55 protein-coding genes, 1 tRNA gene and 2 pseudogenes (1 of these 58 only partly in view) are annotated in these 56,112 nt (G+C 54.9%); 19 read left to right on the top strand and 39 right to left on the bottom strand.

Annotation, left to right across the window (positions count from 1 at the left end; genetic code table 11):
• Window positions 1-76: 76 nt before the first annotated feature.
• The 10 genes from ACR0B8_RS02285 to ACR0B8_RS02240 all read right to left on the bottom strand — a co-directional run bounded on the left by ACR0B8_RS02285 (window position 77) and on the right by ACR0B8_RS02240 (window position 9,427).
• Window positions 77-832, bottom strand: a complete 756-nt coding sequence (locus ACR0B8_RS02285; RefSeq protein ID WP_170357741.1) for an ABC transporter ATP-binding protein — start codon at window positions 830-832, stop codon at window positions 77-79.
• A 9-nt stretch (window positions 833-841) separates the two neighbouring features.
• Entirely contained in the window at window positions 842-1,597 is a 756-nt protein-coding gene (locus ACR0B8_RS02280; RefSeq protein ID WP_170348213.1) for an ABC transporter ATP-binding protein, read from the bottom strand.
• A 10-nt stretch (window positions 1,598-1,607) separates the two neighbouring features.
• Window positions 1,608-2,813: a branched-chain amino acid ABC transporter permease gene (locus ACR0B8_RS02275; protein ID WP_170348212.1), complete on the bottom strand. Its 1,206-nt coding sequence runs from the start codon at window positions 2,811-2,813 to the stop codon at window positions 1,608-1,610.
• A 4-nt stretch (window positions 2,814-2,817) separates the two neighbouring features.
• Window positions 2,818-3,849, bottom strand: coding sequence for a branched-chain amino acid ABC transporter permease (locus ACR0B8_RS02270; RefSeq protein ID WP_170357737.1), 1,032 nt, complete (start codon window positions 3,847-3,849; stop codon window positions 2,818-2,820).
• A 112-nt stretch (window positions 3,850-3,961) separates the two neighbouring features.
• A complete protein-coding gene (locus tag ACR0B8_RS02265) occupies window positions 3,962-5,308 on the bottom strand; it encodes a substrate-binding protein (protein ID WP_170348210.1) in 1,347 nt (448 codons plus the stop codon).
• 512 nt (window positions 5,309-5,820) lie between these two features.
• The gene (locus ACR0B8_RS02260) at window positions 5,821-6,195 is read right to left on the bottom strand and encodes a nuclear transport factor 2 family protein (protein ID WP_170357735.1); all 375 of its coding nucleotides are present in this window, start codon (window positions 6,193-6,195) and stop codon (window positions 5,821-5,823) included.
• The gene (locus tag ACR0B8_RS02255; protein ID WP_226688638.1) at window positions 6,192-7,088 is read right to left on the bottom strand and encodes an alpha/beta hydrolase; all 897 of its coding nucleotides are present in this window, start codon (window positions 7,086-7,088) and stop codon (window positions 6,192-6,194) included. Before ACR0B8_RS02255 ends, ACR0B8_RS02260 begins: the two co-directional genes overlap by 4 nt.
• Window positions 7,085-7,570, bottom strand: coding sequence for a flavin reductase family protein (locus tag ACR0B8_RS02250; RefSeq protein WP_170357731.1), 486 nt, complete (start codon window positions 7,568-7,570; stop codon window positions 7,085-7,087). The genes ACR0B8_RS02255 and ACR0B8_RS02250 overlap by 4 nt, the downstream gene beginning before the upstream one ends.
• Window positions 7,567-8,244 (bottom strand): glutathione S-transferase family protein, encoded by a 678-nt coding sequence (locus ACR0B8_RS02245; protein ID WP_170348206.1) that lies wholly within the window; start codon window positions 8,242-8,244, stop codon window positions 7,567-7,569. The genes ACR0B8_RS02250 and ACR0B8_RS02245 overlap by 4 nt, the downstream gene beginning before the upstream one ends.
• Entirely contained in the window at window positions 8,237-9,427 is a 1,191-nt protein-coding gene (locus tag ACR0B8_RS02240; protein ID WP_480657825.1) for an LLM class flavin-dependent oxidoreductase, read from the bottom strand. Before ACR0B8_RS02240 ends, ACR0B8_RS02245 begins: the two co-directional genes overlap by 8 nt.
• A 114-nt stretch (window positions 9,428-9,541) precedes the next feature.
• Between ACR0B8_RS02240 and ACR0B8_RS02235 the strand changes: the two genes are divergently transcribed.
• Window positions 9,542-10,147, top strand: coding sequence for a helix-turn-helix domain-containing protein (locus tag ACR0B8_RS02235; RefSeq protein ID WP_226688640.1), 606 nt, complete (start codon window positions 9,542-9,544; stop codon window positions 10,145-10,147).
• 166 nt (window positions 10,148-10,313) lie between these two features.
• Here the strand turns inward: ACR0B8_RS02235 and ACR0B8_RS02230 are convergent.
• Both ACR0B8_RS02230 and ACR0B8_RS02225 read right to left on the bottom strand, forming a co-directional pair.
• Window positions 10,314-11,020, bottom strand: a pseudogene (locus ACR0B8_RS02230) (IS6 family transposase).
• A 263-nt stretch (window positions 11,021-11,283) separates the two neighbouring features.
• Window positions 11,284-11,871, bottom strand: coding sequence for a TetR/AcrR family transcriptional regulator (locus tag ACR0B8_RS02225; protein WP_226688641.1), 588 nt, complete (start codon window positions 11,869-11,871; stop codon window positions 11,284-11,286).
• An 87-nt stretch (window positions 11,872-11,958) separates the two neighbouring features.
• Here ACR0B8_RS02225 and ACR0B8_RS02220 point away from each other — a divergent pair, with 87 nt between their 5' ends.
• The 3 genes from ACR0B8_RS02220 to ACR0B8_RS02210 are packed head-to-tail and all read left to right on the top strand — an operon-like array spanning window position 11,959 to window position 14,229.
• Window positions 11,959-13,065: an NmrA family NAD(P)-binding protein gene (locus ACR0B8_RS02220; RefSeq protein ID WP_226688642.1), complete on the top strand. Its 1,107-nt coding sequence runs from the start codon at window positions 11,959-11,961 to the stop codon at window positions 13,063-13,065.
• 47 nt (window positions 13,066-13,112) lie between these two features.
• Complete coding sequence (locus tag ACR0B8_RS02215) at window positions 13,113-13,685, top strand: carbonic anhydrase (protein ID WP_226688643.1); 573 nt, start codon at window positions 13,113-13,115, stop codon at window positions 13,683-13,685.
• A 55-nt stretch (window positions 13,686-13,740) separates the two neighbouring features.
• Window positions 13,741-14,229: a hypothetical protein gene (locus ACR0B8_RS02210; protein WP_170357719.1), complete on the top strand. Its 489-nt coding sequence runs from the start codon at window positions 13,741-13,743 to the stop codon at window positions 14,227-14,229.
• A 248-nt stretch (window positions 14,230-14,477) separates the two neighbouring features.
• Here ACR0B8_RS02210 and ACR0B8_RS02205 read toward each other — a convergent pair whose 3' ends face one another.
• The 3 genes and pseudogenes from ACR0B8_RS02205 to ACR0B8_RS02195 all read right to left on the bottom strand — a co-directional run bounded on the left by ACR0B8_RS02205 (window position 14,478) and on the right by ACR0B8_RS02195 (window position 17,767).
• Window positions 14,478-16,148 carry a GMC family oxidoreductase gene (locus tag ACR0B8_RS02205; protein WP_226688644.1) on the bottom strand — a complete coding sequence of 557 codons (1,671 nt, stop codon included), beginning with the start codon at window positions 16,146-16,148 and terminating at the stop codon, window positions 14,478-14,480.
• A 167-nt stretch (window positions 16,149-16,315) separates the two neighbouring features.
• Window positions 16,316-17,023 (bottom strand): annotated as a pseudogene (locus ACR0B8_RS02200) (IS6 family transposase).
• Between the two features lie 72 nt (window positions 17,024-17,095).
• On the bottom strand, window positions 17,096-17,767 hold the full coding sequence (locus ACR0B8_RS02195; RefSeq protein WP_170357717.1) for a GntR family transcriptional regulator: 672 nt from the start codon (window positions 17,765-17,767) through the stop codon (window positions 17,096-17,098).
• A 117-nt stretch (window positions 17,768-17,884) separates the two neighbouring features.
• Here ACR0B8_RS02195 and ACR0B8_RS02190 point away from each other — a divergent pair, with 117 nt between their 5' ends.
• The 4 genes from ACR0B8_RS02190 (at window position 17,885) to ACR0B8_RS02175 (ending at window position 21,934) form a co-directional block, all read left to right on the top strand.
• Window positions 17,885-18,883, top strand: a complete 999-nt coding sequence (locus ACR0B8_RS02190; RefSeq protein WP_226688645.1) for a TRAP transporter substrate-binding protein — start codon at window positions 17,885-17,887, stop codon at window positions 18,881-18,883.
• Between the two features lie 78 nt (window positions 18,884-18,961).
• Window positions 18,962-19,447 (top strand): TRAP transporter small permease, encoded by a 486-nt coding sequence (locus tag ACR0B8_RS02185; RefSeq protein ID WP_480657829.1) that lies wholly within the window; start codon window positions 18,962-18,964, stop codon window positions 19,445-19,447.
• A 10-nt stretch (window positions 19,448-19,457) separates the two neighbouring features.
• Entirely contained in the window at window positions 19,458-20,741 is a 1,284-nt protein-coding gene (locus ACR0B8_RS02180; RefSeq protein ID WP_226688646.1) for a TRAP transporter large permease, read from the top strand.
• A gap of 47 nt (window positions 20,742-20,788) precedes the next feature.
• Window positions 20,789-21,934: an alpha-hydroxy acid oxidase gene (locus ACR0B8_RS02175; protein WP_480657832.1), complete on the top strand. Its 1,146-nt coding sequence runs from the start codon at window positions 20,789-20,791 to the stop codon at window positions 21,932-21,934.
• 24 nt (window positions 21,935-21,958) lie between these two features.
• On the opposite strand, the gene ACR0B8_RS02170 is transcribed toward ACR0B8_RS02175, so the two are convergent.
• The 13 genes from ACR0B8_RS02170 to ACR0B8_RS02110 form a co-directional block, all read right to left on the bottom strand.
• Window positions 21,959-22,372: a methylglyoxal synthase gene (locus ACR0B8_RS02170; protein ID WP_226688648.1), complete on the bottom strand. Its 414-nt coding sequence runs from the start codon at window positions 22,370-22,372 to the stop codon at window positions 21,959-21,961.
• A complete protein-coding gene (locus ACR0B8_RS02165) occupies window positions 22,353-22,871 on the bottom strand; it encodes a 2,4'-dihydroxyacetophenone dioxygenase family protein (RefSeq protein WP_226688649.1) in 519 nt (172 codons plus the stop codon). Before ACR0B8_RS02165 ends, ACR0B8_RS02170 begins: the two co-directional genes overlap by 20 nt.
• A 9-nt stretch (window positions 22,872-22,880) precedes the next feature.
• Window positions 22,881-23,582 carry an SDR family NAD(P)-dependent oxidoreductase gene (locus tag ACR0B8_RS02160; protein ID WP_226688650.1) on the bottom strand — a complete coding sequence of 234 codons (702 nt, stop codon included), beginning with the start codon at window positions 23,580-23,582 and terminating at the stop codon, window positions 22,881-22,883.
• Complete coding sequence (locus ACR0B8_RS02155) at window positions 23,579-24,205, bottom strand: 2-dehydro-3-deoxy-6-phosphogalactonate aldolase (protein ID WP_226688651.1); 627 nt, start codon at window positions 24,203-24,205, stop codon at window positions 23,579-23,581. The genes ACR0B8_RS02160 and ACR0B8_RS02155 overlap by 4 nt, the downstream gene beginning before the upstream one ends.
• Window positions 24,202-25,122, bottom strand: coding sequence for a 2-dehydro-3-deoxygalactonokinase (locus ACR0B8_RS02150; protein ID WP_480657835.1), 921 nt, complete (start codon window positions 25,120-25,122; stop codon window positions 24,202-24,204). Before ACR0B8_RS02150 ends, ACR0B8_RS02155 begins: the two co-directional genes overlap by 4 nt.
• Window positions 25,103-25,792: an RraA family protein gene (locus tag ACR0B8_RS02145; protein WP_108861947.1), complete on the bottom strand. Its 690-nt coding sequence runs from the start codon at window positions 25,790-25,792 to the stop codon at window positions 25,103-25,105. The genes ACR0B8_RS02150 and ACR0B8_RS02145 overlap by 20 nt, the downstream gene beginning before the upstream one ends.
• A 12-nt stretch (window positions 25,793-25,804) precedes the next feature.
• Complete coding sequence (locus tag ACR0B8_RS02140; RefSeq protein ID WP_480657837.1) at window positions 25,805-26,836, bottom strand: C-terminal binding protein; 1,032 nt, start codon at window positions 26,834-26,836, stop codon at window positions 25,805-25,807.
• Complete coding sequence (locus tag ACR0B8_RS02135; protein WP_108861949.1) at window positions 26,829-27,323, bottom strand: lactoylglutathione lyase family protein; 495 nt, start codon at window positions 27,321-27,323, stop codon at window positions 26,829-26,831. The genes ACR0B8_RS02140 and ACR0B8_RS02135 overlap by 8 nt, the downstream gene beginning before the upstream one ends.
• 22 nt (window positions 27,324-27,345) lie before the next feature.
• On the bottom strand, window positions 27,346-28,134 hold the full coding sequence (locus ACR0B8_RS02130) for an SDR family NAD(P)-dependent oxidoreductase (protein WP_170357694.1): 789 nt from the start codon (window positions 28,132-28,134) through the stop codon (window positions 27,346-27,348).
• A 1-nt stretch (window position 28,135) separates the two neighbouring features.
• Window positions 28,136-29,137: an ABC transporter permease gene (locus ACR0B8_RS02125; protein WP_480657839.1), complete on the bottom strand. Its 1,002-nt coding sequence runs from the start codon at window positions 29,135-29,137 to the stop codon at window positions 28,136-28,138.
• Window positions 29,134-30,657 carry a sugar ABC transporter ATP-binding protein gene (locus tag ACR0B8_RS02120; RefSeq protein WP_480657841.1) on the bottom strand — a complete coding sequence of 508 codons (1,524 nt, stop codon included), beginning with the start codon at window positions 30,655-30,657 and terminating at the stop codon, window positions 29,134-29,136. The genes ACR0B8_RS02125 and ACR0B8_RS02120 overlap by 4 nt, the downstream gene beginning before the upstream one ends.
• Before the next feature lie 84 nt (window positions 30,658-30,741).
• Window positions 30,742-31,776: a sugar ABC transporter substrate-binding protein gene (locus ACR0B8_RS02115; protein ID WP_170395852.1), complete on the bottom strand. Its 1,035-nt coding sequence runs from the start codon at window positions 31,774-31,776 to the stop codon at window positions 30,742-30,744.
• Window positions 31,777-31,802: 26 nt separating this feature from the next.
• On the bottom strand, window positions 31,803-32,693 hold the full coding sequence (locus ACR0B8_RS02110) for an SMP-30/gluconolactonase/LRE family protein (protein WP_226688652.1): 891 nt from the start codon (window positions 32,691-32,693) through the stop codon (window positions 31,803-31,805).
• 85 nt (window positions 32,694-32,778) lie between these two features.
• Here ACR0B8_RS02110 and ACR0B8_RS02105 point away from each other — a divergent pair, with 85 nt between their 5' ends.
• The 6 genes from ACR0B8_RS02105 to ACR0B8_RS02080 all read left to right on the top strand — a co-directional run bounded on the left by ACR0B8_RS02105 (window position 32,779) and on the right by ACR0B8_RS02080 (window position 38,943).
• Window positions 32,779-33,450, top strand: coding sequence for a GntR family transcriptional regulator (locus tag ACR0B8_RS02105; protein ID WP_010437239.1), 672 nt, complete (start codon window positions 32,779-32,781; stop codon window positions 33,448-33,450).
• A gap of 135 nt (window positions 33,451-33,585) precedes the next feature.
• Window positions 33,586-35,151: a sugar ABC transporter ATP-binding protein gene (locus tag ACR0B8_RS02100; RefSeq protein WP_480657844.1), complete on the top strand. Its 1,566-nt coding sequence runs from the start codon at window positions 33,586-33,588 to the stop codon at window positions 35,149-35,151.
• A gap of 2 nt (window positions 35,152-35,153) precedes the next feature.
• On the top strand, window positions 35,154-36,140 hold the full coding sequence (locus ACR0B8_RS02095) for an ABC transporter permease (protein WP_226688810.1): 987 nt from the start codon (window positions 35,154-35,156) through the stop codon (window positions 36,138-36,140).
• A gap of 56 nt (window positions 36,141-36,196) precedes the next feature.
• A complete protein-coding gene (locus ACR0B8_RS02090) occupies window positions 36,197-37,192 on the top strand; it encodes a substrate-binding domain-containing protein (RefSeq protein ID WP_010437236.1) in 996 nt (331 codons plus the stop codon).
• A gap of 51 nt (window positions 37,193-37,243) precedes the next feature.
• Window positions 37,244-38,146, top strand: a complete 903-nt coding sequence (locus ACR0B8_RS02085; protein ID WP_170357682.1) for a hypothetical protein — start codon at window positions 37,244-37,246, stop codon at window positions 38,144-38,146.
• Complete coding sequence (locus ACR0B8_RS02080) at window positions 38,134-38,943, top strand: NAD-dependent epimerase/dehydratase family protein (protein ID WP_170357680.1); 810 nt, start codon at window positions 38,134-38,136, stop codon at window positions 38,941-38,943. The genes ACR0B8_RS02085 and ACR0B8_RS02080 overlap by 13 nt, the downstream gene beginning before the upstream one ends.
• Before the next feature lie 139 nt (window positions 38,944-39,082).
• On the opposite strand, the gene ACR0B8_RS02075 is transcribed toward ACR0B8_RS02080, so the two are convergent.
• Both ACR0B8_RS02075 and ACR0B8_RS02070 read right to left on the bottom strand, forming a co-directional pair.
• Complete coding sequence (locus ACR0B8_RS02075; protein WP_226688654.1) at window positions 39,083-39,769, bottom strand: IS6 family transposase; 687 nt, start codon at window positions 39,767-39,769, stop codon at window positions 39,083-39,085.
• A 206-nt stretch (window positions 39,770-39,975) separates the two neighbouring features.
• Entirely contained in the window at window positions 39,976-41,922 is a 1,947-nt protein-coding gene (locus ACR0B8_RS02070; protein ID WP_319003453.1) for a DUF3604 domain-containing protein, read from the bottom strand.
• 253 nt (window positions 41,923-42,175) lie between these two features.
• Here ACR0B8_RS02070 and ACR0B8_RS02065 point away from each other — a divergent pair, with 253 nt between their 5' ends.
• Window positions 42,176-43,612, top strand: a complete 1,437-nt coding sequence (locus ACR0B8_RS02065) for an arylsulfatase (RefSeq protein WP_170362889.1) — start codon at window positions 42,176-42,178, stop codon at window positions 43,610-43,612.
• 81 nt (window positions 43,613-43,693) lie between these two features.
• On the opposite strand, the gene ACR0B8_RS02060 is transcribed toward ACR0B8_RS02065, so the two are convergent.
• From ACR0B8_RS02060 to ACR0B8_RS02035, 6 genes are all read right to left on the bottom strand, one after another.
• Window positions 43,694-44,263, bottom strand: a complete 570-nt coding sequence (locus tag ACR0B8_RS02060; protein WP_226688655.1) for a hypothetical protein — start codon at window positions 44,261-44,263, stop codon at window positions 43,694-43,696.
• Between the two features lie 153 nt (window positions 44,264-44,416).
• Window positions 44,417-44,518 (bottom strand): DUF2474 family protein, encoded by a 102-nt coding sequence (locus ACR0B8_RS02055; RefSeq protein ID WP_170362893.1) that lies wholly within the window; start codon window positions 44,516-44,518, stop codon window positions 44,417-44,419.
• Complete coding sequence (gene cydB, locus ACR0B8_RS02050) at window positions 44,515-45,516, bottom strand: cytochrome d ubiquinol oxidase subunit II (protein ID WP_170374659.1); 1,002 nt, start codon at window positions 45,514-45,516, stop codon at window positions 44,515-44,517. The genes ACR0B8_RS02055 and cydB overlap by 4 nt, the downstream gene beginning before the upstream one ends.
• Window positions 45,516-46,898 carry a cytochrome ubiquinol oxidase subunit I gene (locus ACR0B8_RS02045; RefSeq protein WP_226688656.1) on the bottom strand — a complete coding sequence of 461 codons (1,383 nt, stop codon included), beginning with the start codon at window positions 46,896-46,898 and terminating at the stop codon, window positions 45,516-45,518. Before ACR0B8_RS02045 ends, cydB begins: the two co-directional genes overlap by 1 nt.
• 404 nt (window positions 46,899-47,302) lie before the next feature.
• Window positions 47,303-47,593 carry a hypothetical protein gene (locus ACR0B8_RS02040; protein WP_226688657.1) on the bottom strand — a complete coding sequence of 97 codons (291 nt, stop codon included), beginning with the start codon at window positions 47,591-47,593 and terminating at the stop codon, window positions 47,303-47,305.
• Window positions 47,594-47,736: 143 nt separating this feature from the next.
• Window positions 47,737-48,744, bottom strand: coding sequence for a helix-turn-helix domain-containing protein (locus ACR0B8_RS02035; RefSeq protein ID WP_226688658.1), 1,008 nt, complete (start codon window positions 48,742-48,744; stop codon window positions 47,737-47,739).
• Window positions 48,745-49,140: 396 nt separating this feature from the next.
• Between ACR0B8_RS02035 and ACR0B8_RS02030 the strand changes: the two genes are divergently transcribed.
• Both ACR0B8_RS02030 and ACR0B8_RS02025 read left to right on the top strand, forming a co-directional pair.
• A complete protein-coding gene (locus tag ACR0B8_RS02030; RefSeq protein ID WP_170347760.1) occupies window positions 49,141-49,521 on the top strand; it encodes a hypothetical protein in 381 nt (126 codons plus the stop codon).
• On the top strand, window positions 49,518-50,735 hold the full coding sequence (locus tag ACR0B8_RS02025) for an HlyD family secretion protein (RefSeq protein ID WP_226688659.1): 1,218 nt from the start codon (window positions 49,518-49,520) through the stop codon (window positions 50,733-50,735). Before ACR0B8_RS02030 ends, ACR0B8_RS02025 begins: the two co-directional genes overlap by 4 nt.
• A gap of 393 nt (window positions 50,736-51,128) precedes the next feature.
• Here ACR0B8_RS02025 and ACR0B8_RS02020 read toward each other — a convergent pair whose 3' ends face one another.
• From ACR0B8_RS02020 to ACR0B8_RS02010, 3 genes are all read right to left on the bottom strand, one after another.
• Window positions 51,129-52,868, bottom strand: coding sequence for an adenylate/guanylate cyclase domain-containing protein (locus ACR0B8_RS02020; protein WP_264187097.1), 1,740 nt, complete (start codon window positions 52,866-52,868; stop codon window positions 51,129-51,131).
• A gap of 184 nt (window positions 52,869-53,052) precedes the next feature.
• Window positions 53,053-53,739: an IS6 family transposase gene (locus ACR0B8_RS02015; protein WP_226688812.1), complete on the bottom strand. Its 687-nt coding sequence runs from the start codon at window positions 53,737-53,739 to the stop codon at window positions 53,053-53,055.
• Between the two features lie 372 nt (window positions 53,740-54,111).
• Window positions 54,112-54,201, bottom strand: a tRNA-Ser gene (locus tag ACR0B8_RS02010).
• 202 nt (window positions 54,202-54,403) lie between these two features.
• On the opposite strand from ACR0B8_RS02010, the gene ACR0B8_RS02005 reads away from it, so the two are divergent.
• Together ACR0B8_RS02005 and ACR0B8_RS02000 are read left to right on the top strand one after the other, a co-directional pair.
• Entirely contained in the window at window positions 54,404-55,771 is a 1,368-nt protein-coding gene (locus ACR0B8_RS02005; protein ID WP_319003454.1) for an SPOR domain-containing protein, read from the top strand.
• Window positions 55,772-55,788: 17 nt separating this feature from the next.
• A protein-coding gene (locus ACR0B8_RS02000; protein WP_226688661.1) for a D-alanyl-D-alanine carboxypeptidase family protein crosses the window boundary here: on the top strand, window positions 55,789-56,112 show its beginning. 843 nt of this gene lie beyond the right edge of the window; only the first 324 of its 1,167 coding nucleotides appear in the window; the start codon lies at window positions 55,789-55,791; its stop codon lies beyond the right edge, outside the window.

Here is a 56,112-nt window from a genome sequence, read left to right as displayed (position 1 = left end):
ACCGCCCACATCAGCGGATTTCAAGCACCTGAAAAGCCTAATATTTTTAGGCTTTTCATGCGGTTAAACAGTAAACTTAAATCGCCAGATACTCTTCCCGAAGATTGGTGTCTTCCAGCACCTCGTTCGCGGCCCCGTCAAACACAATGCTCCCGGTATCCAGAATAATCGCCCGGTCCGCCAGTTCCAAAGCACGAACGGCGTTCTGTTCAACGATGATCGTAGTCATGCCTTGTTGCTTGACATGAATAAGCGTTTTTTCGATCTCGTCGACGATGACAGGTGCCAAGCCTTCGTATGGCTCATCCAAAAGCAGAACCTTGATGTCTCTGGCCAGCGCCCTGGCAATTGACAGCATCTGCTGTTCGCCGCCGGACAACGTAATTCCCTCTTGTTTGCGGCGCTCGCCCAAGCGCGGGAACAACTCGTATAACCTTTCCAGCGACCATCCAATCGGCGGCGCGATTTGCGCAAGCTGCAGGTTTTCTTCGACAGTTAGGCCCGGAATAATTCGCCTATCTTCCGGGACAAGACCAAGACCCGCAGCAGCCGCTTCGTAGCTTGTCATATTGTGCAGCGGTTGGTGATCCAGCCAGATTTCGCCATGCCTTACTTCCGGCTCTCCAACCCTTGCGATGGAACGGAGTGTCGAGGTCTTGCCAGCGCCGTTTCGCCCAAGAAGAGCTAGAATCTCACCTTCGTGTACATTGAAGCTGACGCCCTGAACTATGTAACTTTCTCCGTAGTATGAATGCATATCCCACACCGAAAGAAACGCAGGTGCGGTACTGGCCCTGTTCGCGTTTTTCGAAAAGTCAGGTTTCTCGTTCATAGCTTTTCCTTACGCTGCTTCGCCCAAATAGGCCTCTCGGACCTTTGGGTTGCCACGAATGTTTTCAGGCGTGTCTTCAACCAGGGGTGTGCCTTGCGCCAAAACCGTGATGCGTTCGGCCAGGCTGAAGACCACGTGCATGTCATGTTCAATGATCGCGATGGTGATGTCGCGCTCGTCCTTGATTTGCTTCAGCAGATCAATGGTATTGTTGGTATCAGCCCGTGCCATGCCCGCCGTGGGTTCGTCCAACAGCAGCAAGCGCGGGTTCTGACTGAGGCACATGCCGATCTCTAGCCGCCGCTTGTCACCACGAGACAGCGAAGCGGCGTGCATTTCGCGTTTGTCAGCCATGTTCATCTCTTCCAGCATCGCCTCGGCCTGTTCCACAACCGCCTTTTCATTGGCGATGGTCTCATAGGCGTGCATCCGAAAAGCCCCATCTCGCATTGCGAAGATCGGGATCAACATGTTTTCCATCACCGTCAGCTCGCCAAATATCTCGGGCGTCTGAAACACGCGGCTGATGCCCATCTGGTTAATCTGGAACGGCTCCAACCCAAGTACCGAATTGTTGTTGAACAAAACGGACCCGGTGTCCGGCATCAGCTTGCCCACCAAACAATTCAACAGCGTCGACTTACCTGCACCGTTGGGACCGATGATGGCGTGGACCGAGTTCTCTTCGACATTGAGGTTTACATCCGTCAGCGCCTTGAGACCACCGAAGCGCTTGCTGACATCTTTGACTCTTAGAATTGCCATGGTTCGCCCCCTACTCGGCCGGTTCTGTTTTGCCCGACGTTGCATCGTCGGTATTAGATTTCTTGCGCTTAAAGCGGTTGAGCAATCGTTGGCCACCTTCGACAAGACCGCCTGGCAGATAGATGACGACCAGCATAAACAGGATGCCCAGCGTCAAATGCCAACCTTTACCGATGAACGGATGGATCACGAAGACAACCGCATCCTCCAGCCCGTCAGGCAGGAATGCGAACCAGCTGTGCAGGACGTTATCGTTAATTTTCGAGAAGATGTTCTCAAAATACTTGATAAATCCAGCACCCAGAACCGGACCGATCAGTGTTCCGGTGCCGCCAAGGATAGTCATCAGGACCACCTCTCCCGAGGCTGTCCATTGCATCCGTTCAGCACCAGCCAGCGGGTCCATCGCGGCCATCAGACCACCGGCCAGACCGGCATACATGCCCGAGATTACAAAGGCCGCCAGCGTGTAAGGCTTCGAGTTCAAACCCGTGTAATTCATCCGCTGTTGGTTCGATTTCACCGCCCGCAACATCATGCCAAAGGGCGACCGGAAGATGCGGATAGACAGGTAGAACACCACCATCAGGACAACCGCGCACAGGTAATAGCCCGCGTTGAAATCAAAGCTCCACGCGCCCACGTCCATTGTGTAGGTCGCACGCATCGGCAAGCCGAACAGGTGCGGCAGGTCCGGCGCGTTGGCGCCCTGCAGGATCTGCGGATCATCTGCATAGACTTGCAGGCCGGTTTCCCCGTTCGTCAGGTTAAACTTGGGGTTCGATAGCACCGAGTAAGCCAGCGCAAAACTCATCTGCGCGAAGGCCAGTGTCAGGATTGAAAAGTAAATTCCTGACCGGCGCAGGCTGACAAAGCCGATCAGCAGCGAAAACAATCCGGCGACGACCACACTTAGCGCAATGGCCGGAAGGATGTTGTAGCTGAGTAGCTTGAACATCCAAACGGCGGAATAAGACCCCACCCCCAGAAAGGCCGCGTGACCGAAAGACAGGTATCCCGTCAAGCCGAACAGGATGTTGAAGCCGATGGCGAAGATGCCGAAGATCACGAAACGCTGCATCAGATCCGGATACCCAGCATTGAATTGCGCCATAGCGCTGCCTTCAGGGAATGGGTTCAGGATGAAGGGGGCCAGCAATGTCAGGATCGCAACGATGATCAGCAGGCCGGTGTCTTTTTTGTTTAGTCCCAACATGGGCTTATTCCTCCATCACGCCCTTGCGGCCCATTAGACCGCGTGGACGCGTTAGCAGCACGATGATGGCGACAAGGTAGATGATGATCTGATTGATGCCCGGGATCGTAGTGGTTGCCCAGGTTGTCGAGGCAAAGCTCTCCAAAATACCCAGCAAGAACCCGGCCAGCACCGCGCCTGGCAATGAACCCATGCCGCCCACAACGACCACAACAAAGCTGAGAACCAGAAAGTCCATGCCCATATGGTAATTTGGCGGATTAAGCGGGCCGTACATCACCCCGGCAAGGCCGGCCACGGCAGCGGCGATGCCGAACATGATGGTGAACCGGCGGTCGATGTTGATACCCAGCAGACCGACAGTTTCGCGATCCGCCATCCCGGCACGCACGACCATACCAAACGTAGTGAATTGCAGGAATGAGAACACCGCACCGATGATGCCCACCGCAAATCCGAAATAGACCAAACGCCAGATCGGATAGATGATCGCGTTGGGGTCGAACCCAACCATGATGCCCAAATCGACCGACCCGCTCAGCGCATCTGGCGGCGGGGTCTGGATCGGATTAGCGCCGAAGAAATACTTGACGATTTCCTGCAGCACGATAGCCAGTCCAAAGGTCACAAGGATCTGATCCGCATGAGGGCGCTTGTAGAAATGCTTGATCAGCCCACGCTCCATCACATAGCCAACCAGCAACATGATGGGGATCGCAAAAAGGATCGCCAGCGGAACGGACCAGTCAATGATGGTGGCTCCGACCTCGGGGCCGAACCAGGCCTCGACATAAGGCGTTTCAACTTTCAGCGGGTTGCCCAGAAAGTCCTTCTGGGTTTCGTCAACCGTTTCGAAACTCAGGTTAAGAAGCTTCTGTAAGGTCACCGCACAGAACGCTCCGATCATGAACAGCGCCCCGTGGGCAAAGTTCACAACACCCAGCGTTCCGAAAATCAGCGTCAGGCCCAGCGCGATCAGCGCATAGGCCGAGCCCTTGTCCAGCCCGTTGAGAATTTGCAGTAGGATGGCGTCCATCGGCCCCACCTCAAGATTGGTCAGTGTAATTGAGTGGTCGTGACCGGGTTTTAGCGCCCGGCCACAAGGGGTCTGGCCGCCGAGACCGGCGGTCAGACATCAGCCAAAGGCCTTAAGCGCCCGGGTTGCACTTACCCAGTTCACCACCGGCGAACATCGGGTGTTCCGGATCGTATTCGACCTGCGCACGCGGCGTGATCTCGACGATTTCCAGCGTGTCGTACTCGTTGGTCGGGTTCTCGTTGCCCCGCACGACCAGCACGTCCTTGAAACACTGGTGATCCGCACCGCGATACCAAGTCGGACCATTGCCCAACCCGTCGAACTCAAAGTCTTCCAGAGCTTCGACAATACCGCATGGATTGAAGGTTCCTGCCCGCTCACACGCATCCGCATAAAGCAGAACTTGCGCATAGCAGGTCTGGGCCGAGTTGGACGGAGGCTTGCCGTACTTCTCGCCAAAGGATTTCACGAAGGCTTTGGTGCCCTCATCCTGCAGCTGCCAGTTCCAGTTCATTGACCCCAAGACGCCTTTGATGTTTTCACCCGCACCAGCGGCCATCAACTCGGAATACAGCGGCACGACGATCTTGAAGTCCTTGCCATTGGCGACTTTGTCCAACAGACCGAACTGAATTGCGTTGGTCAGCGAATTCACCATGTTCCCGCCGTAATGGTTCAGAACCAGAACATCCGCGCCCGAGTTCAGAACCGGGGCGATATAGGACGAAAAGTCCGTTGACGCGAGTGGTGTCTTAACCGTGTTGACCGTTTCCCATCCCAAGGCTTCGGTCGAGGCGACGATCGACTCTTCCTGGGTCCAACCCCAGTTATAGTCGGCCGTCAAATGATAGGCGCGACGTTCTTTGCCCATCTCAGCCGCCAACACCGGTGCAAGCGCTGCACCCGACATGTAGGCGTTGAAGAAATGACGGAACCCGTTGGCTTTTTTATCCTTGCCCGTGGTGTCGTTCGCGTGGGTCAGACCCGCCATAAAGATCACGCCCGCCTCTTGGCACAGGCCCTGAACCGCAACGGCCACGCCTGAAGACGAGCCACCGTTGATCATGATCGCGCCGTCTTTTTCAATCATCGATTTGGCAGAGGCACGCGCGGCGTCCGATTTGGTCTGCGTGTCACCCGTAACAAATTCGACTTTCTTGCCAAGGATGCCGTTCCCCTGAAGCGCCTTGGATGTGAAGGTATTAAGGCAACCCCCGTCCCCTTCGCCGTTCAGATGTTCGACCGCCAGTTGCTGAGCAAGCAGTTCGTCATTGCCCTCTTCGGCGTAAGGTCCGGTTTGCGGAACATTGAAACCCAAAGTGACAGATGCCCCTGTCGGCTCGTTGGTGAAGGCAGCAGCCGACGAAGCCGTAAAGATTGTAGGCAGGGCCAGACCGGTACCTGCAACGGCACCAGACTTCAGCACGCCGCGGCGTGTGACAGATTTGTTGGTCATTCATTCCTCCCATTTTCGTTCTTTCGCCCTCTGGCTCCTCTTCCAGCGGACAAAAGCGCACTTTTGTGCATCTCAATAATGGAAAGCGGAATGAAAATTCCTCAATAAATTCCTATTTTTGAAACATAATTTTGTAAAAAAATTCACGAATAATAATATTTTTTGTAAATAATATGGTGCGCCACCATTTAGCACTGCCGATTTTCATATGCTTAGGTGTGAATTTCAATGGCAACAATTTTCGGCCTTCACCACCCGATAGATCCGCAATCATACATCTCGGCTGAACGTCCAAACCGGCCTCGCCCTAAGATTGCATCCAGTGGACACATGACGCTCAAAGGTCGGGATTTCAACACCTGAATTTCTACGCCAGAAGCGCTTAGCCCCAATCTGGAAATGAAACCTGGCTTTAGAAGTCACAGCCGCTCGGGCCAGCAACCCCAGCGGCACCAAACTGGGAAAGGTTCGGTAAAACGACTGCGTGTCTGGCTGCGTCCGAGACTGTCGGATCAGCTTGTGCGTTGCTTATAATACGTGTCTTTGTGAACGATCAGCCCATCACGGTAGGTCAAGATGTCAACGCTTAGAAACTCTTCCTTGGTGCCATCCTTGTGCGTGGCCGTGCGGCGATATTCACAACAGGCTTTGTTTCCAGAAATGGTGCAGTCAAGTGTTTCCCAATGCACGTTCGCAACCTTTTCAAACAGGGATGAAAAGGCGCTGCGAATGGCCTCGGCACCTTCCAGACGTATGCCATGTTGTTCGGGGCCAACAGCATGGTCAAATGTCGCGTCGTCTGCAAAATGCTTCATAACAGCGTCAATGTCGTTCGAGTTAAAAGCGTCGCCGACCGAGTCGACAAGGTCACGGGTCAAAGCGGTCATGATTGCAGTCCTTTTCCTTGAAGCATGTCGCAAGTGTGTTTGAAGAAAGGGCTTGCCGGGTCGACAAGCACATTCAGTTCGTCAAAGTGATCCACGCCCGGCACGAAATAGAGACCCACCTTGCGATCTGCTGTTTCGTATTTTTCGACATACATGCGTGCCTGTCGGTGGAATTCCTCGGTTTCCGCACCGCCGACCACAACCAGTTGAGGCGCATTGGTGACCGGGGGGTGGTTGGTCATCGGGCTTTCAGCCTCGGCTTCTGTTGGATCCATGCGGATGCCCGCATTCAGCGCTTCGGTCAGACGGACCGGTTCGAGATAGCTGAGCGGTGACACCGGGATACCGGATTTTATCAGGTCCGCGGGAAGATCATCACCAAACGCAGGCCAATCAGTCGCCATCATCATCTGGGTGATATGTCCGCCAGCGGAATGACCCATCACGGTGATGCGGTCTGGATTGATGCCCAGATCGCGCGCGTTGCGCCAGATATAGGCCATGGCCTCACGCGCTTCTTCTGAAATACGCGTAATGGTCACGGATGGGCAAAGATCGTAGCCGACGACAACAACATTGAACCCCGCCGCAACAAAGGATGGCGCTATGAAACTGTAAATCGATTTGTCACCACGCTGCCAATAGCCGCCGTGGAAATAGACCAATGTCGGAGCAGCCGCGTCCAAGCAGCGGAAGACATCCAACCTTTGCTTCTCGCCTTCCCCATAGCGGAGGTCCAGGCTGCAATCGCAGGTGGCGCGCGCTGTCTCGCTATCGCTGCTCCAACCGGGAATGACGGTCACTTCATAGTCCGGTCGCCCTGCCCTTAGATTATATTGAGCGTCGAATTCATCAGGGCCGAAGCGTGTGTGAAAGGTCAGATGATCGCTCATGATGAAGCCTCGGGTTGGGGCGCGGAGAAGAACGCGCCGCGGCAAAAGACAAGGGGCGGAGCGGGTGCGTGGGCGTAGTTGATGACGCGGCCCAAGAGGATCTCGTGATCGTCTGCGTCGACCCTGCTGTGAACCGTACACTCCAAATGCGTCGAGGCACCGGGGATCAAGGGGGTCGCGGTTCCGGGGATCCAATCGGTGTCGGTAAATCGGTTTTCGACATCGCTTGCAAAGTGCATAGCAAGGTCTTTCTGCTCGGCCGACAGGATATTGACCGCAAAATGATCCGATTGCGACAGCGTTGGGAAGACCCGGCCTGACTTTGCAACACAGACCGAGATCACCGGCGGCTGCAATGAGACCGAAGTGAATGAGTTGGCGGTCAGACCCCACGGTTCTCTGTCCGCGTCATAGGTGGCTACAATGGTAACACCCGTCGGAAAGGCGCCAAGTGCGCGGCGATATTCTCGGAGGTCCATCATAACACCCCTTCGCTGGCACAGGCTTTTTCTAAGGCAGCCCATTCATCGGGGTTGGTCCCGAACGGGCGCATGACGTGATCCTGATAGGCGGGGCGTTCCGCCAGCCGCTGATACCAGGCCTCGACATTCTGCAAGGACGGGCGGTCGACCTCGACGTTAAAATAACGATAGGCCACACATCCCAAGGGAATATCTGCCATGGTGAAGCTGTCACCGCAGACATAGGTGCGCTCCGCAAGGTGCCGGTCCAGAAGGGTCAGGGCCTCGTGCGCCTCATCGCGCAGCTTGGCGATCTTTTCGGGGTCACGCTTGCCCGGTTGCGTGCGCACCGTTGCGAAGAACAGATAGATCACCGGTCCAAAGGCGCGGCTTGCCGACCATTCCATCCATTGATCCGCAATCGCGCGGGTCTGAATATCGGATGGGCTCAGCGTTCCTGCCCCGTATCGATCACAGAGGTAGCGTACGATGGCAAGGCTTTCCCACAGCGCAAAATCCCCGTCGCGGATCGCCGGGATCATCTTGTTGGGATTGATCTGCGCATACATCTCGGTGTCGAGCTTGCCAAAGCTGCCCCCGGCAAGTTGCAGCGCGTAGTCCAACCCCAGTTCATTCGCTGTCCAGATCACCGGAATGACGTTCGACGAATAGGGTCGCCCCCAAATCTCAAGCATGTTCCAGCATCCTTTTTTGCGCGATGGACTGCGTGCCGAACCTGGGAACGACATGCTCAAACAGACGATACCAGCTGGCCAGAATTTTCTCGTAAGGTACGCCGGTATATTGCTGCATCAGCATGAGGTGATCGAGGCCGATGGTTTCCTGCCGTTCTGCAAAACGATCCGCAACATATTCGGCATCACCCACCACAATGATCCCGCGTTTGTTGAGGAAATCGAACCAGTCCATGTCCTCATCTTCGGGGGTCATCTCTTCGCCGACATCCAGATAGCCGTGTTTGGTCCATTCCCCCTTGGGGCGCGACCCGCCGAGAAATTCGTAATAGGCATTGATCGGACCACGGATTGTGTTCACCGCTTCTTCCATGCTTTCACCGACATAAAACGCTGTGCAGACACCAACGCCCTCGCCAAGACTTACCTCGCGCCCTTCGCGTTGCGACAGGGCCTGGCGGTAGGGCTCCCAACAGGCCAGCGTCGCCTTGGGGCCAGCCGCCATCGAGATCACGCCCCAACCGCGTTCCCCGGCCAGTTTGAATGTGGGCGGTGCATTTGACATCAGCCAGACCGGAGGGTGAGGGTTGGAATAGGGGCGCGGATGCACATACATCGCTTTGTATTCGCCATCTTCATCGTGATAACGCGGATCCAGAGGGTCAAAGAACCGGTTGCTCTCTTTCCAGCCGGGAACAGGGAATTGATAGAACTCGCCATGATGGGTGAACGCTTCGTTGGTCCAGGCTTTCAGGATAATCTCAAGGCTTTCCTGATACAGCCGCATAACCTTGGCATTATCGCGTCGGTCGGCATATTTATTGAACTGGAGGGTCGAGCGTTCATTGATGCCCTTGGCGACGCCGAAATCAAAACGGCCCAGCGTCATATTATCCAGCATCGCGGCATCTTCAGCCACGCGCAAAGGATGCCAGTCAGGCAAAATGATGGGTGCTGTTCCAACTCGCAGCGTCTTGCAATGCGCGGCAACGTGGGTCCCCATCTGGATCGGGTTGGGCGGCGCATTCATGTAACCGTTATGGGCAAAATGATGCTCGGTGAACCATGCGGTCGTGAACCCTGCCTGTTCGGCCAGCGAACACTGTTCGAGGACCATCTCCAGCGTGCGCGTCCATGGAATCGTCTCACCGGGGCTAAAATTGGCAATCAAATCAAAGCGCATAACTTTCTCCCAGCCGATGGAAAATCAGTTGATTTTTCTCTTTCTTTTCAACTAAGTTGATTTAAGCTCGAAAAGTCAACTAAAATCATTTATTCTGAAGTCATGAAAAGTGACGTGTCTCAGACCGACGCCCAAAGGCTCGGCAGTGAAATTCGCGAAGTGCGCAAAGCGCGTGGATTGACCCTACAACACCTGTCCGAGGTGGTGTCGTGCTCCAAAGCCTATCTCAGCCGAATTGAACTTGGGGCAGCCAAGGTGTCGAACGACCTGCTTGGCGAAATCAGCGATGCGCTTGCAGTTGAACCCAATTGGTTCTTTCCCAAACAGGAAGGCAACGGGCCTCTTGAGCGAAAGCACGTCGTGCGACGCGAAAACCGTAGGGCGCTGTCCGCGATGTACACGCGCTCAACTGATGAATTAGGTTTTGAGGACGAGTTGCTTTCAAGCACATTGTCCGGCCATTGTTACTTGATCCTATCACGGTTCCGCCCCGGCGCAGGAGAACCACCCCAGCCACTCGAAGGCTATTCTTTTGAAGGTGAGCAACACGCCATAGTTCTTAGCGGTGAAGTTGAGCTACGTCTCGGGGACGAGATCATTTCATTGCGCGAAGGAGACAGCTTTTCCTACCCATCCATGATCGCGCATCGCTTTCGCAACAAGACGGAGAAAGAGGCAACAATGGTTTGGGCGATGTCACCGATACGCATCACGTGGTGACTGTTGGCCAGAGGTTACCAAAGCCAGAAATTTTCAATTGCATTGTGAAAAGTCGGCACACTGGCCGGTTCAAAAGGCAGTCAGAAGGTGGTCGATTTCGCCTTTAATATGGCGGTGCTGTCAGACGGATTCGAACTAGTCTCAGTTTGCCTCGGAAACCGCGAACCTATCCGGAACAAAGTTGACGCCACTCGCTAAGAGCGGCGGCGCGGGTCAGCTTGAAGGTATCTCTGGTTGCGAGCGATCTTTCCTGGTTGAAGTGGTTGTAGACGGAGGAGTGGACCGAGGCGAATTTCTGTAGACTCGCATGCGCCTGAAACGTTGCATCGCGCGTTCGCGTCGTCGAAACGGCAGGTGCGAGTTCTCGACGCGGTTGTTGAGCCACCTTCCCGTCTTTTGTGTTTCGAGCGTGCCCAGCTCTCTGAGCGCGGCTCTGTATGAGGCGAAGCGATCCGTGACGACGTTTTCCGCTTTACCGTGTCGCTTCATCAATTTCATGAGGAATTTCAACGCGGCCTGCTTGTTTCGGCGTTTGGTGACGATTGCTTCCAGCACTTCGCCCTCATGATCGACAGCCCGTCAGAGGAAGTGTCTCTTGCCATTCACTTTCACGAAAACCTCGTCCGCGTGCCACTTCCATTTGGAGTATGCTCTCAATTGCTAAAAACGCTTCCGTCTGATCTCAGCAGCAAACATTGGGCCAAACCTGTTCCACCAATACCGGACAGTTTCGTGGCTCACGTCGATGCTTCGCTCGTGCAGCAGATCTTCAACATTCCTAAGCGAGAGCGGGAAACGGATGTACAGCATCACCGCAAGGCGGATGATCTCTGGACTGGTCTTAAAGTATTTGAAAGAGGCAGGTATGGTCATGGGCAAAAGCTACGCAACCGCCCTGCCCCGCTCAACCCAAGTTCTTCTGACAAGACCTTACTTTGGTCTCCTTCGCAGCCATTGGCAGACCTTCAGCATTACGCCAGCCGACGTCGGCCCAGAGCCGACCTTGACCACAGGTTCTGATTGCGGCTGTGCGGCCCGTCGAAGCTGCCATTCGCTGCCGCTGCATGATCGACGACAGAACGAATTCACACAACGCACAACATAGCCGCCAATCTCGCGGAATACCCTGCCGCAGTTTAAGACCTGCCTTTCGGCCAATGATCCTGCAGCAAAACTACGGCAGTGCGTCCGGCCTCCAGAGCTCGGTCCGCCTCGTCTTCAGTTCCTGCCAAACGAGCCAGAGTGATCGTACCCATCAGGAGTGCCATCGCAGCCAGGCCCTGGTCCGAGCCGGTTTCCGGCGTGTTCCGCAAAAGGGCCGCCATGCGATCCGAAGCTTGAGCGCCCGCGTGCCGAGATGCGCCCTTGGTGCGGGCAAGCTCGGTTCCCATCGCCGCCAACGGACATCCATGCCGACTGTCTTGAACATGAGCTTGGGACAGGTACTTGGCTATGTAGTCCTGACGTTCCTTCCCTCGCCCTTCGCTGGATTCCTCGCGTTCCATGCCTGAAACAACATCGTCGATCGCGTGCCGGAAGGCTGTCGCGATCAAATCCTCTTTCGACTCGAAGTGCCGGTAGAAACCACCATGTGTCATTCCGGCTGCCTTCATGACGTCAGCGACGCTTGTCGCTTCGACCCCGCGTTCGCGGAACAACTGTGCTGCAGCATCCAGTATCCTGTTGTGACTGCGCCTTTTTTCCACTTCCGACATTCTCGGCATTTTCGCGCTCCTAGGCGGGGTTGACAATTAAGATTACATGTATCATCTAAATTTTAGATTGCAAGCATCATCTAAAGGAGTGTGCCCGTGCCTGCCAAGCCTAAGATCCTCGTCACCAGCGCAAGCGGCAAGACCGGGCTGCAAGTCGCGCTTCAACTCAGAGCCAAAGCCTATCCTGTCCGCGCTTTCATACGGCAGAGGGATCATCGCTCTGATATTCTCGAACGCGCGGGCGCTGAACTATTCGTGGGTGACCAGTATTCCCTGAGCGACATGCGCTCGGCGATGAAAGGCGTGCAGCGGGCGTATCAATGCGCTCCGACAGCACCCAATGGGCTGCACTTCAGCGCGGTCTTCACCGCTGCGACTTACGAAGCAAAGGTCGAACACGTCGTTACACTTAGCCAATGGCTTTCGAGCGTAGATCACCCATCACTGTTTACACGTGAAGTATACCTGGGTGATATCCTGATCGGCATGCGTCCCGAGATGTCTGTGACCACGGTGAATGTCGGCTGGTTTGCCGAAAACTACCTGATGGTACTGGGCATGGCGGCCCATCTTGGGAAGTTCACGATGCCGCTCGGCGACGGTGACGTGAAGAAGAATGCCGCCCCCTCAAACGAAGACATTGCCCGCGTGGTTGTCGGTGCCTTGACGGATCCGGCACACCATGCAGGCAAGACTTATCGTCCCACGGGTCCAACGCTGCTGTCGCCCAACGAGATCGCCGAAGCAATGGGCCGCGCGCTGGGGCGGCGGGTACGCTATGTCGATATTTCCGAACGAATGATGGTCAAGGCGCTGAAAGCCCTTCGCCCAGCAAACTATTCGGAAGCGGCAGTCACCCAGCTTGCAATCTATTCAGAAGAGTACCGGCGAGGCGCCTTCGCGGTGAACGCCCCAACCGAAGACGTGTTCCAAGTCAGCGGACACGAACCTGAAGCCTTCGAAAGCATTGTACGGCGCAAGGTCGCTGAACAACCCGACCTGGTGCGCAGCCTGTCCCGCAGCATAGGCGCGATCGGCATCTTCCTGAAGATTCTCACGACGCGCCCGTTCGATCTTGATCACGCTCAGAAGCAGCGAGACTACGTGCAGCTCTCATCCGCTTCGTACTGTCAGGACAATGCGGCCTGGACAGAAAAGCACCAACCCAAGGACGTACAAACCGAACCGAAGCGTGTTGCCTGAGACCGCAAACGACGAAGGATTGTCCCCCAAGACGAAAGGACCTCTAAATGAACATTCAGGACGAACTTATCACTCGAAACCAAGAATTCTCTGCGGGCTTTGACAGTGCTAACCTGCCTATCCTGCCAAAGTTGCGAACGGTTGTTCTGACCTGCGGTGATGCCCGGGTCGATCCCGCGCACATCCTCGGACTGGAGCTTGGCGACGCGGTTGTGATCCGAAACAATGGCGGACGGGTTACGCGCGCCGCAATCGAAGAAATCGCCACCCTCGCCTTTCTGGTGAGCGCTATGACGGAGGGCCGCGAACAGGGGTTCAACGTCATCCTGATGCAGCACACACAATGTGGAGCCGAGCGGCTGTCCAATCCGGACCTTCAGGACGCGCTGTTGAAAAAGCTTGGGATTGACGTATCCGAATACGCGATCACGGATCAGGAAAGCGACCTTTCGGCAGACATCAAGCGTCTAGCGGCAGCACCGGAGGTACCGGACGCGATCACCGTCTCGGCCTTGCTTTACGATGTCGCCACTGGAAAAGCCCAAGAGATTACTCCTGCCGCTTCACTGGGGACGATCCGGGCCGAGGCGAGCGTATCGCAAACTGCGGCTCGAGCATGAAGGTCTGCCCACCCCCTATTCACGTAAACAGACGCATATCGAAAGGATCGATCAGATGACCCCCACAGTGATATTCCTTCTTCAATTCGCGATGAGTCTCTTTGTCTTTGCTCTGATCGCGGCATGGTACGTTGCACCTTGGCTTGCACGGCTGTCGGTGGCTGCGGCGCTCTCAATGCTGCTGCTGCCGCATGCTTTCCGACACATCGGAATGAGCTTCATGGTACCAAATCTCAACAACGGAGGTTTGCCCGAGGTGTTCGCAACCAGCGCCAGCTATGGCGATCTACTCTCGGCGTTTCTGGCAATCGCCGCGCTTATCGCTTTGCGATGGAGATCAGTGGTTGCCCTTCCGTTGGTGTGGGGTTTCAACATCCTTGGTACTGTCGATCTGGTGAACGCCTTGCGCCAGGCCGAGGCAATTAACTACTTTGGCCCCACTTGGTTCATTCCAACATTCTTTGTGCCGGTACTTTTGGTCACGCATGTGATGATCTTTGCACGGCTGTTGAAGGCAGTTGGCCCCAAGACAGCCTCGGCATGAGAGGACAGGTATTGTTCCAGGGCAGGCAGCGCTGCTGCCCGCCCCAACTGAGTCTCACGGCCCTTTCCGGACCTTCGTCCCACCCTCACGATGCTGCAGCCGCAATCCGCTTACCGGTCTTTCGCCGCGATTGCGCGCTATGGTGCTGTCCGAACTCACAGTTTGGGGGACGAAGCGTAAACTCGCTACAGTTGACGCAAAAGTCAGCTTAGATGCCCATTGTGCTGTCAGCGACCAGAAAGCCTGAGTCAACATTCAACAGAATTGTATCGCGCGCGCTCCTTACCTGTGCGGACCGCCTCTTCGTGCATCGGTTTCAACTGTGGTGCATTCCGCATGAAATCCACAGCCCTGGCCGCGATCATCATCGTAGGTGCATTGAGATTGGCGCTCGTAATCTCTGGCAAAACCGAAGCATCCACTACGCGCAAGGCTTCAATTCCGTGCACACGAAATTTGTTATCAACCACCGCCAGTCCATCATGGCCCATCCGACAGGTGCACGACGGATGAAAAGCGGTTTCCACTCTCTCGCGCAGCATGGCCTCGATATCCTCACTTGTTCGACAATCGGCACCCGGAGTCATTTCCGCGCCGCGAAATTCGTCAAAGGCCGGTTGCGCCACAAGCTCTCGCGCGCGGAGCACACCTTCTCCCATTTCGCGCAGGTCGTCGGGGTCGGCAAGATAATTGAAATGCAACCTTGGTGGTCCCCGAGGCGTGGTGCGGTTAAGTTCGATGTAGCCTTTCGTTCGTGGTCTTGCATGATCTACGTTGACTGAGAACGCCTGATTGATCGTGATACGATCCCCTTGAACCGTAAATCCCAAGGGGCCGAAATGGTACTGAAGATTGGGATGGGAAACATCATCGTTGCTGCGTATGAGGCCACCCGCTTCCCATATGTTGGACGTAGCGATGCCCTGGCCGGTCAGGGCCCATTGCACCCCTGCGGTCGCCCTGACCAAAGGATTGCCGATGCGGTGAAATGCAAGCCGTTTGCGGCAGGCAAACTGCAGCTTTATCTTGGCATGATCCCGAAGATTTTGGCCAACGCCAGGCAAATCAGCAAGAACTTGGATGCCGCAATCACGCAAATGATCCGCCGGACCTATACCGGACAACATGAGCAATTGAGGCGAGTTGATCGCTCCGCCACACAAGACAACTTCTCGTTTCGCCCTTACAGTCTTATGCTCCCCAGCCAGCTGGAACGTCACACCCTCAACGCGGTGACGGCGAATTTCCAGTTTTTCGACATGGGCTCCAGTTTGCATTTTGAGGTTCGGGCGCCGTAATGCCGGGGTCAGGTAAGCTGTTGCGGCGCTGCACCTGCGATTGCGGCTTTTCGTAGCGTCATAGCGCGCCACGCCCTCAGGACGCTGACCGTTCAGATCATCACTTGCTCCCTGTCCGGCTTGTGCGCCAGCCTCAAGAAAAACGTCGTATAGTGGGTCAGTGTTATCTGTGCGCGTTACTTTTAGAAGGCCCGAGTTTCCTCGCCAATCATTGGCTCCTTGATCATAGCTTTCGGCTGCCTTGAAATAAGGAAGGCAGTCGGCATACCCCCAACCCGCAAGTCCATGATCGCGCTCCCAGCGGTTAAAATCGTCTGGATGGCCACGCATATAGACCATTGAATTGATCGAAGAAGACCCTCCCACAACTCGCCCTCGCGGGGTTGGTATCCGGCGGCCATTCAACCCGGCTTCGGGTTCCGATACGTAATTCCAATTGATCCGTTTGTTTCGGAAGGCCCGATAAACTCCGGCGGGAATTTGTATCATGACGTTACGGTCAATTGGCCCGGCTTCGAGAAGTAAGACAGAAACTGACGGATCGCGACTCAATCCTTCGGCAACGACACAGCCGGCCGAACCGGCACCAACAATGACAAAATCGTATTCGTCTATCTTCATGCAATCCCCGAAACATGCTCATGCACAATGCATTAACTCTATCAGAGAAGAAAGAAGTCCATACGCAGCCTGAAGTTTAGACCAGTGTCTGCTTTAGGTCAGATTGCAGCAGTTGGTGCTGTCAGACGAATTCGAACCAGTCTCAGTTTGCCGCGGAAACTGCGAACCTATTCGGAACAAAGTTGACGCCACTCGCTAAGAGCGGCGGCGCGGGTCAGCTTGAAGGTGTCTCGGCTGGTCAGCGATCTTTCCTGGTTGAAGTGGTTGTATACGGAGGAATGGACGGAGGCGAATTTCTGTAGACTTCGCATGCGCCTGAAACGTTGCATCGCGCGTTCGCGTCGTCGGAAAGGAAGGTGTGAATTCTCGACGCGGTTATTGAGCCACCTTCCCGTCTGCTGTTTTTCGAGTGCACCCAATTGTCTGAGCGCAGCCTCATAGGATGCAAAATGGTCGGTAACGAACTCTTCGGCGCAACCATGCCGCTTCATCAATTTATTGAGGAATTTCAGTGCTGCAGCTTTGTTTCGCCGTTTCGTGACAACGGCTTCCAACACCTCACCTTCGTGATCAACGGCCCGCCAAAGATAATGCCTCTTGCCATTTACCTTCACAAAGACCTCGTCCACATGCCACTTCCATTTGGAGTATGTTCTAAATTGCTGAATACGCTTTCTTCGGGTCTCAGAAGCAAACACCGGACCAAACCTGTTCCACTAATACCGGACAGTTTTGTGGCTCACGTCGATGCCTCGCTCGTGCAGCAGGTCTTCGACATTCCGAAGCGAGAGCGGGAAGCGGATGTTCAGCATCACCGCAAGGCGGATGATCTCGGGACTGGTTTTGAAGTACTTAAAAGAGGCAGGCCTGATCATAGGCAAAAGCTACGCAACCGCCCTGCCCCGCTCAAGCAAAGTTCTTCTGACAAGACCCAGATGGCAGAACAACTATACTTGCTTCAGACCAACCAAATCGGAATAAGAACGCTCACCGCGAGTGATTTGACGTTTGAGGGTGTTCGTTGCTGCTTTTACTTTACCCTCGCCCAATAGCGATGTGATCGCTTGATGTTCCTTGTAAGATTTCTTCGTTCGATTGGAACGCTTGGACAGATGTGTCCGCATAGTTTGGACGATATCACTGACTTTTTGATATCCATCCCGCAGGTAACTGTTTCCGCAGGACCTGAAAAACGCGTCGTGAAACTCGCCGTCAAGTTCCAAGTACTGCTCGAATTCATCCGCTTCCTGCGCTTCTGACATGTTCGAAACAATTGTAGACAGCTCATTGATCAGAACCGAGGGGTTCTTTTCAAGCGCCTGCTCCAAAGCTGCAGATTCTAGGATGAGCCGATACTGGCAAAGCTGCACCACGTCCTCTTGAGAAAGAGAGAATACAAAGGCTCCTCGATGAGGAAAGATCTGAACGAGCCCCTGAAGATTCAAAGCTGATAGCGCTTCGCGAATCGGAGTTTTGCTGATGCCCATGGCATTTGACAGCTTCACTTCCGGCAACGATTCACCCAATTGAAACGTGCCATTGATTATGCCTTTTCGGATATGCTCTTCAGCAGTTTTACTCAACGAATCCGGGCGCTTAATCTGCAAAATCTCGGTCATTTTCACTTCGTCCTATTTCGTCTCTCCAACACAATAGCACATGTAAGCTTGATTTATATATTATATCTGATATCTCAGATAATAGATCGAAAATGACTAAATCCGTGGGAGGATACCTTGTTCAAGAAATCAACATTGGCGCTTGGCGTCGTCATGTCAGCCGGGCTTGCTTTTGCAGCATCCGCTGAAACAGTCATTAAGGTTGGGCATGGCGCAGCAGAAGCGTTTCACATGCATCGCGCGCTACTGAAATTTGAAGAACTGGTCGAAGCTGGCTCGAATGGTGAGATCGACGTACAGATATTCCCTTCGTCGCAGATGGGCCCTGATCGCGAGATGATCGAAGGTGTTCAAACCGGCGTTCTCGAAATGGCCATTCCTCCTTCTTCTTTCTTCGCGGGCTGGGATCCGGCTTTTGCAGTAATTGAACTGCCGTACATGTATTCCTCCAAAGACATCGCCTTTGATGTTCTTGATGGCGATGCCGGTGATGACATGCTTGCACGGGTCGAAAACCAGGGGCTGGTCGGTCTTGGCTGGTTGGAGTTGGGTGTACGCAACGTGACCAACAATGTCCGTCCGGTTGCAACCCCCGCGGATCTCGAGGGTGTCAAGCTGCGTACCATGAAGGTTCCGGCACATGTAGCGACATTCGAAACGCTCGGGGCCAACCCGACGCCAATGAACTTTGGTGAGGTCTATTCTGCTCTCCAGCAAGGCGTGATCGACGGCCAGGAAAACCCACTGGCGATCATTACTTCACAGCGTTTCTACGAGGTGCAGAAATACCTTTCGACCACGGGCCATGTCTTTGCGGTCTATATGCCCGTCATCTCCAAACCGTTCTTTGACTCGCTGTCCGCAGAGCATCAGCAACTGGTGCGGGACTCGATGGCCGCCGCACGTGACTATCAGGCGGAACTGGTCGCAAGCGAAGATGCGGAACAGCTGGAACAGATCCGTGCTGCTGGTGTCGAGGTTCTGGAACTGACTGCCGAGCAGCGACAGGCCTTTGCCGACAAAACCGAAAGCGTCCGTCTGCAGTATCGCGACGAGGTTGGCGCTGAAGCCTATGACGACTGGGTAGCAGCGGTTTCCGCAGCGAGCGGAAGCTGACCCTCGGACTACTCAGCCAATACGGGCACCCGTGCCATGAAGGTTCGGGTGCCCCTTTCGTTCAAGGGGAGGTGAACGGTGTCGGTTATCAAATGGATCGATATGAATGCCGAAAAGGTCTTAGCCAGTGCACTTTTGGCCGCGATTGTCTTGTTGATCTTTGGCAATGTGTTCATGCGCTACATTCTGAATGCCTCTCTTTCATGGGGCGAAGAGCTAACGCTTTGGCTGTTTGTATGGTTTGTCTGGCTTGGCGTCAGCTATGCATTCCACACAGGCGATCATGTGCGTATCACGGTCCTGCGTGATGTCCTGAGCGAGCGCGCAAGGCTTTACGCGGATGTTGTGATCGCGCTTCTTGTCCTTGGATTTCTGATCGTTCTGACAATTGAATGCATCAAGCTTATCCGACAGCCTTTTGTCGCCAGCCAGACTTCGGTCGTTTTGGGACTACCGATTCCGATCCTTTATGCTTCGGCGCCGATTGGCGCTGGCCTGTCCACGATCCGCGTCACTCAACATCTGATCCGAACCCTGCGTCTGATCGCAGGAACCAAAGCGTGAGGAACCCGGCATGCTTGCAACAACGCTCTTCCTGACGCTTTTCGCCCTTCTGCTCTTCAGCGTGCCAATTGGCATCTGTCTGGGCCTAGCCACCATGATCGTGATGGTCTTTGTGGATGGCACCCCACCCATGGTTCTTTTGGCACGGTCCGTGGTAACAGGCGCGGACTCATTTCCCCTGATTGCTGTTCCCTTGTTCATCCTCGCTGGCGACCTAATGCAGCACGGCGGAATGTCTCGTCGACTGGTTGGGTTCGCTAACGCACTGATCGGGCATATCCGCGGTGGGCTTGCTTATGTGAACGTACTCGCCTGCGTGTTCTTTGCCGCCATATCCGGTTCGTCTCCTGCGACCGTAGCCGCCATTGGGTCGAACATGATCCCTGAGATGGAAAAGGTTGGCTATACGCGCAAATTCAGCGGCGCATTGACGGCATCCTCAGGAATGATCGGCGTTATGATACCGCCAAGTATTCCATTCATCATATATGGGGTAACTGCCGAGGTTTCGATCGGCAAACTGTTTCTTGCAGGTGTTGTTCCTGGCATCCTTTTTGCCCTCATGTTCATGTTGGTCGCTCGTGTTCTGCTGCGAAAGGACGAGGTTGTTCACCAATCGACGACTACGTTCTCAGGTCCGGGCGTCTGGCAGAGCTTCCGGTCTTCCATCTGGGCGCTTCTCGTACCCGTGATTATCCTTGGGGGCATCTATAGCGGCATCTTCACCCCAACCGAAGCCGGTGCCGTGGCCGTAGTCTATGCCGCCTTCATCGGCATCTTCGTCTATGGCGACATCACCCTCAAGGACCTGCCAGAGGTTTTGGCGGGCAGTGCGAAGACCAGCGGGACCATTCTGATATTGGTAATCATGGCGACCGCCTTTGGCAGGTTGATCACGCTCGCAAGAATCCCGACTGAGCTCGCAACAACAATCACCAGCCTATCCGACAATCCGATCATCATTCTGTTGCTGATCAATCTGCTGTTGCTGGTGATCGGCATGTTCATGGAAACGATTTCTTCGATCATCATCATGACGCCGATCCTGCTGCCGGTTGCAACCGCACTGGGTGTCGATCCGATCGTTTTTGGTGTCATCTTGACGGTCAACCTGGCCATTGGGTTCTGCACACCGCCATTGGGTGTAAACCTGTTCGTGGCCAGCAGCATTTCCAAGGTTTCCATCGAAAGCCTCAGCCGGGCAATCCTGCCATTCTTTGCCGGCATGCTGATCTTGTTGATGTTCATCACTTATGTGCCCGCAATTTCCTTAGCCTTGCCATCCCTTTGGTGACCGGCTGAAGCCCTTCTAACGTTAGACGACAACACCAGAGGACCCGGATGGATCTGGACCTTTCTCACCCGTCGATAGAAGACCTTCGGCGAACCGCACAGAAGCGCATTCCGAAGTTTGCTTTCGAATACCTCGACAGCGCGACCGGCCGGGAGCTGGGATTGAAGGTCAACCGTGACGCTCTCGATGCCATAGGATTCATGCCGCGTGTGCTATGTGGCCGAACAAAGGCCGACCTGCAGACTACATTGATGGGTCAAAAATACGACCTGCCTTTCGGGATCGCACCGGTAGGTATGTCCGGCCTGATGTGGGCAGGAGCAGAGCGGATGCTTGCCAAGGCAGCGGTTGCTCACAACATTCCGTTTTCGCTGTCGAGCGTGGCGGTTGCTTCACCGGAGGATGTGGCGCCCTACATTGGCAAAAACGGATGGTTTCAGCATTACCCGGTAAAGTCCGGCGATCTGCGCCGCGCAATGCTGCCGAGGATTAAGGCAGCGGGATTTCATACGTTGATCATCACGGTGGACGTACCAGAAGAGAGCCGGCGCGAACGACAACGCCGCGCCAACCTGACCGTGCCTCCAAAGGCTGACCTGCGCACGCTGAAAGAAATGGCGTCACGACCCGCCTGGTGCCTTGCACATCTGCGCGAGGGCATCATGCCACGTATGCGGTTCTTTGACGATTACGTCCCGACACGCGGGCGAGAAAGCTTTACCCATGCAGGCGCTCTGATCCGTGGGATTCCAGATTGGGACTACCTGCGCGAACTGAGACAGGAATGGGAGGGTCACCTGATCGTCAAGGGTGTCCTGCGGCCGGAGGATGCACAAAAAATGGTGGCCGAGGGTGTGGATTGCATCTGGGTCTCAAACCACTCCGGGCGTCAATTCGAAGCCGGACCCGCTGTGATTGACCAACTCCCGAACATCCGCGAAGCAGTCGGAACAAATGTGCCACTGATCTACGACTCTGGCGTTGCCTGGGGATTGGACATCATGCGTGCCCTGGCAAAAGGTGCAGATTTCGTCATGGTCGGACGCGCCTTTCAATATGCCGTTGCAGCGTTCGGGGCACGAGGGATCGACCATCTCGTTCACATCCTGAAAGCTGACATTGAGGCCAACATGAGCCAACTTGGCAGCGAAAAACTCGGCAGTCTGGCAGAGCACCTTCTGAGAACTGGCTGATCGGCGCTTGCGGCGCGTGGCGTATCACCCAGGCGCGTTGTCATCCTCGTCAATCAGCCCCTTGACGATCAGATCCGCGGTTGAGCGCGAACATGCCATTGGCAGATTATATACCGTTGCGAGACGGGTCAGAGCCTTAACGTCGACGTCATGTGGCATGGGTGAGAGAGGGTCGACAAAGAAAATCAATGCATCCAGTTTCTCTTCGCAGATCATGGCGCCAATCTGTTGGTCGCCTCCGAGTGGTCCGCTTTTCAGGCAGGTCACATCCAGTTGTGGATAGGCTTGCTTGATGCGACTGCCGGTGGTCCCAGTCGAAATGATTTGTACTCTGGACAGGCGGGCCAATTGCAGACCCACCCATTCAACGATTTCGTCCTTTCGCGCATCATGGGCCACAAGCGCGAAACGCGGCGCATCACCTGATGAATTGTTCAACGTAATCTTCTCCAAGACCGACTTCCGCGAAATGTTTCCGGCACAGATCAATCTTGGTAAAGACATCTTCGTAGCCAGTGACCTTGCCCCACGGATCAACATAGCACATCACGCCATTGACCTGGAAATAGGTAACCATCTCTTCGACATCGTCGGGAACGACCAAAGTATGAGTCTCACCCGGCGGCTCAAAGACATATCCCCCCTCTTCCGCAACCCAATCATGTTCCAGATAATGCCAGCGCCCTTTCAGGACAAAACCGTGGACTGGCTGTGGATGGCGGTGCCGCGAAAGAACACCAGCTTTGCGCACTTTGAGAAGGTTCATCCAATAACCTTGCGAGCGGTTCAGGCAGAGCGGCCGGAACCAGACGTTCTCTGCCTGCGGAACCCATAGTCTGTCGTCCTCACTCAGGGCATTCGGGATCACGATCTCGTCTTGCGCATCCTTGGGGAATGGCAATTGATATGGCATTCGGGCGGTGTCATCGTCATTCATAGATTTTCCTCACATAGCGAGATAGCCGCCATCGACCGGATAGATCGATCCGGTCACAAAACTGGCGTTTTCACTCAAAAGCCATTGCACAAGCGCACCGACTTCTTCGGGTTTTCCCCAGCGTTTCATTGGCGTACGCGCCATGATCCCCGCTGTTCGTTCAGGGTCTTCCCGAAGGCCCTGGGTCATCTCTGTCTCAATCCAACCCGGCGCGATGGCATTGACCCGGATACCGTCTTCGGCCCAGCGACCTGCGAGCGCCTTGGTCAACTGTGCCACGCCGCCCTTAGAAGCGGAATACGCCGGAACCAAAGGCCCACCAAAGGTACTGAGCATAGAGGCGGTGTTGACGATGGCCCCACTCGCTTCAGCCAACAATGGATGCGCGGCAAGACAGCAGCGCATGGTACCGGTCAGATTCACATCGAGCACCTTGGCGAAGACGTCGATGTCATATTCTTCGCCACGCAAAAGAATACCTGCGCAGTTCACCAACGCATCGAGACCCCTGAGTTCGCCGAATACATCATTGATGGACGTCTGGTCGGTGACATCCAAGAGCTGCACCTTTAACCCGTCCTGAGGCTCGAATGCATCCAATTCGGATTGGGAGGCGGATGCGGCAATGACGGACCAACCTGCGTCTGCCAACGACCGTGCAACACCCGCCCCAATCCCTCGCGTACCGCCCGTTACAAGGGCCTGTTTCATCCAAGTTCCTCCAATACACTGGTGAAGGCGCGCGCACGCCCCCCGATATCATCCAATGTATAGCTCGGTTTGAACAGCGCGGAGCCCAGCCCATATCCATCTACACCCGCGGCATGATACGACGCCATCGTATCCGGCGTTATGCCCCCTACCGCAGCGACGACTGCGTCTGCAGGCAATACGGCGCGCATGGCAGCGATGGCAGCTGGTGGCACCATTTCCGCCGGAAAGAATTTGAGGACCGAAGCTCCGATATCCAACGCCGTAAAGGCCTCGGATGGGGTCATGACACCTGGACACCAATACAGACCCCGCGCGACAGCCGCGCGCCCGACGTCCGGATTCATATTGGGCGACACGATGATCCGCCCGCCTGCATCTGCGACCGCCGCAACCTGATCCGTAGTCAACACAGTGCCAGCGCCGACTATGGCTTGTGCGCCATGTTTCGCAACGATCTGCGTAATCGATTCCAGCGGGTCCGGTGAGTTGAGCGGCACTTCGATTATCCGAAACCCGGTATCGAAGAGTACATCAGACACCGGGCGCGCATTTTCTGGTGCCAGCCCCCGCAAAATCGCAATCAGCGGGTTCTCGGCAAGAGCTGCGGTGAGGTCAATCATCCAACCAACCCCGCAGCGCGAGCAATCAGAAAATGCCCTTTCGCAACGATATCATCTGGCGCGCGACGGCTGTCGAAACCAGCAGTTCGAAGCGCTATTTCGTATCGGTCGGACAAATCGCTGCGTCCAACAACAGTGATCGTGCCGACGTCCTTTACTTCGCCGGTCGCGGCAGCAACCTCGGTCCCGATCAACAAGCCCGACAAGTAGTCGGCCGTGGCAACCTTTGGGATTTTGCCCATGAGAGGAAGCGTCCGAACATGAAACAGGCTGTGCAGCAGGTTCGACTCACCACTGAGGCCCGCCTTGACGCCCATCACGAATGCGTCTTCGCTGAAGGCGTCCTCCTTCATCAAGGTGCCAAGGATCGTGTGTTCTTTCAGCGCCGAAAAGATCTCACCTGTCATGTAGGTCGAGAAATCCACGATCTTCCCGTCGGCAACCTGAACCCATTTGCTGTGCGTTCCCGGCATCACGAACATACCTTCACTCAAACCTAGCGAAGATGCCCCAATGATCTGGGTCTCCTCGCCGCGCATTACGTCCGGTCCTCCGGCATGTTCCGTCGAGGCACCGGTCACGAAATGAATACGCGCACCGTTGGCCGCTTCGTGGGGGACCAGCGCCCGCGCAAGACCGCCAGCACCCAGCGGCATTTCGGCATATTGCGTTTCGACCCAGCCATTGCGGCTGGTGATCATGCCAGATGCCAGGATCGGCAGGTTAGTGTTGGAGACCCAAGGGCCGATGAGACGATCAAGGACCGCGTCAAAGGTTTGCCCCGCAACCTGCATGATGCCTTCAGGCGACGAGACCCCATCGATCACGTCGCCCTCCGCACCAATTAGAAATGCACGAAACGATGAAGTGCCCCAATCTACGCCGATCAGCGCTGGCTCAGATGCGACCGAATTCATTCAGCAGATCCTCAACGGTTTTGCCTTGGGCCACCCATTTACGGGTTTCCTCTTCACGGTCAGCCTGCTCTTGAGCAAGGCGCACGGTTTCTTCGGCAATTTCCTGTGGAACCACAACGACGCCCATAAGATCAGCTACAATGAAATCTCCGGGGTTTACCACGACGCCCCCACAGGCGATTGGCACATTGATCGAAAGTTCTTCTTTACGTTCCGAGAACATCGTGTGCGTTCCGCGCGGCGTGATCGCGCGCGTCCAGATTGGCCAGTTAATGTCTTCCAACTCATCTGTGTCACGCCCAGTGCCATCTACGATCATACCCCGAATGCCACGGTTCTTGGCCAGGCCACCCATTAAACCGCCGCAGACTGACGTTTGACGATCACCACCCGCGTCCACAACGATCACGTCCCCGGGTTGTCCCATTTCAAGCGCTCGCAATGGGTCGACAAGATCACCTTTTGAAAGCTGGACCGTCACGGCCTGGCCTGTCACCTTGGCGCGGAAAGCAGGCTTGATGGCGCTGTCCATCACGCCTGTTCGGTACTGCACATCCGCAAAAATGGCAGCAGCAGAGTACGCCTCCAACACCTTGTCGAATTTTTTGAGAAGTTCCGGGTTTCTTTCAAAATCATTGAAAACCCTAAGGTCTGTGCTGACGTCTGGCATTCTTGTCTCCTGTTATGCGGTAGATACGGCCAACGCGTCGGCATTGACTGTGTAGTCGGGTTTTTGTCCTGTCAGGACCTTGGCCACTTGCGTAGCCGCGGTAACCCGCGCTGCGTGTATTGATTCCTCGGAATAGTAGGCGGCATGTGGTGTTACGAGGACGTTGGACAGTGTGAACAACGGGTTGTCATCAGGCGTCCAGTTGGCGCGCTTTGCCGGCTCTTCTTCGGGATCGTCGAGCCCTGCAGCGGCCAAATGGCCTTCGGTCAGCGCCCGGAACAGGGCTTTGTTGTCGACCGTTGGTCCACGTCCAGTGTTCACGAGTATCGCACCGGGTTTCATGACCGAGAATTCGGCATCCGACAAAAAGTGATGCGTGTTCGGCGTCATCGGCGCCTGCATCAGGATATAGTCGGACCTTGCTAGCAATTCGGGCTTGCTCACCAGCTCGACCCCAATCTTCGCGGCGACTTCTCTTGGCAAATACGGGTCGTAAGCGATGACCGTAACTCCGAAAGATTGCGCCCGCGCAACGATGGCTTGCCCAATTTTACCCAGCGAAACGACACCCATCGTCCGCCCGCGCAACCGGTAGACCGGCTGCCCGCTTTGCCATTGCCAGACCCCTGCGTGAGTGGCCCGATCATAGTCAGGCAACTTGCGCGCCAGGGTCAGCCAAAGGGCAATCGCGTGATCGGCGACTTCCTCGGTGCAATAGTTTTGCACGTTGGTAACGAGGATGCCTTTTTCCGTTGCCGTGCCGACATCCACGATATCTACGCCTACGCCATAACGCGCGATGACCTCGCAGTTCCGCATCCGCGTAATCGTTTCTTTCCCGATCCGGGCATATTGGTTCATCATCGCTGCGCAATGCGGCGCGACATCGAACAGGTCTTCCTGGCGCTTGGCCTGAAGCGCAATCACCTCGGCTCCTGCGGCTTCCAGGATTTCCGTCTCAACGGCAACATCACCAAAGTCGTAATCGGTTATCACGACCTTGGGTTTGTCCGTTCTGGGGGAAAAGTCGGCGCGATCAGTCATAAGCACCCGCCGAATAGGTCAATTCGTACGAGTGGCTGTAGAGCTCGAAGATGTTGCCAAACGGGTCTTCCATATAGACCATGCGATAAGGCTTTTCACCTGGGTAATACTTGCGCACTTGGCTCATGCGCTGGCGTCCGCCCAGGTCTTCGATAACCTTGATGCGGCCTTCCAGATCCTCGTCCTGTACGCAGAAATGAAACAAGCCACGCCGCCAATATTCAAACGGGCGTTCTTCTTCGACGGTCTTCGGGAACTCAAACAATTCGATGCCAACACCGTCGCCCATCGACAAATGTGCGATGCGGAAGCTTCCCCAGCCTTCCCCAAATACATCGTCGCACATCTGACCGATGGCGCTTTCGTCATGCAGGATTTCAGTTGGTTCCATCAGCACGTAAAGGCCGAATGCCTTGGAATAGAACTCCACGGCTTTTTCCAGGTCGGGAACTGTGATGCCGATGTGAGAGAAAGTGAGAGCGGCCATGTAGGGCTCCTCCAGTTAGAAGTTAAAGAATGTTGCGAACGATGCCGCCTTCGATCCGGTGCGCAGAACCATTGGAGGCTGTGCTTGCTGAGATCGTGACGATCATGCGGGCGACTTCGTCTGGTTGGACAAAGCGCTGTATGAGCGATGTGGGCTCATCTGATTTGAAATAATTGTCGACGATCGTGTCGAGCGGCTCACCCTTTTGATCGGCGAGGCCGTCAAAATAGGCTTCGACACCTTCGGTCCAGGTTGGACCAGGCAGGATCGAGTTAACCCGGACTTTTGTCCCCTTTGTCAATTCTGCCATGCCACGTGTCAGACCTAACATGGCAGTTTTAGTGACAGAATAATGCACCATCTGAGGTAGTGGTTTCACTGCCGCTTCGCTAGCCATGTTGATGATAGATCCCTTATCCCGGCCAAGCATGTCTGGCAGGAAAATTCGGCTCATCCGAACGGCAGACAGGACATTGATGTTGAAATAGTGCATCCAGTCGTCATCCGTGAGATCCTCGAACGGCTTAACCGAAAAGATGCCGACATTATTCACAAGAACATCCACCGCACCGCGTGCGCGGGCAAACTCCGCCAGAGTTTCCGCATCAGACGTCTTGGTTAGGTCGGCCGCAATGCCTTCGACGTCGCCCAGAGATGACAGGTCGTCGACGCAGTCGGACACTTCCGCTGCGGTCAGACCATGCACGATGACCCGCGCGCCCTCTTCCAGGTAGACCCGGGCAGTGGCTTTGCCGATGCCGGAACCTGAACCAGTCACCAGGACCAGCTTATCCTTAAGCCCCAGATCCATCTCAGGCCTCCTTCTTTACGTTAGACGACTGCTGCGATGAAGGGCGGCCGAACATTCGACCCATCAAGCCCGAAATCTCTGCACGCCACATGTCTATGCCGACGGCCAACAGAATGATCAGGCCCAACACGATGTTCTGAACCGAAGATGGCGCAGCGTTTAGGTTCAAACCATTCTGGACGATTACGATTGTCATCGCCCCCATCAGCGTGGCGAGGATGTTGCCGCGGCCACCTGCAAGGCTGGCTCCGCCGACAACAGCGGCGGCAATGGCCTGAAGTTCCAGCGTCTGGCCATAGTTCGGTGAACCAGAGTTGAGGCGCGCTGACATCAGGATCGCACCAACCGCAGTCATGAAACCTGCGATGACAAATGTCGTCGTCTGAACTTTACGTACGTTGATACCCGTCAGAACGGCAGCGGCTGGGTTGCCACCCACGGCATAAATCTCACGGCCGAGTTTCGTGAAGTTCATAGTGAACGCGGCAAGGACGTAGAAGAACACGAGGTAGAAGAAAGGCATCGGAACGCCGAACAGTTTGCCGTAAAATATTGGCTCCAGCGCCGGATCCAGCGAAAAGATCGGCGATCCATTGTTGAAGGTCAGGGCAAGGCCCCTGAAGGCAATCAACGCCGCCAGTGTAGTGATGAAAGAAGGGATACGCCCATAGGCTGTTATCAGCCCAATGAACAGACCAAGCAATCCGCCCATGAGGAGAATGAGTGGCAACGCCAGAAACAGTGGAATGCCGACAAATTTCAACATTTGCGCAAGGATCATGGTCAGCAAAGCCACCATAGACCCGGAACTCAGATCTATGCCCGCTGCGAAGATCACGATAGTAGACCCGATTGCGATCAAGGCCACGATGCTTACCTGTAGCGACAAGTTAGAAAGGTTGCCCGGGTTCAGGAAGCGTTCCGTTGTAAGTGCCACGATCAGTGCGACGATCACCATTGCTGCAAATGGTCCGATCAACTGGGTGTCAAAGATCCGCTTCATGCGAAAGCCTCCTTAGGCTTGGATTGAGGAGTGTCGGCGGACGCGCGCACAAGGTCGTCATGAGTAAGGTCGGATGCATCGACCGTGCGCACTATCGTTCCGTGCTGCACGACGGCAATCCGATCGCTCATCGCAAGCAACTCATCATGGTCTGAACTGATCAGAATGATCGATTTTCCCGCCCGCGTGAGCCTGTTAATCAGCTTGTAAACAGCGATCTTGGCGCCGATATCGATCCCTTGCGTCGGCTCATCAAGGATCAGAATGTCCGAGGCTGAGAACAGCCAACGTGCAATCACGATCTTCTGCTGATTACCACCAGACAAGAAGTTGACCGTCTTTTCCTCAGCCTGGGTCGAGATTTCCAGATCGCGGATCAGGTCATGAGTGGCTTGCTCTTCCGCCTTGAGATTCAAGACACCGAACCGGCTAAGCCCGCCGAGAGACGCTGCGGTGACGTTCCCGCTTGCGCGGAAATTGAAGAACAACCCGTCAAACTTTCGGTTCTCTGGAACAAGCGCCAAACCCGCACGGATCGCATCAATTTCCCGGCGAAAGCGAACCGGTTTGCCGTTCAGTGATATCTGCCCGGCGGTTAGCTCATCTGTCCCGAATAGGGCGCGGGCAATCTCTGTGCGGCCACTGCCCAATACACCACCCAAGCCCAGAACTTCACCCCGGTGCAACGAAAACGATACATCTTTCACGCCCGAATGGGTGGCCAGACCCGCCGCCTCTAGCACAATATCCTTGGTCGCGTTCTGCTCCTTTGGATAATGCTCACCAATGTCCTCACCGACCATTGCGCTGACAATCTCAGAGACGCTGATCTTGGTCTCGCCACTTGCTCGCACAACACAGCCGTTGCGCAAGATCGTCACTTCATCAACGATCCGTTCAACCTCATCCAGCCTGTGCGACACATAGAGAATAGCGGTACCGCGCTCACGCATATTGCGCAGTAGCTGGTGCAGGCGCTCAATTTCATCGTCACCCAATGCCGCCGTTGGCTCATCCAGGATGATCATGCGGGCGTCCATCGCGACGGCTTTCGCGATCTCGACCAGTTGTTGCTCGCCTACCGATAGCGAGCCGGTGATCGTTTCGGGTGAAACATCGACATCCATTTCCGCCAAAACGCGCGCGGCTTCGTTGTGGACCTTGGCCCAGTCGATCACGCCAAAGCGGGACCGAGGCATATTGCCAAGGAAGATGTTTTCGCCAACCGACAAGGTGGGCACGATAGAGAATTCCTGAAAAACTGTTGCGACGCCCAGTTCACGTGCCGCCTGCGGGTCGCTGATCGTGACCGGCTTGCCATTGTGCAGGATTTGACCGCTATCGGGTTGCTGCACGCCGGACAGTGTCTTGATCATAGTCGACTTGCCACAGCCGTTTTCACCCAGCAGCCCATGAATGGAACCGGGCATAAGCCGGATACAGACCTTGTCATTCGCCAGAACCCCAGGATAGGCCTTGGTGATATCGACAAACTCCCAAAGTGGCGTTGCGGGTGTCATTACGATTGCCTCGATAAATGCGAAACTCGGTTGAGTTGCTTCCCGGCAGCACGCGCACGCGCCACCGGGAAGCGGGGAGAAAACTCAGTACTCTTTGGACGGCTGCGGGAAGAGCTTTTCTGGCTCTTGCAGCACGCTGATCGCACCATCTTTGTCTTCAATTGATGTGGGCGTTTCGATCCAGCCGCCGGGATAGGACCCGTTGAGCGCATCAATGGTTGCGTGCATAGCCGCCTTACCCATCAGGAATGGTGAGGTGTTGACGGTTGCCGTGATGTTGCCAGCCGCAATTTCTTCAAGGCCGGACGTGTCGCCATCATTGCCCAAGAGGACGATGTCACTGCGGCCAAGCGCTTTCGCCGCAAAAGATGCCCCGATGATCATGTAGTCGTTCGCCGCAAAGATCATGTCGAGATCGGGGTTCGACTGCAGGATATCCATACCAGCAGTGTTGCCGCCTTCAACGTTCCATTTACCGTCAATTGAGACCACAACGTCGAAGTTTTCGTTGCCCTCGATACCGTCGAGAAAGCCTCCCACACGCTCGGTCGAGTGATAGCCAGGCTGCCCTTCGATGATTCCGACCTTCAACGGTTGATCGCCATAAGTTTCAATGGCCCAGTCAGCGATGGCATGTGTGCCGTTGCGCTGGGAGTACCCGACAACGCCATGAATTGGCGTCGGGAAGTTCGGGATGTCTGAGTTGATCATCAAAACTGCCATGCCCTTGTCGACGGCCTGCTTCAGCAGTGGTGCGGCAGCAAATTCATCGTGGGTACCAAAGATGATTGCATCCACATCCTGCGTCAGCACATCCTGGATCATTCCCATTTGGCCGTTGATGTCCGCACCGGACTGGGGCGCAAGCATGAAGACTTCGACCCCAGCCTCAGCAGCAACCGCTTTGATGCCTTCACCGATGGCGATGTAATAGTTGAACTCGGTCGCCGGCGGCATATACGCGATCCGGAACGTATCGTTCTTGGGTTCTATCGCATCGATTGGCGCTTGTGCCCCGTCCTCAAGTGGAACCGGTGTTGGATAATTTTCCGCCAGAGCGACCGTTGCCAGCGTGGCGAACCCCGCGACAAGCGTAGTGGTCATAAGCGTTTTCAACATAGTTTTCTCCTCCAGAAATTCGTCGGTTATCCTTTGAATGGCGCGTCGATCACGCCACGAACGCCGGGTTTCACAGCAAAGAGGCCGCCGGATTCCGGTTCTTTTGTTAAAGCTGCGTCGTCACTCATCAGCCTTGAGGTCGTGATGAACAGCGTGTCGAGATCAGGGCCACCGAAAGCGCAACAGGTGGGCTTCCAGACCGGCACCTCGATCACGCGATCTATCGTGCCGTCAGGTGCGACGCGAACAACGCGATGGCCTTCCCATTCGGCGTTCCAGACGCCCCCTTCCGCATCGACACAGGACCCATCAGGCAAGCCAGGCTCATCATTGAAAGAAGCGTGCTGCCGACGGTTCGAAACGGTTCCACTGCGGGTGTCGTAATCAAATGCGACGATTTCCCGATCCGGGGTATCCGCGAAGAACATCGTCTCACCATCGGACGTAAAGCAAGTCGAATTGGCGCAAGACACTCCTTCGATAATCGTCCGTACACTAAAATCCTTATCAACGCGGACGACCGACGAATCGGCCTTACCAGAAACTTCGTTCATGCCTCCAACAATCAATCGCCCCTGGCGATCAGTTCGCCCATCGTTAAGCCGTGTCTCCGGATTGTTCGGCTCGAATCGCGTCACGAGGGTTTCCTCGCTATTGGGCGAATCGAACAAGACAACTCGATCAGCATAAGCAACGATCAGACCGCCAGACGTGCGCGGCGCGAAGCAACACACGCGCTCCGGCATCTCATGAGAAGCGGATTCTGACGTTGCAGGATCAAATGACCAAAGCGCACAGCCTTCAATGTCGGTCCACCAGATTAGGCCATCGGCGGGATTCCAGAAAATCCCCTCCCCGTGCTGGTTCTTACAATCGACGACCAACTCTGCGCGCACTTTTTGATCTCCTAAATACATTCTGATATCTGATATACCAGCTTGCCTAATCTGGTGTATCAGATATCTTGCATCTGGCAACACCTTTTTTTGGAGATATCCTCAGATGGCGCTTGAGAGACCCAAGTCTTTGCGTGAACTCGCACTGGAACATTTGCGGAATAGTATTATCGATGGCTCCCTGAAAATGGGTCAGGTTTTGTCGGAGCGAAAAATCTCCGAAGAGCTGGGCGTATCGAAATCGCCAGTCCGCGAAGCACTCGCTCAATTACGTGACGAAGGGTTGGTCAGTATCGAGCCTCAAAAAGGCGCACGCGTTTTTTCGCTGTCTGAGCCGGAAGTGACTCAGATCTGCGATTTCAGACAGGCTATCGAAACTGCCGCCTTTGAACTTGCGTTGTTGCGGAACCCGGAAGGTCTTGCCGACGACATGCAGCGTGTCGTGAAGGACATGGAGAAAGAACGCAGGCGAGGTAATGAAAAGGGCTACCTTTCACTGGATACCACATTTCATCAGTTGATTTTTGAACATGCCGGTAACGATTATCTGACGGCCAGCTATACACGCTACATCGGTAAGATTGCCGCATTGCGAACCCATTTGGCGAAACTGCCACAGCATACTGAGCTCTCCTTCGATGAGCATTCGAAAATCGCTATTGCCGTTCGCGAAGGTGACATGGCCAAAATCAAATCTCTTCTCACAGCGCATATTGACCGCACCAGACAAGCCTACAAAAGCGCCGCCATCGTCCTCGAAGGAGCGACCGCATCCTAGCAAAAACGTAGCTTCGTTGTGACGGGGGCGGGCCAGAACGGCGCCGCCCCTTTCTTTTGGGCACCTCACTGTCTTTTCTTTTTCAGTTGACATCTGAGATATCAGATGCCAATCAAAAAGCGGGAGGAAGCTTATATGACGCCAGCAATGAAACCTGACTCACCGGGACTACAGCCACTGATCCAACTGGATCGGGTTGGCAAAAGCTTCGGCACGAACATTGTTTTGGATGGCGTCGACTTTGAATTGAGACCCGGCGAAGTTCACGCGCTATGCGGGGAAAACGGCGCCGGAAAATCCACCTGTCTCGGCCTGTTTTATGGACTTCACCAACCTTCTGCTGGGCGTATCCTGTGCGACGGCAAGGAACAGCGGGTCGAAAGCCCGTCGCATGCGCAATCCCTGGGCATCGGCTGTGTTTTCCAAGAGCTCAGCCTCGCTGGCGCGCTCTCTGTTGCGGAAAACATCTACGCGGGCCGCGTGCCCACCCGGTTTGGCGTAGTTGACTGGCCTGAACTGCGCCGCCGTGCGGAGGCGTTACTGGCGGAATTCGGTCTGGATATCGACGTCTCAACACCCGTGGAAAACTTGCCAATTAGCTCCCGCCAGATTGTTGAAATCGCCAAGGCGCTGTCGTTGAATTCCCGCGTCCTTTTGCTGGATGAACCGACATCGGCATTGGCACCCGACGAAGTAGACGCACTATTTGAAGTCCTAAAGTCCCTGACAAAAAAAGGGATTGGCATCGTCTATGTCAGCCACCATATGGCCGAGATTTTCCAGATCTCGGATCGCATTACCGTTTTGCGAGATGGGCGCCACATCAGCACTTTACCGGTTTCGGAAACTTCTCAGGAACAAGTCGTTGCCGAGATGATCGGCGGCGCTCACCCCGGCGATGTCTCGCGGTCAGGTAAGGTTAACGGCGAAGAGGTTTTGCATGTCCAAGACCTAACCCATCTAGGTGAATTCGAAGACATTTCTTTCTCCATTAAAGCCGGAGAGATTGTAGGGATGGCAGGGTTGATGGGCGCTCGCCGCAGCGAGATTGTTCGATCGATTGTCGGGCTGATGCATGGCGCGACCGGGGAGATCAGACTGCACGGCAAGCCTGTTAACTTTGCGTCCTTGCGGCAGGCGATGCGTGCTGGGGTCGGGTTTGTTCCCGAGGAACGCAAGACTGAAGGCCTCTTTCTGGAACAATCACTCAGCGACAACCTGATCGCGGCCAGTCTTTCCGATCATGCGTCTGCTGGGTTCATGCGTTCGGGCTCGATCAAAGCAGCCAGCCAAACAGCCATTGACGCCTTCAGTGTCAAAACCAGCGGGATTAACGAGCTTGTTGGTGATCTCTCAGGCGGCAATCAACAAAAGATTATGTTGGCCAAGTGGCTCAAACGCGCGCCAGCTCTTCTGATCATTGAGGAGCCCACAAAAGGGGTCGATGTCGGAGCCAAATTCCAAATCCACACGGAACTTTTGCGTCGAGCAGCCGAGGGAATGGCCATCCTCGTCGTGTCATCCGATTTTCCCGAACTTGTCTCTCTCTCGACCCGCATCCTTGTCGTCCACGACGGTCGCCTCATGGGAGACATCGCAGCCGCCGAGGCAACCGAAACCACGCTTCTTCAAATGGCCGCTGGAAATTCCGTTCCAATTGTGGACGCACCCCAAACCAATCAATCAGGAGTCGCGACGTGACCATGACCGCTCAAGCCAACTTGCCCATGAAGCGTCCGCTGCTGCGCCGTGTTTTACAAGCTTTTGTCGATATTCGTGAACTGACGCTGATCGTGCTGATCGCCGCCATCATCATCGTGATGTCCAACGTTAATCCCTATTTCCTCAGCTTCTCAAACTTTCGAGCCGTGGCCGTGGGCATGGCCCCCACTGTGATCATCGTGATCGGCATGGCGATCCTACTTGCATCCGGCGGGTTCGATCTTTCCGTTGGATCGGTTATGGCTTTGTCTTCCACCGTCGTAGCCATGCTACTTTTGACTGGCATGCCGATTCCGCTCGCGGTGGTATGCGGACTAGTGCTGGGTGGAATTGTCGGTGTAGTGAACGGTTTGCTGGTGACCGGTCTTGGGATCAATCCGCTCATCGCGACCCTCGGCACGATGTCGATTGCGCGAGGCATCGCTCTTGTCCTGACCGAAGGTTTTTCTGTCTCAAGCCTGCCAGCATCATTTGCCTGGATCGGCAAAGCTGACATAGGCGGCTTTCCTGTAATCGTCTTGTTCACCATTCTGCTTGTCGTCCTGTTTGACCTGGCTGTCCGCCATACACGCTTTTTCCGTCAGGTCTATTTCATCGGCGCCAATGAAAAGGCCGCGATGTTGTCAGGCATCCATGTCACACGCGTGCGTATCATTCTGTACGCACTGACCGGTATTCTGGCTGCTTTGGCCGGAGTTTTGCTGGCCTCGCGCCTGATGAGCGGTACGCCCACAGCAGGCAACGGCATCGAACTTCAGGTTCTGGCGGCGGCAGTCATCGGTGGCGCATCTCTACGCGGCGGCGAAGGTACTATTCTTGGTGCTTTCCTCGGCGTCGTTTTCGTCGCGTTGATCAACAACACCATGACGATGCTGGCCGTATCGATCTACTGGCAGATGATCGTCATCGGCGGTGTGCTCGTTACAGCGGTCGCCTTGGACATGCTGATCCGAAGCAAACGGGGCTAATCCGCAAGCTTTCCAAAACTCAACAACAACCAAAGATCCAAAACAGGGAGACTACGATGACTGAATTGAATGTGAATCGGCGCAGGCTGCTGACAGCGGGCACCACCGCTGGACTGGCCGCAGCGTTCGGACTGCCCATGCTGTCCAAAGAAGCCATGGCACAAGCGGCCGGCAAGGAGTATGTTTTCCTGTCCATCGTCACGCAGGTGCCGTTCTGGGTGGACTATCGAAATGCGATGGAAGACCTTGAAGAATTGATGGGCATCAAGGCCACATTCACGGGCCCGTTGGATTTCGACACGGCCGCACAAGCACGCCAATTGGATGAACTGATCGCAAGACGTCCCGCTGGCATCCTTATCTTCCCCGGTGATCCAGCCACTCTGGCCCCCGGCGTCGAACGTGCGGTCGAGGCTGGCATTCCAGTCACATGTTGTATTGGCGATATTCCCGACAGTCCCCGATCCACATTCCTTGGTATCAACGGCGTTCAAGCAGGACGTGTTGGCGGCGAAATGCTCGCGCAAGCGATTGGCGGGAAAGGCAAGGTTATCCTCGGCACTTTCCCTGCCCCCTCCACATTGGAGCGGGTCGAGGGGTACAAACAGATCTTTGCCGAGAAATACCCGGATATCGAGGTCGTCGACGTCGTCAACGATAAGGCCGACCCGTCCTATGCGCCGACAGCCTATCTTCAGGCCATTCAGGCGAACCCGGATATTGTTGGCATTGGCGGCACGGACGGCGACAGCGGCAAAGGCGCTGCAATTGCAGTCAATGAGGCGGGACGCAAGGACATCAAGATCGTCGCGATGGACCGAAATGATGATATGCTTCCCTATATCGAAGACGGCACAATTCACGGCGCTGTGGCTCAGAAATCCTATCTTGAGATCTTTCTCGCCTTCCACATGATGCATTGGCAGAACACTGACGCGCTGAAAGTCTTGCCCGATTGGAAGGCGGCTGGCATCAATCCTTTGCCAGAGCGTGTTGAAACCGGGGTTATGCCGATTACGGCCGAAAACGTCGTCCAGTTCAAACACACCTAAGCGATTGTCCCAGCGCATTCGATCGCGCCGGGAACCGATAGGAGGGGGTACATGTCGGACAGATGGAGCGTTCTTCACCTGCAGCAAAACGATCTGCGGCTGACACTCCTGCCCGGCATCGGGGGCCGCTTATGGGACATAAACTTCCAAGGTCGCTCCCTCCTGTTTCAGAATGCAGATCTCATCGGGTTGGATGTCGATGACACACGGCTTGCTGATCTGCCCACACGCTCTCCACAATTTGGTTTTCCGCTCTGGGGCGGCGAGAAGACTTGGATCGCCCCGGATGCATCATGGATAAACGGCGCTCCGTTTCCCGTGTTGGACAGCGGCGCTTACCAGATCACTTCAAGAAGCAGCACTCGTATCGACATGACCAGCGCAGTATGCCCGAGTTCGCACTTGTCGGTGTCGCGCCGCATCACACTAACCTCGGCGGAAAGCTGGGAAATAGAACACATCGTTGCCAACCATGGGACCTCCTCGCGCCTCACCGGCATTTGGTCAGTCATGATGCTTAATACCCCTGCCAAGATCGGTGTCGAGTTGGAAGACCCCGCGTTTTATCCTGTTTTTGGCTCTGCCGAAGGGATGATAGCGACGCACGGCAATGGCATTGTCGTGGATTGCAACAGACAGCAGGAATTCAAGGTCGGGTTACCGAACCCCAACGGTCGTACACTGATGCGGTGCGGCCCTAACACCCCATTGCTAATGTGCTCGGTACCAGAACCTCAACAGGGCGATCAATTTGCACACGACTATCCGTTTGAGGTCTTTAATTCGGCCGATTACGCCTATTGCGAAGCGGAGTGGCACTCCCCGGCACGCAACCTCGCACCGAATGAAACGCTGAGTTTTCGGCAAACGTTCCGCTTCTTGACGGATGAAGATGCAACCCAATTGCCATTGAGGCTCACAAACAACAAGGAGTTCCTGTCATGCATGTCTTGATTACAGGCGCAGGCGGGCATCTCGGCCGCAAACTCTTCAACGCGCTAGAAAGCGACTCCGATTACACCGTCTCTGGCATCGACATCCGTCCCGTTGATCATCCCGACATTCACACAGCAGACCTGTCCGACGACAGCAGTTGGGTCAGTTTGCTTAAGGGAGTGGACGTTATCGTGCATCTAGCTGGTGACCGAGAGCCCTCCGCCACCTGGGCCTCCGCGATCAAACACAATATGGATGCAACGCTTTCTCTCTATCACCATGCGGCAGCCATGGGCGTCAGCCGCGTGGTTCTTGCCAGCTCCAACTGGGTTCACGGCGACAAAAGGTTCACGCATCAGGTGCTCAACAGCACGACACCACCAGGGCCAGTAAACGCCTACGGCATGTCAAAGCTATTCTGTGAACGGACAGGGGCTTATTTCGCTGAGCATCACGGACTGTCGGTCATCTGCTTGCGCATCGGCTGGACGCAATGGACTCACGGCAACCAACCCGGCACACACATGGCGATGGGCCGGTGGGGTCAGGAAATGTGGTTGAGTGATCGGGACTTTCTAAGCGGAATGCGCGCCGCAATAGATGCCAAGGATATTTCCTTCGCAGCCCTAAACCTAATGTCAGTTAACCCGGGGATGCGCTGGGATATCACCGAAACGCGGCAAGCGATTGGCTACTCTCCAAAGGACGGAAGCCCCGCGAAAACAACAGTGGGCATTGTCTTAAGATCCACGCTGAAACGGCTGTTTACAGTCCGACTCCCCAGCTATTTCACGACACATTTTCCGGATTGGTAGAGTACAAGGTCCGGGCATTGTTGCGTCTCGCACAATCAGCTTCCGAAACCTCCTATCGAATTAAGGGTGCTGTCAGACGAATTCTAACCAGTCTCAGTTTGCCGCGGAAACCGCAAACCTATCCGGAACAAAGTTGACGTCACTCGCTAAGAGCGGCGGCGCGGGTCAGCTTGAAGGTATCTCGGCTTGCGAGCGATCCTTCTTGGTTGAAGTGGTTGTAGACAGAGGAGTGGACCGAGACGAATTTCTGTAGACTTCGCATGCGCCTGAACCGTTGCATGGCGCGTTCGCGTCGTCGGAAAGGAAGGTGTGAATTCTCGACGCGGTTATTGAGCCACCTTCCCGTCTGCTGTTTTTCGGCAGCGCCGAGCTCTCTGAGAGCGGCCCGACACGATGCGAAGCGATCCGTGACGACGTTTTCCGCTTTACCGTGCCGCTTCATCAATTTCTTGAGGAATTTCAATGCCGCCTGCTTGTTTCGGCGTTTGGTAACGACGGCTTCCAGCACTTCGCCCTCATGATCAACGGCCCGCCAAAGATAATGCCGCTTACCATTTACCTTCACGAAAACCTCGTCAACGTGCCACTGCCATTTGGAGAACGAGCGCAGCTGCTGAACACGATTCCGCCTTATCTCAGCAGCAAACATCGGGCCAAACCTGTTCCACCAATACCGGACAGTTTCGTGGCTCACGTCGATCCCGCGTTCGTGCAGCAGATCTTCGACATTCCTAAGCGAGAGCGGGAAACGGATGTACAGCATCACCGCAAGGCGGATGACCTCGGGACTGGTTTTGAAGTATTTGAAAGAGGCGGGTCTGGTCATGGGCAAAAGCTACGCAACACCCCTGCCCCGCTCAACCCAAGTTCTTCTGACAAGACCCACGCAGTTTGGTAAATGTCGGCTCTGGGCTCAGAGCAGCCGTTCGCTGCGCGGAGCATCAGCGACCGTTGTGCGGACAAAGTAGCCGTATGGTTTCAACACCCAGTGACTACCTTTTGTTGAAATTAGTCTAAGACCATTGGTGCCTTTCAGTTCTCGGGCGTATACCAAATTGGCGAAGTGTACGCGCGTTCCTGCGTTGACGTCGGAACCTCCGCAGGTAGTTCGTCTCCGAACCGAACGGAGTCGTAAATTGTCCACCTCGGTGTGGGAATTTCCAAGACACGGGCATAGTAGAAAGCCCTAACTGAAGGATCGAAATTAGGATCCTTCCAAACAGTGATCAGCTCTGGAGACCCTATAGAGTTGGTAAACGTGCCCGTTGCAACATCCACGGTGTTCCCCACCACTGGCAGGTTGCCGTCCGCATCAGGTTCTCGGTCTCCCGACCAAGCCACGTCATAAACCCGCTCTTCAGTATCGCCGTTGGCATTTAACCAACCCTTCACAATCTGAATACGGTCGAGATTGCCGGAAAATGGGTCTTTTAGGGCAGCGATGAGGAAAGTTGGGGCGTCTGCGCTCTCAGGGGTTTGTGAGAGGTCTCCACCCATCGGAACGCCTTTTTCGTATCCTATTTCGGCGGGCAAACGGGATCTTGCATCTTCTTCCGTAAAGTCCCAGGCACCAAAGAAACGGACCGCAATGCGACTACCGGTTGTCCCGTAAACCTCTTTCCGTTCCATGGCGTCGAATATAGCTTCGCGTGTATTGTCTTCAGCCCAAACTGCTGCGTAGCCAGAGGCCGCCATTTCCCACCCGAGAATCCTCAAGGCATCAAACTCACCAACGACATGCTGCCAACGGCCAGGTTCCGGCTCGACACCGGAGTGTTTGCCAAAGAAATTGTCTTCTTCCGCCGTTGCCAAAGCCGTATGGCTGTCAGTCGAGCCCACTACTCCGAACTTGTATGGATTGGTGCCGAGCTGAGCCTCTAGTTTGAGACCATTCTTCAAAGCCTCGCGCGCGTATTCGTACTGAAGCATCCAGTCTTCTTTGGGCGTCGGACCCAGATTGGATTTATCCCAGGTTTCATAGTCGGCAAACTCATCGTTCGGGCTGAGAAAAGGGTGAGTTTCTCCGTCACCCTTGATCTGGGTGATCTCATACATCGGCTCCCACTTAGCACGCCGCTCTGCGTAGTCTTCGGTCAAAGGTTCGCCCGTTTCCGGGTTGGTTTCCACCGGAAACATCAGGCCGTTTGAGACGTTGCCGTTGTGGGCAAGGGCAAGTACACGGCCGCCGGTCTCTAGTTCATAAGTTTCCATCCAGTCCCACAAACGTTCGGGATTAAATGTTTCTGCGGTTGTGAATGGCAGCATCTGCCGTGCGCGAATGGCATCATCTCGGTAGATCACGTTGCGGTGGAGGTTGTTGCCTCCTTCTGTGGACGTCCATTCGTACCCGATGAACGCAGTGAATGCGCCGGGGTCGTTGTGATGATCCGCAGTTTGCGTGAATTCGTCCCAAACGGATTGTACGAACCTGCGATCTGAAACAGCCTCGGGAAGAGCATCACCGGTTATACCCGCAAAGGTTTCTATGACTTCCATTGTTGCGCCGAGAGCAACATCTCCACCGGCGTTTAGACGTTCGTTCCAGTCTCGAAGTGTTGGATCACGCATCAGGGTAGAATTCCCTGCGACGATCTCATTCATGGCGCCCATGGCGTCCGAGTGATCGGATACGACAAGCCAGTCGAGGGGGCGCGATAACTGCACCCGAAGGCCGTGCGACGTAGTGACTTCCTCACCGCGTGCAAATCTATAAGCATCGTCTGGGCTCAGGATGACGCCAAACCCTCGCGCGTCGAGCGAATTTGACGTGTGCAAGTGAGTGTCACCCCACAGAGGTCGTGTAGGAAAGTCTCGACCTGCATAAGGTGAGAAATCAGCGGGCGCGGGTTCGCGCATATCATCAACCGATATGGTCATCTCTCCGACTTGCCCGCCTTGTGCGGCCTCTTGAGCATTTGAAGAACTTGATAGGAATGCTGCGGAAACTATTGCTGTCGATGTCGTCAGAAAAAACTTCATTTGAACCTCCCAGACGCGCTTAATGCCAGCCTATGGCAACATCTGAGCCGACTGTTCGTCAAGGAAAACAACGGTTTTTCTTAGATGAGCTCAAAAGATCTCAGGAGAGGTTCGACTAGTCCGGGGCCGCAGCTTCGCCCTGACCTCTGGTACTCAGCCGCGGTGAAAAAGTACCGCAATGATACGACGTTATTGACGACTGGTGACTTGGTTCGTCAGTCTTGAGTCCGTGATCTTGATTGGAGACGTTGTTATGAAGTGGTTATCGCGAACATTCCTGCTGTCCTTGTCTCTTCTATTTGCCACGGGCGCTTCAGCTCAAGATAAACCCAACATCGTATTCATATTTTTAGATAATTTTGGTTGGGGCGAACCTGGGTTCAATGGAGGCGGCATAATCCGAGGTACAGCGACCCCCGAGATGGACGCCCTCGCTGCGGAGGGGCTACGACTCACAAACTTCAACGTAGAAAGCCAGTGCACGCCGTCCCGTGCAGCGACCATGACAGGACGATACGGTATCCGAAGCGGCAACCACACGGTCCCACTGGGCGGCGGCGTCTACGGCCTAACTCAGTGGGAAATCACGGTGGCGGAGATGCTAAAGGATGTGGGATACAACACGGCCATGTACGGCAAGTGGCACCTTGGCTGGACCGAAGGACGCTATCCAACGAATCAAGGATTCGACGAATTTTACGGAGTTGAGACCACTGACGTTACAGTCTGGCGCACGCTTCCGGGATTTGCTGAAGCCAACTTGGAGGAGCCTGTTGTGATGCAGGGTGTTGCAGGCGAGCCAGCAACCATCGCGCGGGACTACGATCTCGACTATCGCGGCGAGATAGACGGCGAACTGACGAAAAAGGCTATCGACTTTATCGAAGCGAAGAGTTCCGAAGACGCGCCGTTTTTCATCTATCTTGCATATACGCAGACCCACTATCCAAATATCGCGTCCGAGGAGTTTGATGGCGCCACTGGAAACGGCGTCTGGGCAGACATTCTGCTTCAAACAGATAGCTATATCGGACGCATCGTTGATGCGATTGAAGCGGAAGGTGTTTCCGACGACACCGTGGTGATATTCACCGCTGACAACGGCCCCGAAGCTCTTCCAGTTGGAAATGCCAACGTCTCGCCGGTTCCTGCTGTACATGGTACAGCCGGGCCTTGGCGCGGCACTCTGTTCACCAGCCTCGAAGGAAGCATGCGTGTACCCTTTGCAATCAAGTGGCCGGGAAAGATCCCTGCCGGTTCAGAAAGCAACGATGTTGTCCACTCAATGGATCTCTATCCGACACTTGCAGCTTTTGCAGGGGGCAAGGTGCCTGATGACAGGGCCTTTGATGGTGTCGACCAGTCAAAGTTCTTTCTTGGTGCCCAACCAAACTCAAACCGAGAAGGCGTGATCGTCTACATGGGTGAGCAGGTGTACGGAGTAAAGTGGAAGGATTGGAAAGTTCTTTTCAAGGAGAATACGACTGCTTTTGGTGCAACGGAGTCTTTCGACACACCAAGGGTCTACAACCTTTTGAATGATCCACACGAGCGTGAAAGCGTACTCTTCCCGCACACATGGGCAGCCGAAAAGGCGCTGCCGCAGTTGCAGGAGCACATTGCAACCTTCGAGGAACACCCTCCAATCCCACCGGGAACGCCTGATCCGTACGAACCACCCAAAAACTGAACGGCGGCTTTGTCCGCAAAGCCGTCATCCGACTTTTTTTGTCAGATGACCGCGTTGAGCCCAAAACGAAAGTTCACTCGCCTAAGGCGAAGCGAGTGGTTTTGGACGATTTTGCATTAGCCTGATCCCAAGTAGCAGAGACAAACATCCAAACGCCAATCCCATAGCGAGGGCATTGGCAACGAAGATACCGCCAAACAGGGATATCGCTGTTCTTCCCGCCTGCTCGATAGACGTGTCTACTACGATCGATACCCAGTCTTTCAGGTATAATGCGAACAGGATCGAAAGCCCTACGGGCGAAATGATAAGCGCTGCACCGAGAGAGGCCAATCCTCGCCCAAGGACGGATCGCAGTGTTGATCCTTTCAGTACTATTGCGGCTGTAGAAGCAAAAACGACAAGCGCAGAGAGTAGGACGAGCAACATGTCCACAATTGGGAAGAGGTCTTTCGTAACAGTTCCCGTAAGGGTCGAAGTGAATGGCAATAGAACGAAGGTCGCAAACCCTGCTGCAAGGAGCCCTGTGAATAGCTTTGGCAACAGGCCAGACGAGCGGCTATCGCCCAGCTTTTGTTGCTTAGGTAGAGTGGGCAGAGCCGGGTCAATCTGATCCCACTGCACAGACATTTGTTTTTGACGAGAAAGCATTACAGCCCCCTTGCATTGTTAAGTTTGAGACGACCCAGCCAGCCGCGTGTTATTGAAAATCTGGTGAGCTGAAACGGGGTTTCTTTCGGCGCTTGGACTAATATTTGCGCGAGTTGGACATGCCGACGCGCGAGCATTGGTATCTTTGCAATTTCAGGTGATGAACAACCTGATTACGTAAGCGACATTGGCTAGGCACAAGACGCTGCCGAACCATATCGCGCTGAACCAGAAAACTTGCTTTATCAGTTTCAATGGAAGCTCTCCTCTGGATCGATCTTTCCGCGGAATACCCAGTACGTGTAGGCGGTGTAAGCAAGGATCACAGGCAGCAGAATGACGGCTCCGACCAGAGCGAAAGCCAAACTGCTGTCAGGTGCTGCGGCTTCGGCAATCGTGAGACTTGGGGGTAGCATATAGGGATAGAAACTGATCCCAATGCCAATGAAGCACACGACGAACAAGGCAATGGCGCAGAAGAAGGGCTGATAGTCGCGCTGTGTCTTCAGGCCGCGATGAAGCATCCAAGCAATGAGAGCAACAACAGCCGGCACACACACAGAGAAAACTACACCGGGCCACGAAAACCATCTGATCAGATAGATCGGATCTTGGAACGGGGTCAAAAGACTGACGAGGCCAATCAACCCGAGCGTCATGAGCATCAGTGGACGTGCATAGGAACGCATCTGGTGCTGTATTCCGCCCGTTGTTTTCATATTGAGCCAGGTCGCGCCCAGCAAGGCATACCCGATCACCAAGGCCACACCCGATAGGACAGAGAACGGCGTCAGCCAATCCCACTGTGCACCTGCGTACAGCCGATCTTCGACCGGAATGCCCTGGACCAGCGCGCCAAGCGTGATGCCTTGGCAGAAGGCAGCCACGGTTGAACCGCCGTGAAACGCGACATCCCACAGCCAGCGCCCACGCACCGTTCGCCACCGGTATTCGAAGGCGACACCGCGGAAAACAAGCGCAAGAAGCATGATGATAACGGGCAAATAGATCGCGGGCATCACCACGGAATAAGCCAGCGGGAAAACAGCGAACAAACCTCCGCCGCCCATGACCAGCCAGGTTTCGTTCCCGTCCCATACCGGAGTGACTGAGTTCATCATAACATCCCGATCTTTGTCGGTTTTCGCGAATGGAAAGAGGATTCCAATTCCAAGATCGAAACCGTCCAGGATCACGTAGGTTAAAACGGCAAACGCTATTATGCCTGCCCAGATTGTCGAGAGTTCAAGCATTACGCCGCCTCCGCCATAGTCGGGATTTCAATAGTTCTGTAATTTTCCCGAGGACCTTCGGCGGGTGCTTTGCCCATGAGGCGCAGCATGTAGAACGTGCCCGCTCCGAACACGGCGAAATACACTACGATGAACGCTATCAAAGACGCGGCAACAGAAGGTGCATCCACTTGTGAGAGTGAGTCCGATGTCCGCATCAGCCCGTAAACTGTGTACGGCTGGCGCCCCACTTCGGTGGTGATCCAACCGCCCAGTACCGCGACAAACCCGCTGGGTGCCAATAGAACGGATGTCCTCTGCAACCAGCGATCGTCGTTGAGACGGCCGCGAACCCGCTGAACAAGCGACCACAAGCCGATACCCAGCATGGCAAAGCCGATGGCGAGCATGATGCGGAAGCTGTAGAATACGATCGCGACCGGGGGTTCTTCGTCATCGGGGATAGTGTCCAGCCCGTCAAGCGGCGCGTTGGGGTCATGTTTCAGGATCAGCGATGATAGTTTCGGGATTTCGATGGCGTAGTCCACGCGCTTTTCATCTTCGTTTGGAATGCCGAACAGGATTAGCGGTGCACCTTCGGGGTGGCTGTCAAAGTGACCTTCCATCGCCATCACTTTCTGCGGCTGATGCTCCAGCGTATTCAAACCATGAAGGTCGCCGGCAACGATCTGCAGAGGGGTGGTTAGAACGGCCATCCACATTGCCATCGAGAACATTCGAGTGATCTCAGCCGTGCGATTGCGCCGCAGCAAATGCCACGCCGCAACCCCGGCCACCACAAAAGCAGTGGTGAGATAGGCGGCAAGAACCATGTGCGTCAGGCGGTAGGGGAAGGACGGATTGAAGACAATCGACCACCAGTCATCGGGAATGAACTGCCCCAGTTCGTTGATGTCAAACCCAGCTGGGGTTTGCATCCAGGAATTGACTGACAAGATCCACGTAGCCGATATCAGAGTGCCAAGAGCGACCATCGCTGTGGCCATCATGTGCAAGCTCGGACCGACGCGTTCGCGACCGAAAAGCATAATGCCGAGGAAGCCTGCCTCCAGGAAAAAGGCTGACATGACCTCGTAAGCCATCAAGGGCCCGATTACAGGGCCTGCGGTGTCCGAGAATGTGCTCCAATTCGTACCGAATTGGTACGACATCACGATGCCGGACACGACACCCATCGCAAAACCAACTGCGAAGATCTTTTTCCAGTAGTTGAACAGGTTGAGGTAAGTCCTGTCATTGCGCCATAGCCAGAGGCCATTGAGAACGGCCAAGAAGCTTGCCAAGCCGATAGAAAAGGCCGGGAAGATGATGTGAAACGACACAGTAAAGGCAAACTGGATGCGTGCCAGAGTCTCTGCGTCAAAGTTTGCGAATAAGTTCATTGCCGTTTCCTTTGGCATTGGGTTGCAAAGTGCGGCAGTGAACAGAAGTACCTCGGCTGCCAGCTCGTCGATGTCATTCAGATGAGCCGGATTTGGGTTGTTGCCTGTTTCAGTTCATTTGGGTTCTGGACGGTTGTTTTTGGGTTTTGGACAAAACCCAGTTCCCATTGGCTGGGACTGAGGCTGAAAGTTGAAACCGCACCTTCAGGAAACAATTGCGTTCGAGGGCTCAAAACAAAGTTGCCACCCGGCTCGTTTGTGAGCTGGATGGCAACCTATCAGAAACTGTGCGAGTTCTGTGCGGGATGGTCAGTCAAACTGCGTCTGGATGCTAACAGCGCATGCTGACCGGTCGGGTTTGTTCGGTTGTGTTTCTCCTTGTTTGCTTCACTGGGGGTGGTGTCTTAGTCGTTCCAGTCTTTGTGTTCTTCTTTAAAGTCGTCGCGACGCTCCTGGGCTTCGTCCTGCGCGTCTTCGAAATTGTCCTTTTGGATCGCGCCGCCTACGGCTCCGACTGCGGCACCAGCGGCCGCGCCACCTACGATGCTTTCGCCTGCGATGCCGGCGACAGTGGCGCCGACAACTGCACCCTTGATCGCCTTGTCGGTGACGTAGTCAGCATGAGCTGTTGCCGCCATGGTGATCAGAAGTGCGCTTGAGATCGGGGCGATAATGAATTTCTTCGAGGTCTTCATAGGGTTCATCCTTGTTCTGGGTTAGCAACCACCGTGGCTGCTGTGTGCCATTGAACTAGGTGACCCGATGGCCCGCTTTCTTTTGGAGACGGGACAAGGTTTTGTGGATCTTGGACATCTTTCGATCCCCGGTGCCAGTCCCTCTAGCGGCCAGCTTTACGGAATCTGGCAGGCGTTTCACCTGTCCAGCGCTTGAACGCCACCGAAAAGGCGGCCTGATCCGCAAATCCAAGCATGAAGGCAACACGGGCAACACCCTCACCGCTACGCAGCATGCGTTTGGACAGGTCGCACAGCACACCTTCCAGAAGAGCCTTAAAGCTTGTTCCCTCGGCCGACAGGTGCCGTGTCATGGTCCGACGCGTCAGGCCAAGTTCTCCGGCTATATCGTCGCCGTTTGGTATCGGTCCGGGAAGACGTTCGCCGAGCATATCCATTATGCGGTCGGACAGACTACGGACTGCATCAGGCTGCGCCTTCAGTTGCTCTTCTCCGTGCCTTCGTAAATGTCCCAATAAGGTGGGGTCTGCCGTTGGTATCTTAAAACTCATGCCGTTTGTGGGCAGGGCCAAGGCGTATCCAGACTTGAAGCCTACGACTTCACATCCCGCCAATTCGGCCAGCCGCCGGCAGTGCTCGTCGTCGTCCGTTTCCAACTCGATAGAGATCGGGGCAAGCCTGCCAGAGGTGATTTGTTGAACTCGCTTAAAAAGGCCGAATATCAGCATTTCGCGATGACGAGGATATTGATGTGCCGGGATTACATTGCTCTCCAGAGTGATCCTTGGCTCGTCGGGCGCCCCCACCACGTCCAGACTCAAGTCAGGGTCTTGCATTGCGTAAAAACGTTGCGTAAGCGCCAGCGCGTCTTCGATCGTTTCGGCTGCACGAACGATGTAAGCCAAAAGCGTTCCGGGACCTTGCGCCGAAAGCCCAACGCGCGCGGCAAAAGTTTTGTCTTCCAAAACCCGGCAGGCAGTTTCAACTGCGCCCGCCTCATGTAGCAGCTCGACAGTTGCGTCGGGGCTATCGCCGATATCAACGGGTGCCCCCGCCATTTCCAGGACTTCGGGAAACGGAATGCGCGCGCCGGGTTCTTGAGAATAACGCAGCCCGACGTTTCGCAGTCTGTAAGTGCTGATGCGTGGCACTTTCACGTCCTCCCCTGAATGGCACGCAACTCCCGGCAGTCACAGCAATTGTCCAGAAGCCAACAACAAATGTCCAGAACCCTCAGGATTGCAGGCGCGACGACGGTTAGGTCCGGGTCATCAGAAAGGAAACGACCATGATCTACTTCGCAAGGTACTACCGCGTACTGAAGGCAATCCAAAACTCCGCCAAGCAAGAGTGGTCCGGGGGGAACATCCACGGTCTGCGCAGTTCGCCACTTGGCGAGAAAACACCGAACGGACGTCGTTGGGATCCACCCTACGCCCCGCAGGAACAGCCCACAGAACCCGCACAACAACCAACCGAGAATTGACGTTCTCCAAACACTGAAAATCTACATGCGCAGCGTGGCTGCGTAACAAAAGGACTGAAACATGAAACCACCCGCGTTCCTGATGGCGCCCTTAGTTGGCGTCATTTCAACTCCGGCCTTTGCCGCTGGCGGCGATCCCAGATGGTGGGTCGCGCCCAACCAAACCGACACCTATGCATGGGTAGGCTTGGTCGTTCTCGCCCTTGCGATCCTGCTGGTCGTACATCTGTACGCGCGCTTTGAACGTTACACCGAACACAAGTCAATCGGCACTCCGCTGCGCACAACTATTCCGACAATGCTCACTGTCGCCTTGGCGTATGAGCTGATGCCTGCCCTGAGCCACTTCAGCAGTCTACTGCCGGGTGCCTTAATCCTGACCGCAATCGCTCGCGACTTCATGTTGTGGTGGCGTCCATCGAAAGAGGAGTTGGCAAAATGATTGAGCTTCTAGTAACCTCTTTTCCGTTTGTCCTGCGCGTGATTTACCTGAAATGGCGCGGGCTACCGGTCACCCTCTACAATGTTCACCGAGCGCTCTTCATGTGGTTCGTTCTCGCCCTGATCGTGTTCTTTGCTGTATTCTACTACTATCCCAAGTCCTACACCGGCCTCGTGCCATTCAGAACTGTTCCGGTCGTCGCCGAGAACGGCGGAACCGTTACGGACATCTATGTAAAGGGCGGCGATCGTGTCGAACCGGGCGATCCGCTGTTTGCAGTCGAGAATGCGTCGGAACAAGCCGCTGTAGATTTTGCGATGCGCAAAGTTGAAGAGATTGAAAGCGCGAAACTGGCCGCTGAGTTGCAGGTCCAGACCGCGCAGGCCGTGGTGGATGCCGCAGTTACCGCTAGAGAACAGGCTGAGCTGGTGCTGATGGATCACGAGGCACTTCAAGCAAAGGGCTCTGCGGCATTTCAAGTGAGCCAGCTGGAGCGCGCTCAAGCAACTTTGAGCACTCGGGAAGCTGAGGTTGAGGCTGCTGAAACGCAACTTGGTGTAGCGCAAGTTCAGGCGACGGCTGTTCTGCCCGCCCAACTTGCATCGGCGCGTGCATCGTTACAGCAGGCTCAGGTGGAACTCTCAAAGACCCTGACGCGCAGCTCTGTCGATGGTGTAGTTGAACAAGTTACCCTGAATGTTGGTTCACGCGCAGCGCAAGCCGCAATGAGCCCCGCCATGCTGATTGTACCCGACCGAAAAGATGTAGAGAAAGGACGCGTCGTAGCCGGCTTCTCACAGGTTTCTCGCACCGAACTGTACGAAGGTATGGCCGCAGAGGTGGCATGCGAAAGCAACTTCAACATCTCGATGCGCAACACCGTTCTTCCTGCAAGGATCGTACGTATTCAGGAGCAGATTTCTTCGGGTCAGCTCGCGCCTAGCGGTCGCCTGATTGAGCCGAGTGAAAAGGCAAAACGGGGTCAGATCGTTGTGCATCTCGATCTGGTGCACCCAGAACACCGCGAACTTTTGGTGCCAGGTAGTGGTTGCATCGTCCAATCCTACACCACCAAATTTGAAGGTGACATGGAAGGAACACTTGTTGCCCATGGGATCCAGGCTATGGGTATCATCAAGGCAGTCGGTCTGCGGGTTAAAGCTTGGTTCGGTCTGACTTCAGGTATCGGCTTGATCGGTGGTGGACACGTCTGATTTTCCAAAGACCCTCCTATTCAGCAAATGCGGCTCCCGATAAACGTTGGGAGTCGTTTCTTCTGTTTTGTGAACAGATCACATGCCAAAAAAATGTGAGTTCTGTTTCGGCTTTCTGATACCCGGCGAACGGTAGGTAGGTCCGCTCAGGTAATCTTTTGCAGGAAAATGACGACCACATACAGTAGACCGGAATGTCAGTTTTGACCGCGTAGCCGCCGTCGGTTGATCGCGCAGCAGCAGTCACTATGGGCTCGAAGCGGCCATTCGCTGCTAGTTGCTCGTACGACTGCTTTGCGGACAAAGTGGTCGTTAGACTCCGGCGATCCAAGACCTTTTCTTACACAGAGAAGACGCGTTAATCCTCAATTTTTAAGTTAGCAAATTGTGTACTCAACCAGCGAGGCGAAGTGAGGTTGTCGCCATAGCGCTCCTCAATTCGGCTTTCAATCTTTTAGATATCTCGCGATCTTTGAAGTATTCAGTTTGAATGAATGTAGAAGGTCTAAAGTCCGGATCGTGAAGCAACAAATCGCGAACTGCTCGTTCAAGCTTGCAGTCATTATTCAAGTGAGTTGCGGCCGCAGTCCGATAAGCTGCCGCCCGCCGAGTGAGCCTCGCAAATTCATCCACGGTGTTAAAACAAGCCTCAAAATCATGCATGACATAGTAGGCAATTGCCTCTAGTTCGCGGCAATATTCGGGCAAAAAGGGATCAAGCATCTTTGCACGTTTTTGGTACTCAAGAGCAGTCTTTCCATCTCCGAGAAAGTTATGGAGTTCACCGGTTCGTCCGACAATGAACGCGTGATTGGGGTTTAACTCCAGAGCGCGATTGAAGTGGAACTTAGCCCGTTCAAAGTCACGAACATAGAGCGCCAAGGAACCGGCAATTCGATGGCTTTCAGCGTCCGTTTCATCCAGCTCGACAGCTAGGTTCCCTGCTTCGACCAACTCATCCCATACATCTTCACCGGTCCATTCTGCTACTGTAGCGACAGCGCATGCCCTCCACGCATGAACTCGACCATATCCTGGATCTCGTTTCAGCGCTTCGTCAAACCAATGAACTGCTTCCTGTGCATTCTCCTTTGTGACTCCACCAATCCGGTGATAGTACAAACCGCGGATTAAACATTCATAGGCTTCCAGGTCACCCGGACGTTTGCGCTGTGCCGTGGCTTCCATTTGCCGTTCGATCTGGCCAGCCACACTAGCGACGATTTTGGCAACAAGGTCATCTTGGAAATCGAAAAGATCCTCCAGATTGCAATCCGCCCGCTCTGCCCAAAGCTGTTCGCCTGACACTGCATCCGTCAGATAGGCGTTGATCCGTATGCGATTTCCCAGCTTGCGAACCCCGCCCTCAAGACAGAAACGCACGCCGAGTTTCTGTCCAAGTTCACGAGCGTCCGCCGCAACCCCTTTTAACCCAAAACTAGTATTCCTGGAGATCGTGAGAATGTCAGGGAACCGGGACAACTCTGTAATGATGTCTTCCGTCAGGCCATCGGAAAAATACTCCTGCTCGGGATCATTGCTCATGTTCTTGAAGGGAAGCACAACAATTGAGTTGGTGGACTTTTGAAGTTCCGCCACGTAGGGAAGGCTACTGTCCTCGATAAGGGCGGTTCCGCAACTGTGCGTGCCAAGCTCGCCTGCAACAGCGTAGACCGTAATTGGTTCGGAAATATTTTTAAGCTTTCGGGTGCCCTTGTTCTCAAATTTGAGCTGGGCCGACCGCTTGGCGTGATCGAACACAGCATTACTTACGAGGACCATACCCGGCTCGGCTTCAGACTCAATACGACTTGCTACATTTACCCCATCGCCAAGCAAATCGTCGCCATCTACTACGACATCGGCAAGATGGACCCCAACCCTGATTTCTAGTCCAATCTCTCGCTTGGTTACTGGTGCAGCGAGTTGAAGTTGTAAGTTGTAAGCACAGCGAACAGCCGCCACCGGGCTAGAAAACTCCAAAAGAAAGCCATCACCCGCGCGGTTGAAGACCCGCCCATTGTGCGTGGACGCAACAGTTCCGATTAACTCGTTTAACAGGGTAACACGATTTATCGTGTCGACTTCATCTTCACGCATTCGAGTGGAATAACCGACAACATCAGCGGCCAAGATCGTAGACAATCTCCTATTCATATTGAAGGTTCCTATTGCGCATAAATTTTAAGCCCTAATGCACGATTGCCCCATAGTAAGCCATTTGACTTCAAGAGTCTGCAAGGAGTGCTGTCAGACGAATTCTAACCAGTCTCAGTTTGCCGCGGAAACCGCAAACCTATCCGGAACAAAGTTGACGTCACTCGCTAAGAGCGGCGGCGCGGGTCAGCTTGAAGGTATCTCGGCTTGCGAGCGATCCTTCTTGGTTGAAGTGGTTGTAGACAGAGGAGTGGACCGAGACGAATTTCTGTAGACTTCGCATGCGCCTGAACCGTTGCATGGCGCGTTCGCGTCGTCGGAAAGGAAGGTGTGAATTCTCGACGCGGTTATTGAGCCACCTTCCCGTCTGCTGTTTTTCGGCAGCGCCGAGCTCTCTGAGAGCGGCCCGACACGATGCGAAGCGATCCGTGACGACGTTTTCCGCTTTACCGTGCCGCTTCATCAATTTCTTGAGGAATTTCAATGCCGCCTGCTTGTTTCGGCGTTTGGTAACGACGGCTTCCAGCACTTCGCCCTCATGATCAACGGCCCGCCAAAGATAATGCCGCTTACCATTTACCTTCACGAAAACCTCGTCAACGTGCCACTGCCATTTGGAGAACGAGCGCAGCTGCTGAACACGATTCCGCCTTATCTCAGCAGCAAACATCGGGCCAAACCTGTTCCACCAATACCGGACAGTTTCGTGGCTCACGTCGATCCCGCGTTCGTGCAGCAGATCTTCGACATTCCTAAGCGAGAGCGGGAAACGGATGTACAGCATCACCGCCAAGCGGATAATCTCGGGATTGGTTTTGAAGTATTTGAAAGAGGCGGGTCTGGTGATGGGCAAAAGCTACGCAACACCCCTACCCTGCTCAAGCAAAGTTCTTCTGACAAGACCCCCTGTTCTTGCGAGAAAATTCCCTGTTCCACTTTTTAGGGAATTTTCATCATAAGCTATTGGAAAATATAGAATTGTGACATCTGAAATCTCGGGTTCCAGACTTGTTTTGCAGAAATTCCCTGTAAATTGCCGGGTATCAGGGAAATCTGGCTCAAAGCGACCCCGCCAAAATGCGACACTGAGACTGGCGCCTGAGTTGTCCTCTGAATGTACAGTCTGCTCCGTCTCTGATTGAAAGCGCATGCGCCAACGCGCGGGAATTGCGGCACAATTCCGGGCCAGAAAACAAAACTGAAGTGAGACAGGTATGAGTGGCGGGGAGACAGGGATTCGAACCCTGGGGACGCTCTCACGCCCAACGGTTTTCAAGACCGCCGCATTCGACCACTCTGCCACCTCCCCGCGTGGGGCTGGGTCTAAGGCCAACTGAAATCGGTGGCAAGAGCAAATAGGGAATTCTCGCCTAAGCATGTGCAGTGGTCTTTCCATGACACCTCACCCACGTTATGCTTTGCAGGAAAGACCGTAACAGACCGGCAAGACAGAACCGGCAATTGGCGGCGGGGTTCAGGAAACGAGACCCCTTCAGGCAAGGGATGACAAAATGAAGCGAGCGACTGAGACACGCGTAAAACCGCGATCGTGGGCGGTGCTGGCCGTGACATTGGCAATTCTGGCGGGGTGTGACGAGACACTGTCGACCGAGGAAGCATTGTCGGACGCACCAAGTGACGGCACCCAGACCAGCGGTACCGTCGAACTGTTTCCCGGTCATTCAGACAAATCAGGCGCAACGGTCGAAGCGCCAGAGGCCTTCAATGTGACCGAGGCCGCGCTGTGGGATGGGCGTCCGTCCTTGGGCGGTATCTGGGTTGCCCACCCGGATGTGACCCAACCCGAACGCGTTGTCATCAAGAATCCGAAAAACAACAAATCTGTGAATGGCGCCTTGTTCCGGCGGGAAAGAAACCTGCCCGGCCCGGCTTTACAACTGTCCTCTGCGGCCGCTGGCAAGCTGGGTATCCTTGCGGGTGCGCCGACCAAGGTTCAGGTTACTGCCCTGCGGCGCAAACCCGTAGAAAAAGAAGAACCCAAGCCCGAAGAAACCGCGACAACCGAGAATAAATCGGTCACCGATGAAGCAATATCAAAAGACGCAGCCATAGAAACGGCTACGGCAGATGCCGAAAAGCCCACAAAGCGGAAATGGTGGCAAAAGAAGGAAACGGTTGCCGCAGCAGGAGCAGCCGGAGCCGCTGCAGCGGCAACAGGCGACGCCGCAGCTGAAGCAACCGCCGATGCCTCGGAAGACGTGGTTGAAACCGCAGCTCAGGCAACAGCGTCACCTACTCAATCTGACCCCGAAGTCACCTCGCCCGAGGAAAAGCCAGCCAAACGGAAGTGGTGGCAAAAGAAGGAACCGGTTGCCGCAGCAGGCGCAGCCGGAGCTACCGCGGCGGCAACAAGCGACACCGCAGCTGAGGCAACCGCTGATGCGGTGGGAGAAGTGGTAGAAACCGCAACTCAGCCCACCGCGGCCCCCTCTCTGTCTGACCCCGAAGTCACCCCACCCAAGGACAAACCGGCCAAACGGAAGTGGTGGCAAAAGAAAGATCCTAACGAGATCACTGAAACGCCGCTTGACCCCGTTGCAGGTGCTGCAGCCGCGATTGAAGCGGCCGACCCCACCCCGGTAAGCGCGCCTGCTCTGGCGGCTCAGGATCCAGCACCACGATCTCTGACCAAGCCGTTTGTTCAGGTTGGAACCTTCAATGTCGAAGCCAATGCCAAGAGCGCGGCGCAAAAAATTGAGCGGAACGGGATGACTGCCAATGTTCGCGAGCTGAAGACCGACGACAAAACGGTCTGGCGCGTGCTGGTTGGCCCCGCAAAAACCCGCTCGGAACGCAACGCATTGCAAAGCGACGTCAGAGACCTTGGGTTTTCCGACGCGTTCTCTGTCAAGAATTGAAACAAAGGAGGCCCCTCGTGCTGTCCTCACTGCGATCATCCGTTTTGACCCTTGGGCTGGCTGTGTTTGCCCTGCCCGCCCAAGCCTTTGATACAACAGCCCGCGCGGCATATGTGGTAGATCAGACCACAGGTACGGTTCTACTGTCCAAAGAGGCCGACCTGCCCCTACCGCCTGCCTCTATGTCCAAGCTTATGACGCTTTACGTGGCGTTCGAGGCACTGCGCGATGGCCGCCTGACATTGGATGAAACACTGCCGGTTTCAGAACACGCCATGAGCTATGGCGGCTCAACCATGTTCCTGAACACGCAGGACCGCGTCCGGGTCGAGGACCTGTTG

It is taken from the genome of Ruegeria sp. BH6 (genome assembly GCF_056538105.1).
This window is presented reverse-complemented; position numbering and strand designations above follow the sequence as displayed.

What these genes read in the sequence shown, in the direction of transcription:
- ACR0B8_RS02280 (WP_170348213.1), bottom strand. Translation starts at nt 1,597, where the DNA reads ATGGCAATTCTAAGAGTCAAAGATGTCAGCAAGCGCTTCGGTGGTCTC.
- ACR0B8_RS02240 (WP_480657825.1), bottom strand. Translation starts at nt 9,427, where the DNA reads ATGCGCTTTGATTTGATTGCCAATTTTAGCCCCGGTGAGACGATTCCA.
- ACR0B8_RS02090 (WP_010437236.1), top strand. Translation starts at nt 36,197, where the DNA reads ATGACTGAATTGAATGTGAATCGGCGCAGGCTGCTGACAGCGGGCACC.
- ACR0B8_RS02205 (WP_226688644.1), bottom strand. Translation starts at nt 16,148, where the DNA reads ATGAAGATAGACGAATACGATTTTGTCATTGTTGGTGCCGGTTCGGCC.
- ACR0B8_RS02125 (WP_480657839.1), bottom strand. Translation starts at nt 29,137, where the DNA reads ATGAAGCGGATCTTTGACACCCAGTTGATCGGACCATTTGCAGCAATG.
- ACR0B8_RS02060 (WP_226688655.1), bottom strand. Translation starts at nt 44,263, where the DNA reads ATGCTTTCTCGTCAAAAACAAATGTCTGTGCAGTGGGATCAGATTGAC.
- ACR0B8_RS02165 (WP_226688649.1), bottom strand. Translation starts at nt 22,871, where the DNA reads ATGAATGACGATGACACCGCCCGAATGCCATATCAATTGCCATTCCCC.
- ACR0B8_RS02270 (WP_170357737.1), bottom strand. Translation starts at nt 3,849, where the DNA reads ATGGACGCCATCCTACTGCAAATTCTCAACGGGCTGGACAAGGGCTCG.
- cydB (WP_170374659.1), bottom strand. Translation starts at nt 45,516, where the DNA reads ATGCTTGAACTCTCGACAATCTGGGCAGGCATAATAGCGTTTGCCGTT.
- ACR0B8_RS02030 (WP_170347760.1), top strand. Translation starts at nt 49,141, where the DNA reads ATGAAACCACCCGCGTTCCTGATGGCGCCCTTAGTTGGCGTCATTTCA.
- ACR0B8_RS02195 (WP_170357717.1), bottom strand. Translation starts at nt 17,767, where the DNA reads ATGACCGAGATTTTGCAGATTAAGCGCCCGGATTCGTTGAGTAAAACT.
- ACR0B8_RS02045 (WP_226688656.1), bottom strand. Translation starts at nt 46,898, where the DNA reads ATGAACTTATTCGCAAACTTTGACGCAGAGACTCTGGCACGCATCCAG.
- ACR0B8_RS02070 (WP_319003453.1), bottom strand. Translation starts at nt 41,922, where the DNA reads ATGAAGTTTTTTCTGACGACATCGACAGCAATAGTTTCCGCAGCATTC.
- ACR0B8_RS02155 (WP_226688651.1), bottom strand. Translation starts at nt 24,205, where the DNA reads ATGATTGACCTCACCGCAGCTCTTGCCGAGAACCCGCTGATTGCGATT.
- ACR0B8_RS02180 (WP_226688646.1), top strand. Translation starts at nt 19,458, where the DNA reads ATGCTTGCAACAACGCTCTTCCTGACGCTTTTCGCCCTTCTGCTCTTC.
- ACR0B8_RS02175 (WP_480657832.1), top strand. Translation starts at nt 20,789, where the DNA reads ATGGATCTGGACCTTTCTCACCCGTCGATAGAAGACCTTCGGCGAACC.
- ACR0B8_RS02285 (WP_170357741.1), bottom strand. Translation starts at nt 832, where the DNA reads ATGAACGAGAAACCTGACTTTTCGAAAAACGCGAACAGGGCCAGTACC.
- ACR0B8_RS02075 (WP_226688654.1), bottom strand. Translation starts at nt 39,769, where the DNA reads ATGACCAGACCCGCCTCTTTCAAATACTTCAAAACCAGTCCCGAGGTC.
- ACR0B8_RS02025 (WP_226688659.1), top strand. Translation starts at nt 49,518, where the DNA reads ATGATTGAGCTTCTAGTAACCTCTTTTCCGTTTGTCCTGCGCGTGATT.
- ACR0B8_RS02160 (WP_226688650.1), bottom strand. Translation starts at nt 23,582, where the DNA reads ATGAAACAGGCCCTTGTAACGGGCGGTACGCGAGGGATTGGGGCGGGT.
- ACR0B8_RS02255 (WP_226688638.1), bottom strand. Translation starts at nt 7,088, where the DNA reads ATGAGCGATCATCTGACCTTTCACACACGCTTCGGCCCTGATGAATTC.
- ACR0B8_RS02210 (WP_170357719.1), top strand. Translation starts at nt 13,741, where the DNA reads ATGACCCCCACAGTGATATTCCTTCTTCAATTCGCGATGAGTCTCTTT.
- ACR0B8_RS02130 (WP_170357694.1), bottom strand. Translation starts at nt 28,134, where the DNA reads ATGGATCTGGGGCTTAAGGATAAGCTGGTCCTGGTGACTGGTTCAGGT.
- ACR0B8_RS02140 (WP_480657837.1), bottom strand. Translation starts at nt 26,836, where the DNA reads ATGACTGATCGCGCCGACTTTTCCCCCAGAACGGACAAACCCAAGGTC.
- ACR0B8_RS02110 (WP_226688652.1), bottom strand. Translation starts at nt 32,693, where the DNA reads ATGTATTTAGGAGATCAAAAAGTGCGCGCAGAGTTGGTCGTCGATTGT.
- ACR0B8_RS02215 (WP_226688643.1), top strand. Translation starts at nt 13,113, where the DNA reads ATGAACATTCAGGACGAACTTATCACTCGAAACCAAGAATTCTCTGCG.
- ACR0B8_RS02005 (WP_319003454.1), top strand. Translation starts at nt 54,404, where the DNA reads ATGAAGCGAGCGACTGAGACACGCGTAAAACCGCGATCGTGGGCGGTG.
- ACR0B8_RS02095 (WP_226688810.1), top strand. Translation starts at nt 35,154, where the DNA reads ATGACCGCTCAAGCCAACTTGCCCATGAAGCGTCCGCTGCTGCGCCGT.
- ACR0B8_RS02115 (WP_170395852.1), bottom strand. Translation starts at nt 31,776, where the DNA reads ATGTTGAAAACGCTTATGACCACTACGCTTGTCGCGGGGTTCGCCACG.
- ACR0B8_RS02275 (WP_170348212.1), bottom strand. Translation starts at nt 2,813, where the DNA reads ATGTTGGGACTAAACAAAAAAGACACCGGCCTGCTGATCATCGTTGCG.
- ACR0B8_RS02265 (WP_170348210.1), bottom strand. Translation starts at nt 5,308, where the DNA reads ATGACCAACAAATCTGTCACACGCCGCGGCGTGCTGAAGTCTGGTGCC.
- ACR0B8_RS02080 (WP_170357680.1), top strand. Translation starts at nt 38,134, where the DNA reads ATGCATGTCTTGATTACAGGCGCAGGCGGGCATCTCGGCCGCAAACTC.
- ACR0B8_RS02085 (WP_170357682.1), top strand. Translation starts at nt 37,244, where the DNA reads ATGTCGGACAGATGGAGCGTTCTTCACCTGCAGCAAAACGATCTGCGG.
- ACR0B8_RS02135 (WP_108861949.1), bottom strand. Translation starts at nt 27,323, where the DNA reads ATGGCCGCTCTCACTTTCTCTCACATCGGCATCACAGTTCCCGACCTG.
- ACR0B8_RS02065 (WP_170362889.1), top strand. Translation starts at nt 42,176, where the DNA reads ATGAAGTGGTTATCGCGAACATTCCTGCTGTCCTTGTCTCTTCTATTT.
- ACR0B8_RS02105 (WP_010437239.1), top strand. Translation starts at nt 32,779, where the DNA reads ATGGCGCTTGAGAGACCCAAGTCTTTGCGTGAACTCGCACTGGAACAT.
- ACR0B8_RS02145 (WP_108861947.1), bottom strand. Translation starts at nt 25,792, where the DNA reads ATGCCAGACGTCAGCACAGACCTTAGGGTTTTCAATGATTTTGAAAGA.
- ACR0B8_RS02040 (WP_226688657.1), bottom strand. Translation starts at nt 47,593, where the DNA reads ATGAAGACCTCGAAGAAATTCATTATCGCCCCGATCTCAAGCGCACTT.
- ACR0B8_RS02225 (WP_226688641.1), bottom strand. Translation starts at nt 11,871, where the DNA reads ATGCCGAGAATGTCGGAAGTGGAAAAAAGGCGCAGTCACAACAGGATA.
- ACR0B8_RS02260 (WP_170357735.1), bottom strand. Translation starts at nt 6,195, where the DNA reads ATGACCGCTTTGACCCGTGACCTTGTCGACTCGGTCGGCGACGCTTTT.
- ACR0B8_RS02150 (WP_480657835.1), bottom strand. Translation starts at nt 25,122, where the DNA reads ATGAATTCGGTCGCATCTGAGCCAGCGCTGATCGGCGTAGATTGGGGC.
- ACR0B8_RS02100 (WP_480657844.1), top strand. Translation starts at nt 33,586, where the DNA reads ATGACGCCAGCAATGAAACCTGACTCACCGGGACTACAGCCACTGATC.
- ACR0B8_RS02250 (WP_170357731.1), bottom strand. Translation starts at nt 7,570, where the DNA reads ATGATGGACCTCCGAGAATATCGCCGCGCACTTGGCGCCTTTCCGACG.
- ACR0B8_RS02245 (WP_170348206.1), bottom strand. Translation starts at nt 8,244, where the DNA reads ATGCTTGAGATTTGGGGGCGACCCTATTCGTCGAACGTCATTCCGGTG.
- ACR0B8_RS02120 (WP_480657841.1), bottom strand. Translation starts at nt 30,657, where the DNA reads ATGACACCCGCAACGCCACTTTGGGAGTTTGTCGATATCACCAAGGCC.